This window comes from Corallococcus sp. Z5C101001 (assembly GCF_007352635.1).
GTDB classification, from domain to species: domain Bacteria; phylum Myxococcota; class Myxococcia; order Myxococcales; family Myxococcaceae; genus Corallococcus; species Corallococcus silvisoli.
In genome coordinates this window covers 1-57,671 of sequence record NZ_VKLU01000004.1, presented here as the reverse complement: position 1 = coordinate 57,671, position 57,671 = coordinate 1, and the positions used below count along the sequence as shown (strand labels likewise).

46 protein-coding genes (1 of these 46 running past the window's edge) are annotated in these 57,671 nt (G+C 70.7%); 26 read left to right on the top strand and 20 right to left on the bottom strand.

Features of this window, described 5'->3' with window-relative positions:
- A protein-coding gene (locus FOF48_RS08805) for a flagellar biosynthesis protein FlhA (RefSeq protein WP_143899900.1) crosses the window boundary here: on the top strand, positions 1–1,893 show its 3' portion. The gene continues 171 nt to the left of window position 1, outside the view; the window shows 1,893 of its 2,064 coding nt (coding positions 172–2,064); the start codon falls outside the window, past its left edge; its stop codon occupies positions 1,891–1,893.
- Positions 1,894–1,896: 3 nt separating this feature from the next.
- Here FOF48_RS08805 and FOF48_RS08800 read toward each other — a convergent pair whose 3' ends face one another.
- From FOF48_RS08800 to ligA, 6 genes are all read right to left on the bottom strand, one after another.
- Positions 1,897–2,247 (bottom strand): HU family DNA-binding protein, encoded by a 351-nt coding sequence (locus FOF48_RS08800; protein WP_043321998.1) that lies wholly within the window; start codon positions 2,245–2,247, stop codon positions 1,897–1,899.
- Positions 2,248–2,372: 125 nt separating this feature from the next.
- Entirely contained in the window at positions 2,373–3,761 is a 1,389-nt protein-coding gene (locus FOF48_RS08795) for a YhjD/YihY/BrkB family envelope integrity protein (protein WP_143900514.1), read from the bottom strand.
- A gap of 400 nt (positions 3,762–4,161) precedes the next feature.
- The gene (locus FOF48_RS08790; RefSeq protein ID WP_143899898.1) at positions 4,162–6,843 is read right to left on the bottom strand and encodes an Rne/Rng family ribonuclease; all 2,682 of its coding nucleotides are present in this window, start codon (positions 6,841–6,843) and stop codon (positions 4,162–4,164) included.
- Between the two features lie 574 nt (positions 6,844–7,417).
- Positions 7,418–7,861 (bottom strand): DUF3052 family protein, encoded by a 444-nt coding sequence (locus FOF48_RS08785; RefSeq protein WP_143899896.1) that lies wholly within the window; start codon positions 7,859–7,861, stop codon positions 7,418–7,420.
- Complete coding sequence (locus FOF48_RS08780) at positions 7,858–8,145, bottom strand: acylphosphatase (RefSeq protein WP_143899894.1); 288 nt, start codon at positions 8,143–8,145, stop codon at positions 7,858–7,860. Before FOF48_RS08780 ends, FOF48_RS08785 begins: the two co-directional genes overlap by 4 nt.
- A gap of 10 nt (positions 8,146–8,155) precedes the next feature.
- On the bottom strand, positions 8,156–10,180 hold the full coding sequence (gene ligA / locus FOF48_RS08775; RefSeq protein ID WP_143899892.1) for an NAD-dependent DNA ligase LigA: 2,025 nt from the start codon (positions 10,178–10,180) through the stop codon (positions 8,156–8,158).
- A gap of 502 nt (positions 10,181–10,682) precedes the next feature.
- Between ligA and rho the strand changes: the two genes are divergently transcribed.
- Positions 10,683–12,296 carry a transcription termination factor Rho gene (rho, locus tag FOF48_RS08770; RefSeq protein WP_143899890.1) on the top strand — a complete coding sequence of 538 codons (1,614 nt, stop codon included), beginning with the start codon at positions 10,683–10,685 and terminating at the stop codon, positions 12,294–12,296.
- A 22-nt stretch (positions 12,297–12,318) separates the two neighbouring features.
- On the top strand, positions 12,319–12,639 hold the full coding sequence (locus FOF48_RS08765; protein ID WP_143899888.1) for a hypothetical protein: 321 nt from the start codon (positions 12,319–12,321) through the stop codon (positions 12,637–12,639).
- 24 nt (positions 12,640–12,663) lie between these two features.
- Here FOF48_RS08765 and FOF48_RS08760 read toward each other — a convergent pair whose 3' ends face one another.
- The 5 genes from FOF48_RS08760 to FOF48_RS08740 all read right to left on the bottom strand — a co-directional run bounded on the left by FOF48_RS08760 (position 12,664) and on the right by FOF48_RS08740 (position 18,876).
- Positions 12,664–15,228, bottom strand: a complete 2,565-nt coding sequence (locus FOF48_RS08760) for an ATP-binding protein (RefSeq protein WP_143899886.1) — start codon at positions 15,226–15,228, stop codon at positions 12,664–12,666.
- 134 nt (positions 15,229–15,362) lie between these two features.
- Positions 15,363–16,580: an AI-2E family transporter gene (locus FOF48_RS08755; protein ID WP_143899884.1), complete on the bottom strand. Its 1,218-nt coding sequence runs from the start codon at positions 16,578–16,580 to the stop codon at positions 15,363–15,365.
- Positions 16,581–16,709: 129 nt separating this feature from the next.
- Positions 16,710–17,171, bottom strand: coding sequence for a hypothetical protein (locus tag FOF48_RS08750; protein WP_143899882.1), 462 nt, complete (start codon positions 17,169–17,171; stop codon positions 16,710–16,712).
- A 3-nt stretch (positions 17,172–17,174) separates the two neighbouring features.
- On the bottom strand, positions 17,175–17,993 hold the full coding sequence (locus FOF48_RS08745) for a triacylglycerol lipase (protein WP_143899880.1): 819 nt from the start codon (positions 17,991–17,993) through the stop codon (positions 17,175–17,177).
- A 124-nt stretch (positions 17,994–18,117) separates the two neighbouring features.
- Positions 18,118–18,876, bottom strand: a complete 759-nt coding sequence (locus tag FOF48_RS08740) for a glutamine amidotransferase (protein WP_255442015.1) — start codon at positions 18,874–18,876, stop codon at positions 18,118–18,120.
- Positions 18,877–18,963: 87 nt separating this feature from the next.
- Here FOF48_RS08740 and FOF48_RS08735 point away from each other — a divergent pair, with 87 nt between their 5' ends.
- The 4 genes from FOF48_RS08735 to FOF48_RS08720 all read left to right on the top strand — a co-directional run bounded on the left by FOF48_RS08735 (position 18,964) and on the right by FOF48_RS08720 (position 23,757).
- Positions 18,964–20,451: an aldehyde dehydrogenase family protein gene (locus tag FOF48_RS08735; RefSeq protein WP_143899879.1), complete on the top strand. Its 1,488-nt coding sequence runs from the start codon at positions 18,964–18,966 to the stop codon at positions 20,449–20,451.
- A gap of 65 nt (positions 20,452–20,516) precedes the next feature.
- Entirely contained in the window at positions 20,517–21,980 is a 1,464-nt protein-coding gene (locus tag FOF48_RS08730) for a glutamine synthetase family protein (RefSeq protein WP_186001837.1), read from the top strand.
- A 13-nt stretch (positions 21,981–21,993) separates the two neighbouring features.
- Positions 21,994–23,178 carry an iron-containing alcohol dehydrogenase gene (locus FOF48_RS08725; protein ID WP_143899878.1) on the top strand — a complete coding sequence of 395 codons (1,185 nt, stop codon included), beginning with the start codon at positions 21,994–21,996 and terminating at the stop codon, positions 23,176–23,178.
- Positions 23,179–23,337: 159 nt separating this feature from the next.
- Entirely contained in the window at positions 23,338–23,757 is a 420-nt protein-coding gene (locus FOF48_RS08720) for an ATP-dependent DNA helicase (protein WP_143899877.1), read from the top strand.
- Positions 23,758–23,893: 136 nt separating this feature from the next.
- Here FOF48_RS08720 and FOF48_RS08715 read toward each other — a convergent pair whose 3' ends face one another.
- The 7 genes from FOF48_RS08715 to FOF48_RS08685 all read right to left on the bottom strand — a co-directional run bounded on the left by FOF48_RS08715 (position 23,894) and on the right by FOF48_RS08685 (position 31,575).
- Entirely contained in the window at positions 23,894–24,454 is a 561-nt protein-coding gene (locus FOF48_RS08715) for a hypothetical protein (protein ID WP_143899876.1), read from the bottom strand.
- 147 nt (positions 24,455–24,601) lie between these two features.
- Complete coding sequence (locus FOF48_RS08710; RefSeq protein ID WP_143899875.1) at positions 24,602–26,440, bottom strand: glycosyltransferase family 39 protein; 1,839 nt, start codon at positions 26,438–26,440, stop codon at positions 24,602–24,604.
- A complete protein-coding gene (locus FOF48_RS08705; RefSeq protein ID WP_143899874.1) occupies positions 26,437–27,387 on the bottom strand; it encodes a hypothetical protein in 951 nt (316 codons plus the stop codon). The genes FOF48_RS08710 and FOF48_RS08705 overlap by 4 nt, the downstream gene beginning before the upstream one ends.
- Positions 27,374–27,886: a hypothetical protein gene (locus FOF48_RS08700; RefSeq protein WP_143899871.1), complete on the bottom strand. Its 513-nt coding sequence runs from the start codon at positions 27,884–27,886 to the stop codon at positions 27,374–27,376. Before FOF48_RS08700 ends, FOF48_RS08705 begins: the two co-directional genes overlap by 14 nt.
- Positions 27,887–27,980: 94 nt before the next feature.
- The gene (locus FOF48_RS08695; RefSeq protein ID WP_143899869.1) at positions 27,981–28,943 is read right to left on the bottom strand and encodes a CarD family transcriptional regulator; all 963 of its coding nucleotides are present in this window, start codon (positions 28,941–28,943) and stop codon (positions 27,981–27,983) included.
- A gap of 78 nt (positions 28,944–29,021) precedes the next feature.
- Positions 29,022–29,237 carry a hypothetical protein gene (locus FOF48_RS08690; protein WP_143899867.1) on the bottom strand — a complete coding sequence of 72 codons (216 nt, stop codon included), beginning with the start codon at positions 29,235–29,237 and terminating at the stop codon, positions 29,022–29,024.
- A gap of 97 nt (positions 29,238–29,334) precedes the next feature.
- Complete coding sequence (locus tag FOF48_RS08685) at positions 29,335–31,575, bottom strand: serine/threonine-protein kinase (RefSeq protein ID WP_143899865.1); 2,241 nt, start codon at positions 31,573–31,575, stop codon at positions 29,335–29,337.
- A gap of 367 nt (positions 31,576–31,942) precedes the next feature.
- Between FOF48_RS08685 and FOF48_RS08680 the strand changes: the two genes are divergently transcribed.
- A complete protein-coding gene (locus FOF48_RS08680; RefSeq protein ID WP_370456556.1) occupies positions 31,943–32,521 on the top strand; it encodes a hypothetical protein in 579 nt (192 codons plus the stop codon).
- Between the two features lie 181 nt (positions 32,522–32,702).
- Complete coding sequence (locus FOF48_RS08675; protein ID WP_143899863.1) at positions 32,703–34,511, top strand: acyl-CoA dehydrogenase family protein; 1,809 nt, start codon at positions 32,703–32,705, stop codon at positions 34,509–34,511.
- A 30-nt stretch (positions 34,512–34,541) separates the two neighbouring features.
- Here FOF48_RS08675 and FOF48_RS08670 read toward each other — a convergent pair whose 3' ends face one another.
- Positions 34,542–35,252 carry a PilZ domain-containing protein gene (locus tag FOF48_RS08670; RefSeq protein ID WP_143899861.1) on the bottom strand — a complete coding sequence of 237 codons (711 nt, stop codon included), beginning with the start codon at positions 35,250–35,252 and terminating at the stop codon, positions 34,542–34,544.
- A 236-nt stretch (positions 35,253–35,488) separates the two neighbouring features.
- Between FOF48_RS08670 and mraZ the strand changes: the two genes are divergently transcribed.
- The 14 genes from mraZ to FOF48_RS08600 are packed head-to-tail and all read left to right on the top strand — an operon-like array spanning position 35,489 to position 50,946.
- A complete protein-coding gene (gene mraZ / locus FOF48_RS08665; RefSeq protein WP_143899860.1) occupies positions 35,489–35,941 on the top strand; it encodes a division/cell wall cluster transcriptional repressor MraZ in 453 nt (150 codons plus the stop codon).
- 51 nt (positions 35,942–35,992) lie between these two features.
- Entirely contained in the window at positions 35,993–36,376 is a 384-nt protein-coding gene (locus tag FOF48_RS08660) for an STAS domain-containing protein (RefSeq protein ID WP_143899859.1), read from the top strand.
- A complete protein-coding gene (rsmH, locus tag FOF48_RS08655; protein WP_201756680.1) occupies positions 36,333–37,301 on the top strand; it encodes a 16S rRNA (cytosine(1402)-N(4))-methyltransferase RsmH in 969 nt (322 codons plus the stop codon). The genes FOF48_RS08660 and rsmH overlap by 44 nt, the downstream gene beginning before the upstream one ends.
- A complete protein-coding gene (locus FOF48_RS08650; protein ID WP_143899857.1) occupies positions 37,298–37,690 on the top strand; it encodes a cell division protein FtsL in 393 nt (130 codons plus the stop codon). Before rsmH ends, FOF48_RS08650 begins: the two co-directional genes overlap by 4 nt.
- Positions 37,687–39,708, top strand: coding sequence for a penicillin-binding protein (locus tag FOF48_RS08645; protein ID WP_143899856.1), 2,022 nt, complete (start codon positions 37,687–37,689; stop codon positions 39,706–39,708). The genes FOF48_RS08650 and FOF48_RS08645 overlap by 4 nt, the downstream gene beginning before the upstream one ends.
- Positions 39,709–39,759: 51 nt before the next feature.
- Positions 39,760–41,298 (top strand): UDP-N-acetylmuramoyl-L-alanyl-D-glutamate--2,6-diaminopimelate ligase, encoded by a 1,539-nt coding sequence (locus FOF48_RS08640; RefSeq protein WP_143899855.1) that lies wholly within the window; start codon positions 39,760–39,762, stop codon positions 41,296–41,298.
- A gap of 49 nt (positions 41,299–41,347) precedes the next feature.
- Positions 41,348–42,748, top strand: a complete 1,401-nt coding sequence (gene murF, locus FOF48_RS08635; protein ID WP_143899854.1) for a UDP-N-acetylmuramoyl-tripeptide--D-alanyl-D-alanine ligase — start codon at positions 41,348–41,350, stop codon at positions 42,746–42,748.
- Positions 42,748–43,926 (top strand): phospho-N-acetylmuramoyl-pentapeptide-transferase, encoded by a 1,179-nt coding sequence (mraY, locus tag FOF48_RS08630; protein ID WP_143899852.1) that lies wholly within the window; start codon positions 42,748–42,750, stop codon positions 43,924–43,926. The genes murF and mraY overlap by 1 nt, the downstream gene beginning before the upstream one ends.
- A 25-nt stretch (positions 43,927–43,951) precedes the next feature.
- The gene (gene murD, locus FOF48_RS08625; RefSeq protein WP_143899850.1) at positions 43,952–45,322 is read left to right on the top strand and encodes a UDP-N-acetylmuramoyl-L-alanine--D-glutamate ligase; all 1,371 of its coding nucleotides are present in this window, start codon (positions 43,952–43,954) and stop codon (positions 45,320–45,322) included.
- A 5-nt stretch (positions 45,323–45,327) separates the two neighbouring features.
- Positions 45,328–46,491, top strand: coding sequence for a putative lipid II flippase FtsW (ftsW, locus tag FOF48_RS08620; protein WP_143899848.1), 1,164 nt, complete (start codon positions 45,328–45,330; stop codon positions 46,489–46,491).
- Positions 46,488–47,639, top strand: coding sequence for an undecaprenyldiphospho-muramoylpentapeptide beta-N-acetylglucosaminyltransferase (murG, locus tag FOF48_RS08615; RefSeq protein WP_143899846.1), 1,152 nt, complete (start codon positions 46,488–46,490; stop codon positions 47,637–47,639). Before ftsW ends, murG begins: the two co-directional genes overlap by 4 nt.
- The gene (gene murC, locus FOF48_RS08610; protein WP_143899843.1) at positions 47,636–49,057 is read left to right on the top strand and encodes a UDP-N-acetylmuramate--L-alanine ligase; all 1,422 of its coding nucleotides are present in this window, start codon (positions 47,636–47,638) and stop codon (positions 49,055–49,057) included. The genes murG and murC overlap by 4 nt, the downstream gene beginning before the upstream one ends.
- Positions 49,058–49,060: 3 nt before the next feature.
- Positions 49,061–49,993 (top strand): UDP-N-acetylmuramate dehydrogenase, encoded by a 933-nt coding sequence (murB, locus tag FOF48_RS08605; RefSeq protein WP_143899841.1) that lies wholly within the window; start codon positions 49,061–49,063, stop codon positions 49,991–49,993.
- The gene (locus tag FOF48_RS08600; RefSeq protein WP_143899839.1) at positions 49,990–50,946 is read left to right on the top strand and encodes a D-alanine--D-alanine ligase; all 957 of its coding nucleotides are present in this window, start codon (positions 49,990–49,992) and stop codon (positions 50,944–50,946) included. The genes murB and FOF48_RS08600 overlap by 4 nt, the downstream gene beginning before the upstream one ends.
- 132 nt (positions 50,947–51,078) lie before the next feature.
- On the opposite strand, the gene FOF48_RS37510 is transcribed toward FOF48_RS08600, so the two are convergent.
- Entirely contained in the window at positions 51,079–52,026 is a 948-nt protein-coding gene (locus FOF48_RS37510) for a hypothetical protein (protein WP_186001836.1), read from the bottom strand.
- Positions 52,027–52,828: 802 nt separating this feature from the next.
- Here FOF48_RS37510 and FOF48_RS08590 point away from each other — a divergent pair.
- From FOF48_RS08590 to FOF48_RS37505, 3 genes are all read left to right on the top strand, one after another.
- The gene (locus tag FOF48_RS08590; protein WP_143899837.1) at positions 52,829–53,686 is read left to right on the top strand and encodes a cell division protein FtsQ/DivIB; all 858 of its coding nucleotides are present in this window, start codon (positions 52,829–52,831) and stop codon (positions 53,684–53,686) included.
- A gap of 41 nt (positions 53,687–53,727) precedes the next feature.
- Entirely contained in the window at positions 53,728–54,963 is a 1,236-nt protein-coding gene (ftsA, locus tag FOF48_RS08585) for a cell division protein FtsA (RefSeq protein WP_014398878.1), read from the top strand.
- Positions 54,964–55,305: 342 nt separating this feature from the next.
- Positions 55,306–57,671, top strand: a 2,366-nt coding sequence (locus FOF48_RS37505; RefSeq protein WP_304503204.1) for an Ig-like domain-containing protein, incomplete at its 3' end; no start/stop codon positions are given.

Here is a 57,671-nt window from a genome sequence, read left to right as displayed (position 1 = left end):
GACGCGCTGCGCGTGACCTCATTCCCCACGCTGCTGCTCTTCACGACGCTGTTCCGGCTGTCGCTCAACGTGTCGTCCACGCGGCTGGCCCTCTCGGAGGGACACGCGGGCGAGGTCATCCAGGCCTTCGGTGAGTTCGTGGTGCGCGGCGACTACGTGGTCGGCGCGGTGGTGTTCGCCATCCTCACGTTGGTGCAGTTGCTGGTGGTGACGAAGGGCGCCGAGCGCGTCGCGGAGGTGTCCGCTCGTTTCACGCTGGACGCCATGCCCGGCAAGCAGATGTCCATCGACGCGGACCTGCGCGCGGGCGCCATCGACCAGACCCAGGCCCGGCGGCGGCGGCGCGACCTGGAGCGTGAGTCCCAGATGTTCGGCGCCATGGATGGCGCGATGAAGTTCGTGAAGGGGGACGTCGTCGCGGGCCTCGTCATCGTCGCGGTGAACCTGCTGGGCGGCACGCTCATTGGCGTGTTGCAGAACGGCCTGTCCTTCTCCGAGGCCGCGGCCACCTTCGCCCTCATCGCCATCGGTGATGGGCTCGTGTCCCAGGTGCCCTCGCTGTGCATCGCGGTGGCGGCGGGCCTCGTGGTCACCCGCGTGGCGTCGGAGAAGGAGGAGGACTCGCTGGGGACGGAGATTGGCACCCAGTTCTTCGGCGACTCTCGGACGCTGGCCACCGTCGCGGGCCTGTGTGTCGCGCTGGCCCTCATGCCGGGCATGCCGCACCTGACCTTCCTCACCCTGGCCGCGGGCCTTGGAGGCCTGGGGTACGCGCTGCGTCCCAAGGGAGGGGCCTCGGAGAAGTCGCCGTCGAAGGAGGGGACCCCGGCGGGGGCGACGGTCGCTGACGGTGCGGCGGGCAAGCCTCCCGAATGCGCGAAGGCGCCCGTGGGGGTGACACCGCTGACGTTGGACCTGTCCTCGCCGCTGACGCCCCTCGCGGAGGCCGACGGTGGTGCCTTCGTGCACAGGGTGCTGAACGCGGTGCGGGACGAGCTCTTTTTCGAGTTGGGGGTGCGAATCCCCGGCATCCGGGTGCGGACCCACGCCGCCTACCTGGGGCCGGGCGAGTACCGCATCCTCCTGGACGAGGTCCCCGCGGGAGGCGGCGTGGTGCAGCCTGGGGCTCTCTACGCGCTCGTTCCTCCCGGGGAGCTGGCCTTCCTGGAGGTCCAGGCGGACGCGACCGTGGAGCCTGCCTCCGGGCGGTCCATCAGCCGCGTCCCGGAGGGGGTGCGCTCCCGGCTGGAGCTGGCCCAGGTGCCGCTGCGCAAGCCCTCGGAGCTCATCGCGGACCACCTCCGCGCCGTGCTCCGCCTGCGCGCCGCCGCGCTGCTGGGGCTCCAGGAAGTGCAGGGTCTGCTGGAGGGCCTGGAGGCCCAGGCGCCCGTGCTGGTGAAGGAGGCCCTTCAGAAGGTGCCCCTGCCGCTGCTGGTGGACGTGCTACGGCGGCTGGTGCAGGAGCAGGTGAGCATCCGGGACCTGCGCGCCATCCTGGAGGCACTCGTCGCGCCCACCACCGAAGGCGACGCGACCGCCCTGGCCGAGCGCTGCCGCCAGGCCCTGCACCGCTACCTGAGCCACCAGTTCGCGCCCACGGGCCCGCTGTACGCCTACCTCGTGGACCCGGAGGTGGAGGACGTGCTGCGCGCTGGCGGCCCACGAGGGCCTTCGCCGGACCCGGAGCGCGTCGTCGAAATCCTGGAAGGGGTGCGGCAGATCGCCACGGGCGGCCGGGCGGTGCTGCTCACGGCTCCGGACATCCGCCGACCGCTGCGCAAGCTGTGCGAGGGCCCGTTCCCGGACGTGGCGGTGCTCACCTATGGCGAGCTGGATGGGGACCTGCAGATTCGCCCCATCGGCCGGCTGACGCCGGTCGCCGTGGGGCGGTGAGACCTAGAGCGTGCCAGTCCCGCTGCTGCCCTTGAACTCGGAGGAGGGCGGCAGGTCCGACTGGGCCTGCAGGGGCGCGGGACGGTTGACCCGGTCGCGCAGCTCCTTGCCGGTGCGGAAGAGCAGGCCGCGCTTGGGCTTCACCGGGATGACCTGGCCCGTCTTCGGGTTGCGGCCCTGGTAGCCCTGGTAGTTCTTCACGTGGAAGGCGCCAAGCCCGCGAATCTCGATGTTCTCCCCGCGGCAGAGGGCGTCCTTCATCGACTCGAAAATCGTCTCGATGGTCGCCTCCGCCTGCTTCTGGGTCACGCCTCGTTTGGCAACGAGGATGTTGATCAGATCGGACTTGAGCATCGGACGCTCCCGCAAACCCCGTGACCCCTTGGTGACAGGGCTCTCTGGCCCGTGGTCGAGTCCCGAATACATAACAGAACACCTCCTCCTTGCAAGCCGGGTAGGCTCCCAACCCTCTAAAAACGTTACGGATTTCCGCCGCCGGCCGCTGCCTTGGGGGCCTCGGGAGCGGGCGGGGACAGCAGCCCCGGACGCAGGGGTATCACCAGGTCCAACCAGCGGGTGCGGCGCAGCAGGTCGACCCCGGCACAGTCGGCTGCCTGGAACAGCGGTTCGAACTGTTCGAAGCCTGGGGCCCGGGGGCCCGTCCAGGTCTCCGGGCCGCCGGTGATCATCACCCCGTGCACGGCGAGGGTGGAGTCCGCGAGCGTGAGCTCGGACGGGTCCTTCGCCGGCCGCAGCCCGCCCTTTCGCCCGCGCTCCAGCAGCCGGGCCTCCACCATCCGGTCCACCACCTCGTGCACCAGCGACTCCGGGACGCGCAGCCGCGTGGCCAGCTCCCGGGGCAGGGGTGGCGTGCGCCCATCCACGCACCACAGGGTGACGTCCTGGGCGACGCGCGCGGCGACCAGCTCGTGGGCGCGAGGGTGGCCGGCGAAGGCGAAGAGGGAGTCGCGGAAGGAGACGTGCTCCACCGCGTAGGAGAGCCGGGCTCCGAACAGCATCACCAGCCAGCTCACGTACACCCAGGCCAGGAACAGGGGCAGGGCGCCCAGCGACGCGTACAGCGGGTTGTAGAGGAAGCTGCGCGCGGCGAACTCGGCGTAGACCTGCTTCGCCAGCATCCACCCCAGGCCGGCCACCAGCCCGCCCGCCAGCGCCGAGCGCACGCGGACGTGCGCGTAGGGCGTCCAGAGGTACAGCAGCGTCAGGCTGCCCATGGCGATGAGCGTGGTGCCCAGCGCGATGAACAGCGGCGCGCTGGGCGCGTAGGTCTGCAGGAGCACGCGGACCCGGCCCGTCCCCGAGAAGGAGATGGCCAGGAAGATGGGGCCCAGGAGCAGCAGGCCCGCGTAGATGGACAGGCGGGTCAGCCACGGGCGCTGACGCCGGATGCCCCACAGCTCGTTCACCGCACCGTCGATGTGGCGCAGCAGCGAGCCCGCCGACATCAGCACCGCGAGGAAGCCCACGCTGCCCACGGCGATGGAGTCGCCCGGATGCAGGAACCGGTCGAGCAGGGCGGCGGACTCCTCGCTGACCCCTGGCGCCAGCACCTCGGAGATGACGAAGCGCAGCTTCCGCTGGAACTGCTCCTGGTGGAGCGTGCGCAGCAGCACGAGGCCCACCGTCAGCAGTGGCACCAACGAGAACATGCTGATGTACGTGAGGGCGGCGGCGCGCAGGCGCAGGTTCTCGCCCATGAAGCCGCGCGCCACCGTGCGTCCGGCGAAGAAGATGTCCGCCGCGAACCGGCCACCCGACGTCGCCCCGATGGGCGCCCACAGGCGGGCCGCCGTCGTGAGCGTCCAGGCCCGGGTCCGGGCCAGGTGCCGCCTGAGGCGCCACGGCAGGCTCCGCTTCACACCCACGGACTCCTCCCGGCGTGCTCCTGTGCCGGTGCGGACGGCGCACCGAGGGGCAGCAGCATGCGGAGGCGCGGAAGCAGGCGGTTCATCCCGAGGGGATTCACGTGAACCGGTGGGCGAACACCCACCCCCCGGTGTGGAAGCGCCACCGTAGCCAAACTCGGGCCCGCGGAACCAGCCCACCCGCCCCAGCGAGAGGCGGCTGTCACCGCGTGCACGGTCCCATGGGCCTGGTTGGCCCCTGGACAGCAGGCCGGACGTCTCCACCGCGAAGCCCGTGGCCACGATCGGCTCCGGGCAAGAGAAAAGGCCCGGCGGGGAGATCCCCACCGGGCCTGGGTTGTCACTCGCGGACCGCGCTCAAGGTCCGGCGTCGTTCACCGGCTCAGGCTTCGCTGCCCCCGCTGGAGGGCTCCGACGAGCCCCCACCGGACGCCGCGGGAGGCGTGCCGCCAGAACTCCCCCCGTTGTTGCCGTTGCCACCGCCCGCGCTGGCTGCTTGCGAACCCCCGCGCTCACCGCGCTCGGACCGCTCACCGCCGCGTTCACCGCCCCGGCCTTCACCGCCGCGACGCTCGCCGCCCCGGTTGCGGTCGCCGCCGCGGTCGCCGCCGCGCTCGCCACCTCGGTCGCCGCCGCGCTCGGGACGCCGGCCCTCGCGACGGTCTCCTCCGCCGCGCTCGCCACCGCGTTCCCCGCCGCGCTCGCCACCACCCCGGTTCTCACCGCCGCGGCCTTCGCCGCCCCGGTCCCGGCCACCCCGGCGGCCCTGGTCCTGCCGGCCGTAGTTGGGGTTCTCCGAGCGGCGCTGCTGCATCGCCAGCTCGCCGTCACCGGAGCCCGGCGACGAGGCCACCTTGTGCTCGGGGCCCGTGGCCGACCGGCCGTAGATGTCGTACTGCTCGCGGTGGTAGTTCTGCTGCGCCTTGACCTGGATGGACTTGTTGTAGCGGTCCATCAGGTGCCGCAGCTCGTTGCGCTCCTCGCCCTGCAACAGGCGCGCGACCTCCGCGTTGCAGTTGATGACGAGCGTGGAGTCCTTGTAGCCCGGCGCCTCGCGGCGGATCTCCCGGAAGATTTCGTACGCCACCGTGGTGGCCGTCTTCACGAAGCCCTTGCCGTCGCAGTAGGGGCAGTCCTCGTGCAGCACGCGGCCAATGGACTCGCGCACGCGCTTGCGCGTCATCTCCACGAGGCCCAGCTCGGAGATGCGCAGCACGTTCGTCTTGGCCTTGTCGCGGCCCAGCGCTTCCTGCAGCGACTTGAAGACCTTGTCGCGGTTCTGCGCCTTCTCCATGTCGATGAAGTCGCAGATGATGATGCCGCCGATGTTGCGCAGCCGCAGCTGGTAGACGATCTCCTTGGCCGCCTCGACGTTGATCTTGGTGATGGTCTCCTCGAGGCTCTTCTTGCCGACGTAGCGGCCCGAGTTGACGTCGATGGCGGTGAGCGCCTCCGCCTGGTCGATGATCAGGTAGCCGCCGCTCTTCAGCCACACCTTGCGCTGGGTGGCGCGCTGCAGCTCCTGCTCGATGCCGTAGGCGTCGAAGACGGGCTCGTCGGTTTCGTGCAGGACCACGCGGTCGCGCAGCGCCGGGTCCTGCGCGGTGACGAAGCCCTGGATGCGCTCGTACTCCTCCGCGTCGTCCACGACGAGCTTCTCCACGTCGTGGGCGAACAGGTCGCGCGTGGCGCGCAGGATGAGGTCCAGGTCCGGGTGCAGCAGGCCCGGGCCGCCGCGCTTCTCGTTGCGGCGCACGACCTGGTTCCACACCTCGATGAGGAAGCGGATGTCGCTCTCCAGCTTCTCCTGGGGAACGTTCTCCGCCACGGTGCGCACGATGAAGCCCGTGCCGGGCGGACGCAGCCGGTCCACGATTTCGCGCAGCCGCCGGCGCTCCTTCTCGTTGGAGATGCGGCGGCTGATGCCCACGTGGTCCACCGTGGGCATGAACACCAGGTGACGGCCGGGGATGGAGATGTGCGAGGTGAGCCGCGCGCCCTTGGTGCCGATGGGGTCCTTGGAGATCTGGACCACCACCTCCTGGCCGACCTTCAGCAGGTCTTCAATCTTGTCCGTCTTGCGCTGCTTGGGCTTCTCCTTCTCCTCGTCGCGCTTCTCGCGGCGAGGCGGCTCCTGGCGGCGCTTGTCCTTGTCCTTCTCACGGCCATCCCGCGCGCGCGGCTCCCGGGCCTCCCGGGCCTCCCGCGGCGTGCGGCGCTCGCCGGAGACCTCGGCCGGGCGGGCGGGCTCGGAGGCGGGGATGATCTCCCCCAGGGCGGACGCGTGCGGCGGCGGCTCGGAGGCCTCGGTCGTGCCCTCCACGCCCGACTCGGCGAGCGTGGCGGCCACGGTGGCGCTCTCCGCGGGCGTCTCCTGCACCAGCGCGGGGGCCTCCCCGGTGGGGGCCGCGGTGTCCGTCAGCGGCACCGCCACGGCGGCGGTGGACACCTCGGCCTGCGCGTCCCCGGCGCCGGCGCTCACGGACGAGGGCTCCACGGGAGCCGCGAGGGGGAACTCCGCGGCGACAGCCTGGGGCTCCGTGGCGGGCGTCCGGACGTCCGCCGGAGCCTCCGGGGCCGCTTCAACGGGGGCCTCGTGGGGTTCACCCTGGGGCGCCGCCTGGGCCTGGACGTCCAGCGCCAGCGCGGTCTCGTGCGCCAGCACGGGCTCCGCGGGAGCCGGAGCGGACTGCGCGCCCGCGGCAAGCGCGTGCGGGGCCTCCGGAACGGTGGACGCGGCGGCCTCGACGGCGTCGGCCTCGGATTCGGTGGGGACCTCCGGGGCGTCTTCGTGCTCGCCCTCGGTCAGCTCGAACTGCGCGCGGGCGAAGTCCGGGTCGTAGACGACGTCGCTGACGTACAGGAAGGCGGCCTTCTCCAACCCGATGTCGACAAAAGCCGCCTGCATGCCCGGGAGCACCCGGACGACACGGCCCTTGTAGATGTTTCCGACGACGCCCTTGTCCTTCTTACGCTCGAGGTAGAACTCCGCGATATGGCCGCCCTCGACGAGCGCCACCCGGGTCTCCCGACCCGCGGCGTTGATGACGAGCACACTGCTCATGGATGAATCCTGGAAGCGCGCGCGGTAGGAGGGACCTCACCGGACGGGAGGCGGCGAGACGCCACACCTCCGAGCACGCTGCGAGGGGAGAGGCGGCCAGTGGCCCTCCGGCGTGCGGACGCCTTCCGGAGGATCCGGAGGAAGAACGCATCACCTGGGTGGGGGCCGAGGACATCGCCGCCTGCTCCTCCGAGTTCATGTCGCCCCGCATTGCGACCGGCACCGTGCCGGGCGGGGCTGCTTCTCTTCACGCGCTCGAGGCCTCCACCACGCCCGTGCCGTCCGCCCCCTCTTCCACACCCGGTCGGTGCCCATGCGTGGGCCACCTTGGGGGGGCGTCTGGGGGCCCCGGAGCAGCAGGGACGTCCGGAGGAAACCGGAAGCGCAACCCGTCGAAATTCCTGCCTGGGCCTGATGTCCCGCCAACGCGGGGCGTCACACAACCACCCAGAAACACGGAGAGTTTTCCACGCCCCTCCAGGTGTGTAAAGGCTAGAAGCGCCCGTTCATCCACTGTCGGGCAGATGGACGGTAGGCCCGCCCACAGGGCTTCCAGGCGCTCGGTGACGGACGTTCAGGCCTGCGCGGGGGCCTGCTTGCGGCCCTCTGGCTTGTCCAGCCGCCCGCGAGGACGGCGCACCAGGCGCAGGCCGGTCCAGGTCTCGTCGATGATGCAGATCTTGTTGTCCACCAGACCAATGTCGAGCGCCGCCTGGCGCACGAAGTCCTCGGACAGGCGCGTCTTCACGCCCTCGCCGCTGGGCCAGCAGACCCAGATGCCGCCGTTGACGGTGGTGGCGCGCGACAGCGCGGGCAGCCGCTGCACCAGCTCCGTGGCGTCGGAGGTGAAGAAGAGGATGACGTCCAGCCCCGTCTGGGCGGTGATGAGGAACTCCACCCCGTCCGGCAGCGGGTTGAGCTTCTGCACGAAGCCCCGCGGGGGGTTGATGACCGAAACCTTGGTGCCGGACCGGATGCCCAGCATGGCCGGCAGGGAGGCCAGCGCGTAGGGGGTCATGATGTTCGCTCCACGGTGAAGGTGCGGAACTCGCCAGTGGCCCCGCCATCGGTGCGCGCCACGTCCGTGACGCGCGCCATGCGAGGGCCCGTCTGGCACCAGCGGATGAAGTCTTCCAGCGCGTCCGGTTCGCCTTCCACCGTGGCCTCCACGGTGCCATCGCTCCGGTTTCGCACCCAGCCCAGGAGCCCCAGGCGCAGCGCCTCCTGGCGGGCGCTCTCCCGGTAGGAGACGCCCTGGACCGCGCCTTGGATGCGCAGGGTCACCCGGCGCTGCGTGCTCATGCCTCTGGCCTCATGCTCTGACGTCCCCTTCTAGCATCCGCAGGAACGCCTGCTCATCCAGGATTCTTACCCCGAGTTCCTGCGCCTTCTTCAGCTTGCTGCCCGCGTCCTCGCCCGCGACGACGAAATCGGTCTTGCGCGAGACACTTCCGGAGACCTTACCCCCGCGCCGCTCGATTTCCTCCTTGGCCTGCTCGCGCGCCAGCCCCGCCATGGTGCCGGTGAGCACCACCGTCTTGCCCACGAAGGGGCCGCCCGTGGCGACCGCCGGGGGCGCCGGACGGACCCCCGCGTCCAGGAGGGCCCGGATGGCGGCCTGGTTCTGGGGCTCCTGGAAGAAGGTGTGGATGACCTGCGCCATCACCGGGCCCACGTCCTTCACCCGGCTGATGTCCTCCACACTGGCGGTGAAGAGCGACGTCACCTCCGGGAACGCCTCCGCCAGCGCCCGCGCCGTGGCGTCCCCCACGTGGCGGATGCCCAGCGAATACAGGAAGCGGCGCTGCGTGGTGTCCTTGCTGCCCGCGATGGAGGCCAGGAGGTTGTCCGCGCTCTTCTCCCCCATGCGCTCCAGCTTCAGCAGCGAGTCCCGGGTGAGCGCGTACACGTCCGCGAACGCCTTCACCTGCCCGGAGGCCACCAGCTGCGTGGCCAGCTTGTCGCCCAGGCCCTCGATGTCCATCGCGATGCGGCTGGCGAAGTGGCGCACCTTCTCCACCAGCTGCGCGGGGCAGGACGCGCCCGTGCAGCGGATGATGGCGCCGTCCTCGTCCTTCGTCGCCACCGCGCCGCAGACCGGACAGTGGGTGGGGAAGGTGAAGGGCTGGGAGTCCGCCGGGCGCCTGGACAGCACCACCGACACGATCTCCGGAATCACGTCGCCCGCGCGGCGCACGAAGACGGTGTCGCCCCGGCGCACGTCCTTGCGGCGCAGCTCGTCCTCGTTGTGGAGCGTGGCGCGCGACACCGTCACCCCGCCCACCTTCACCGGCTTCAGGTGCGCCACCGGCGTGAGCGCGCCCGTGCGGCCCACCTGGATGCCAATGTCCTGCACCTCCGTGGACTCCTCCTCCGGCGGGAACTTGTAGGCCACCGCCCAGCGCGGGCTCTTGGACACCTGGCCCAGGCGGCGGCGCAGGTCCTCGTCGTCCACCTTCACCACCATGCCGTCGACCTCGAAGGGCAGGGCGTGGCGGCCCTTCAGGGACTCGTCGTAGCGCTGGCGCACCCCGTCCGCGCCCTCGGCGGGCTGGTAGCGGTTGATGGGCAGGCCCAGCGTCTTGAGGTACTCCAGCTTGTCGGTGTGCGTCTTGAACGCGGGCACGCCGTCGCCGGGCACGCACTCGTAGAGGTACACGGACAGGGGCCGGGCGGCGGTCTCCTTCGGGTCCAGCTGGCGCAGGCTCCCCGCGGCGGCGTTGCGCGGGTTGGCGAAGAGCGACTCGCCTTCCTCCTCGCGCTTCTCGTTGAGCTTGCGGAAGTCCTCCTTGCGGATGAAGACCTCGCCGCGCACCTCCAGCCGCCGGGGCACCTTCACGCCGTCCTTGGGGAACAGCTCCAGGGGCAGGCTCTTGATGGTGCGCAGGTTGGAGGTGACGTCCTCGCCCGTGGTGCCGTCTCCGCGCGTGGCGCCCTGGACGAAGCGGCCGTCCTCGAAGCGCAGGGAGATGGCCAGCCCGTCCAGCTTGGGCTCGCACACGTAGCCCACCTGCGTCAGGCCCGTCAGCTTGCGGATGCGGTCGTCGAACTCCACCAGCCCGGCGTCATCGAAGATGTTCGCCAGCGACAGCATCTGCGTGGTGTGCACCACCTGCCCGAAGTCCTCCACCGCCGCGCCGCCCACGCGCTGGGTGGGGGAGTCCGGCGTGACGAGCTGGGGGTAGCGCTCCTCCAGCGCCTGGAGCTGCCGCATCAGCGTGTCGTACTGCGCGTCGCTGATTTCCGGCGCGTCCAGCACGTAGTAGCGGTGGTTGTGGTGGGCCAGCTCCTGGCGGAGCGCTCGGGCGCGGGTCTCGGCTTGCGGGAAGGTGTCCACGGGGTGTTGTCCTTACCCCAATTCAAGGGCGCGGCCAGGATGCGCACGCCCCGCGTTGGAGGAAGACCACTCTACCGGCCCCACCTGACAGGGCCTGCCCGGACGCCAGGGATGACGGGAAGGGGCGCCCGGGGACGCGTGTTCCCCCATGAAGCCCCTGGGCACCCTCAGTAGGCCCGAATTTCAGCTACATAGCGGATTACCTGTTGGCAGGACCCCCGCCCTCCGGTGCAACCCCCTGAAAAATGGGACAGAGCCAGGCACGGATGCCTTGACAGCTCTGGAGGCGGTCAATAGTTTCCAGCGCGGTTCCTGGCGCTGGGGTTCCCCCGCGCCGTCTCTTCCCAACCACAGGCCCACGCGCCCTCCGGTCCGTTCCAAGGACCCGGGTGGTGCTGCCCTCCTGGAAGGTGCTTCCGAGCGCCGCGCGGACGGACCGTCGTCCCGCGTACAGCCTGCCCGAGCCTTCGGGCGCTTCCCCCCATTCCGTCTGCAGACCGTCATGGCCAAAGCCCGTTCCCCCCGAGAGAAGGTAGTCGAGCCCGAGTTCCCCGCGGACGAGAAGCCGCGGCGCAAGCGCGCGGCGGCGAAGGAGGCGGAGAAGCCCGCGCCCCGCTCGCGCCGTGCGCCGGCCCGCCGGGAAGAGGCCCCCGTGGAGGAGGCGGAGGCCCCCGAGGTCGCCGCGGAAGCGCCCCGCCCGGTGCTCACGCCCATCTCCCGTCCCGTGCGCGACGACGAGCTCCAGGAGCTGCGTGGCACGGAGGAGGCGCCCGCCGAGGACGCCGCTCCGGCCGCCCCCCAGGAGTCCGCCGAGTCCCCCGCCATCACGGAGGTGGAGCGCGACGGCACCCCGATGCAGGTCATCAAGCTCAATGACCTGAAGCGGATGAAGATCGTCGACCTGGCGAAGATGGCCCACGACACGGGCATCGAGGGCTACCAGGGGCTGAAGAAGCAGGACCTCATCTTCGCGCTGCTGGGCGGCATCGCCGACAAGCGCTTCGAGGTCCACGCGGAGGGCGTGCTGGAGCTGCTGAGCGACGGCTTCGGGTTCCTGCGCAGCGCGGACAGCGACTACCAGCCGTCCCCGGACGACATCTACGTGTCGCCGTCGCAGGTGCGCCGCTTCAACCTGCGGCCCGGCGACACGGTGACGGGCCCCATCCGCCAGCCCCGCGAGGGCGAGCGCTTCTTCGCGCTGCAGAAGGTGGACAAGGTCAACTTCGCGGACCCCATGTCGGACGCGGCGCGCGAGCGCATCCTGTTCGACAACCTCACGCCGCTCTATCCGACGCGCAAGCTCAAGCTGGAGCACGAGTCGTCGGAGATGACCACGCGCATCATCGACATGTTCTGCCCCATTGGCCTGGGACAGCGCTGTCTCATCGTGGCGCCCCCGAAGGCGGGCAAGACGGTGCTCCTGCAGAACATCGCGCACGCCATCAGCCGCAACCACCCGGACGTCTACCTCATCGTGCTGCTGGTGGACGAGCGCCCGGAGGAAGTGACGGACATGGAGCGCAGCGTGCGCGGCGAGGTGGTGTCCTCCACCTTCGACGAGCCCGCCACGCGCCACGTGCAGGTGGCGGAGATGGTCATCGACAAGGCGAAGCGCCTGGTCGAACAGAAGTACGACGTGTGCATCCTGCTGGACTCCATCACCCGCCTGGCCCGCGCCTACAACACGGTGGTGCCGGCGTCCGGGAAGATCCTCTCCGGCGGCGTGGACGCCAACGCGCTCCACAAGCCCAAGCGCTTCTTCGGCGCCGCGCGCAACATCGAGGAGGGCGGCAGCCTCACCATCATCGGCACGGCGCTCATCGACACCGGCAGCCGCATGGACGAGGTGATCTTCGAGGAGTTCAAGGGCACGGGTAACTCCGAAATCGTCCTGGACCGGAAGTTGATGGAGAAGCGCATCTTCCCAACGCTCGACATCAACAAATCCGGCACCCGCAAGGAGGAGCTCCTCTTGTCCCAGGCGGACCTGGTGCGCATTACGGCGTTGCGCCAGGTGCTCCACCCCTTCACCCCCATCGACGCGATGGAGTTCGTGCTCAAGCACATGCGTCCGACGGCGGCGAACGCGGAGTTCCTGGGCTCGATGAACCGGTAGTCCTTCCGGCCAAGGAGCCCCCATGCGTCGTTCCCACCTCCCGCGTCTCGTCGCCCGCGCTGTCGCGGGCCTCACCCTGGGGTTGTTGGCGGGGTGCGACCTGGGGGTGGACGACCTGCCACCGGAGGACACGCCGCCCGTGCTCTCCAACCAGGTCTGCTACGACGACTCGGACTGCGTGGCGAACGCGTGCTGCGGGGAGGGCACCGCCATCACCCACCGCGACCAGGGGCCGGACTGCTCCAACGTGCGGTGTGATGGGACGTGTCCCCCCGGCAGCGTGGACTGCGGCCGCTGCATCCCCACGTGCCGCGACTCGCGCTGCGCCGCCGCCTGCCGGTAGCCCGCGCGGCCCCTTCGCCCGTCCTCAGCCGGGGTGCGCGCCGGCCATGTCCACCGGGGCGCCCTGGAGAGGCAGCGTCACGCGGAAGGTCGTGCCTCCGCCCGGCGTGTCCTCCACGTCGATGCGCCCCTGGTGCGCCTCCACCACCTGTCGTGACACCCAGAGGCCCAGGCCCAGCCCGCCGTAGTGGTGCGAGGACACCGCGCGCTCGAAGCGCTCGAAGATGCGCTCGCGGTCCTCCGGCTTGATGCCGATGCCGTGGTCCACGACGGAGAGGCGCGCCACCGCGCCGTCCGGCTGCAGGGTCACGTCCACCGGCCGGCCCCGGCCGAACTTCAGCGCGTTGGCGACCAGGTTGTGCACCACCTGGGAGATGCGCGACGGGTCGAAGGCGCCCGTCACCGGCCCCTTCACGGCCACGGTGAGCGGCGTGCCGTCGCGGCGGGCCTCTTCTTCCGCGAAGCGGGTGACCTCCACCAGCAGGTCCCCCAGGTCCACGTCCGTGCGGACGAGCTTCAGCCGGCCGCTGGTGATCTGCGACACGTCCATCAGCACGTCCACCAGCATCGCCAGCCTGCGGATGAACGCGCGGGCCTGCTTCAGGCGCTCCAGGGCCTTGGGCGGCGCGTCCCGGCCCAGCCCTCGCTCCACCAGCTCCAGGTGCAGCTGGAACGCGGCCAGCGGTGTGCGCAGCTCGTGCGCCGCGACGGAGAGGAAGTCGTCGCGGGCGCGCAGCGCCTCCGCGAGCCCCTCCGCCCGGACGCGCTCGTCGGCCATCTCCCGGCGCATCCGCGCGAGCTTCAGGTTGGAGCCGATGCGCGCGAGCAGCTCTCCGGCGGAGAAGGGCTTCACCAGGTAGTCGTCCGCCCCGGACGCGAGCCCCTGCACGGTGGCCTGCTCTCCGGCCTTCGCGGACAGCAGGAGGATGGGCAGCTCGCGCGTGTGCGGCACCGCGCGCAGGGCCTTGAGCAGTCCCACGCCGTCCAGCCGCGGCATCATCACGTCCGTCAGCACCAGGTCCGGCGGACGGGCCAGCGCGGACTCCAGTCCCTTCTGGCCGTCCGTCATCGTCTCCACTTCGTACTCCGCGGAGAGCACGCGCTGGATGTAGTCGCGCATGTCGCGGTTGTCGTCCACGAGCAGGATGCGGGGGCGGGGGAGCGGGGGCGCGACCTGCCCGTTCGGGGCGGGCAGGTGGCGATGCGAGGACTGCGTGCGCTCCTTCGTCTTGGCGCTGCTCCACCGCAGCGCCTCCTCGACGTAGGTGGACGTGGCCTCGCGCGCCTTGGAGCGGGGACGGGCGGTGGTGCGGATGCGCTCCGGAGGCAGGTGCGCATGGCCCAGGGGCAGCTCCACGGTGAAGGTGGTGCCTTGGCCCTCCGTGCTGCGCACCGCCACGGTGCCGCCGTGCAGCCGGGCGAACTCCTGCACCAGCGCGAGCCCGATGCCGCTGCCCTCGTGCGTGCGCGACGGCGTGCCCGGCACGCGGTGGAAGCGCTCGAAGAGGTGGGGCAGGTCCTGCGAGGGGATGCCCGGGCCGGTGTCCTCCACCTCCAGCGACACCCGTTGCCCGTGCTCCCGCAGGCGCAGCGTGACGCCCCCCTGGGGCGTGAACTTGAAGGCGTTGGAGACCAGGTTGAGGACGATCTGCTCCCACAGGTCCGGCGCCACGTACACCGGCTGGGACAGGGGCGGGCAGTCCACCGTGAGCTTGAGCCCCGCGCGCTCCATGGCGGAGCGGAAGCTGCTCGCCGCGTCCGCCGTCAGCGCGGCCAGGTCCGCGGGCACGAAGCGCTCCTCCCGGGGGCCGGCCTCCAGCCGGGACAGGTCCAGCAGCGCGTTCACCAGCTTGAGCAGGCGGCCGGCGTTGCGGTGCACCCGCTCCATCTCCTTGCGGACCTCGTCCGACAGGGGCCCCGCACGCCCGGCGAGCAGGTCCTCGGTGGGCCCCAACATCAGCGTCAGCGGCGTGCGGAACTCGTGGCTGACGTTGGCGAAGAACTCCGACTTGAGCCGGTCCAGCTCCCCCAGTTGCTCGTTCGCGGTGCGCAGCTGCTGGTTCGTCTCCTGGAGCTGCTGGGCGCGACGGAAGATCTCGCCCTCCATCTCGTCCGCGCGGGCCCGGAGCGCGGCGTGCTGTCGGTTCTGTTCGTCGCCCCGGTTCTTCAGGCCGATGAACTCCGTGACGTCCTCGCCCCGGTGGAGGACGTAGCGCAGCGTGCCGTCCGCGTCGAAGACGGGCGTGTTCAACGGGCTCCAGTAGCGCGGCTCGAACCCTCCGCCAGCCGACTCGGGCCGGGGGATGTCGTATTTCTGGACCGCCATCGCGTCCGGGGCGCGCGTCCTCAGCACGCGCTCCAGCGACTCGCGCAGGTTGCCGACCCCGGTGGCCGTGGGGTCCAAGGGGTTGTTGGGAAAGACGTCGAAGATGTGGCGACCCAGGATGGCCTCTCGCCGCGTCTGGGTGACGCGCAGGTACGAGTCCGTCACCGCGACGATGATGAACCCCGGCGTCAGCACCAGGTATGGATCAGGCGAGGCTTCGAACAGGCTCCGGAAATCCGGGGCCACCAGGGGGGTGGAGGGCATCACACGTCCTCGGAAACCGGAGGAGTGCGTGGAATTAGTCACTCCCCCCCGGGATGGCCAGGGCGGACGCAAGGGGCCGACCCATGGCTTTCACCGGTGGACGCTTCGGGGTCGTGTCCCGGGCGGAAGGTCGCTCAGGCGGCGGGGGCCGCGTCCGTGGAGGCGACCGCCTGTTGAGCCGCTGGGGTCACCAGCGGAGGCGGCTGGGCCTTGATGCGCGCGTAGTCGAAGCAGGCCACCGCGATGGAGGCCACCGGCACGGCGAACAGCGCGCCCCACAGGCCGAAGAGCTTCTCTCCCGCGATGAGCGAGAAGGCCACCACCACCGGGTGGATGCGGGCGGCCTCGCCCATGATCTTCGGGTTGAGGAAGTACGCCTCCAGCGCGTGGATGCCGACGATCCACAAGAGGAGCGCGAAGCCCTTCTGCACGCCGTCCGCCAGCGCGATGAGCACGATGGGCACCGAGCTGATGATGGTGCCGAAGATGGGGATGAGGCTGAAGAGCGTGGCGATGGTGGCCAGCAGGAAGGCGAACTTCACGCCGAACAGCAGCAGGCCCACCAGCGTGAGGCCCCCGTTGACCAGGCAGATGGTGACCTGGCCGCGCACCACGCCGGACAGCGACTTGTCGATGCGCGCCACCAGCGTCTTCGCGTCGGGGAGGAACTCCGCGGGGACGAGCGTGCCGAAGTAGCGGCGGATGGCCTGCGCGTCGATGGAGAAGAACGCGGCCACCATCAGGATGAAGAACAGCATGAAGACGCTGGCCAGCACCTCCGTGACGATGCGCCGCGACACGTTGACGATGTCCGCCAGGTTCTCCTTCGCGAGCGACGTGACGCGGGCCACCGCGTCGGTGAGCATCTGTTCCAGGTCCAGCGCCAGGCTGAAGCCGCCGGACGGGCCGGTCGCGCCCTCCATGGCCCGGTCCGACAGCGCCACGGGGATGCCGTACACGTTGAGCCACGTCTCCGCGCGCCGCGCGAGCTCCTGCAGGTGCTCGGGCGTGAGCGCGCTGGCGAAGCCCGCCATCTCCCGGCTGATGCGCGCCACCTCGCGGTACAGCTGCGGCACCAGCGCGACGAAGAAGAGGTACACGCCCAGGAAGAAGCCCGCGTAGATGAGCAGGATGGCCACCCACCGGGGCACGGAGCGGCCGGCCACGTTCACCCGGGTGATGCGCGCCACCAGCGGCTGCACCAGGTACGCGATGAGCGCGGCGCCCGCGAAGGGCATCACCACCGAGCGCAGGGCGAAGAGCATCACCGCCAGGGCCACCCACAATCCCGTGAGGAGGAGCAGGCGCTTGCGGCGTTCGTCGGGGGCGGTGGCTTCCACGGGCGGCGACATGGAACCCGGCTTAGGGCAGCAACCTCCCTCCTGACAAGCTTCCGGCGGAAAGCTTCCGGATGCCCCACCTTCCATGCCCCCCAAGCGGCCCGGCGCGGAGGGCGGACGTCCATACGCCGCCGAAAGACCTCAGGCCCGTGGCAGCCCCGGCGGCGGGCCCAGGTGAGCCTCCAGCCGGTCCAGACAGTCCTGCATCCGGGGGCGCTTGATGCGGCCCTGGGTGGCCTCACCCAGGCCCAGCATCTGCTCGGTCAGCCAGCGGGTGAGGAAGAGCAGGGGGACGCGGTCCTCGGGGGCCAGGCCCCGCTCCAGGTAGCGCTTGTTGCGGACGTAGTCGTCGAACGCGTCGAACTCGCGGGCCAGGTCCCACCGTGCCAGCCGCAGGGCCTCCATGTAGACGGCCGGGGAGGGGCGCCGGGTGGCCTCCTGGAACAACGGCGTGAACTCGCCCAGGGTGGCCGGGTCCAGGTCCTGCACGGGCGGGGGCCAGGACTCCAGGTCCCGGGCGAGCAGCCGCGCCACCTCCTCCAGCAGGTGGTCCACGAGGGCGACGGGCTTGAGGTCGAAGAGGTGGTCCCAGCGCGAGGGCATGTGTCAGGGGCTGACGGCGGCGGGCAGGGCCACCGGAAGGGGAGGGGGCGGAGCGGCGACGGCCGCGGCGCCGTCAGCATAGCCCAGGGCCAGCTCGCGCTGGATGACCTCCCACACGGACCTGCGGGTGAGCAGCTCGCCGTGGGGCACGCCGGACAGCTCCACGTTGAAGACGTTGGGCTGGCCGTCCACGTCCAGCACGGAGGAGGGGAAGCGCGCGACGACGTCATCGCGCGAGTAGATGGACGTCAGGCGCACGTGGCGTGGGAAGGCGCCCACGCCCAGCTGCTTGATGAAGGGCGACACGGGCGTGAGCTGCCACATGCTGCGGCTGAACCAGCCCAGGGCGGCGCAGCCCAGGTACGCCATGCGCGTGCCCCGGTGCGGCGTGCCCAGGGTGATGAGGCTCCTCACGCGCGTGTCCCCGCCCAGCCGCTTCACGTAGTACGTGCCGATGAGGCCGCCCTTGGAGTGGCCGATGATGGTGAGCGGTCCCATGTCCGGGTGCCGCTCGTAGAGCCGGTCCACCTTGCCGCGCACCTTGCGCGCCAGCTCGTCGATGCGGTGGGTGTTGAAGCGGTCCATCGTCCCGCCCAGGTGGATGGACCACACGCAGTAGCCCTCGCGGCGCAGGCGGTGCTCCAGCACCTCCAGGACGCGGCGCGTGCTGAAGAAGCCGTGCAGCAGGAGCACCGGCTTGAGGCAGTGCTTGAAGTCCGTGCGGCGCACCACCTGGTTGCCGCGTGGATCCAGATCCACGTAGCTGGCCAGGTATTTCAGCTGGCACTTCATCTTCCGGTACTGCATCACGAACGGATTCATCCCCACCCCCGTCCCGCCCTGGAATCCGGGGCAAAGGTAGGGAGCGCGTCACCCGCAGGCCCGGAGCCGCGCCGGGCCACTGTCCGCTTTCACGCGCACGGGGGCCCGAAACCGGGAGGTCCGCTCAGGTGAAGTGTTCCAGGAAGTTCATCAGCACCCGGTGCGCGAGCGGCGTCGGGGTGATGCCGGACAGGAGCTGGGGGACGTACTCGCCCGGCGGGACGCCCTTCTCGCGGGCCAGGGTCTCCAGGTTCTCCTCGCGGGCGAGGATGACCGCGCGCATGGCCTCCGCGGGCATCTCCGGGTGGAACTGCACGCCGCGCACGTTGGGGCGGAACGCGAGCGCCTGGTTCGCGGTGTTGGCGTTGCCCGCGAGCACCGTGGCGCTTTTCGGCAGGCGGGAGACGACGTCCTCGTGGGTGGCCTGGACGGCGAAGCGCGCTGGCAGGCCGGTGAAGAGCGGATCCACGCGCCCCTCCGGTGAGAGCGTCACCTCCACGGTGCCCGTCTCACGGCCGTTGGGATTGCGAGTCACCTGGCCGCCGTACTGCTCGGCGAGCAGCTGTTGGCCAAAGCACACGCCGAGCACGGGGATGCCCTGCTCGCCCGCCTCCACCATGAAGGCCCCGGCGCGCTCCATCCACGGCTCGCGCCGCGTCACCGACAGGGGGGAGCCCGTCATCATCACCGCGTCGTAGCCCTTCGCGTCCTTCGGGAGGGGCGCGCCCTGGTGCACGGGGAGGATGTCGAAGCGCCGGCCCGACAGTCCGATGGTTCGCAGGAACCATTGCTCGTAGTCGCCCACGGACAGGCGCACGGAGTTCGCCGCGTCGCCGGCTTTCAGCAGCAGGACGTTCTTCATGGGGGCGGGTTGCCGCGTCATGGACCCATTCCTACCGTGTCCTGCCGTCCGTGTCCGGTGCCCGGCACTTCCGGCCGCCCGCGCGCCGTGCTCACCCGAGGCTTCGTCATGACCGACGCTCGTTCGCTCACTCCCAAGCTCCCCGTGCTCAAGCTGCTCATCGACGGGCAGACCGTGGACCCCATCGAAGGTGGCACCTTCGCGGTGACGAACCCCGCCACCGGACAGAAGCTGTGTGACGCGCCCGCGGGCACGGCCGCCGACGTGGACCGCGCGGTGAAGGCCGCGCGCCGCGCGTTCGAGTCCGGGCCGTGGGGGAGGATGACGGGCCGCGAGCGCGGCAAGCTCCTGCGCAAGCTGGCGGACCTGCTCTACGAGCGCCGCGAGGAGTTCGCGCTCATCGAGTCGCTGAACAACGGCAAGACCTTCAAGGACGCCATCCGGGGGGACGTGGCGCCGGGCGCCGCGACGCTCGCGAACTTCGCGGACATGGCCAGCACCATCATGGGCGAGGTGCTGCCCGTGGACGGCCCCTTCCACACCTACGCGCTCAAGGAGCCGGTGGGCGTGGTGGGCGCCATCATCCCGTGGAACTACCCCACGTGCATGCTCGGGTGGAAGCTGGGGCCCGCGCTGGCCTCCGGGTGCACGGTGGTGGTGAAGCCCTCCGAGTACACGCCGCTCACCGCGCTGAAGCTGGGCGCGCTGGCGCTGGAGGCGGGCTTCCCTCCCGGCGTCATCAACATCGTCACCGGCCTGGGCGACCCCGCGGGCGAGGCCATCGCGCGGCACCCGGACGTGGACAAGATCTCCTTCACCGGCTCCGGCCGCACCGCGCGCCGGCTGCTCCAGGCGTCGGCCGCGAGCAACCTGAAGAAGCTGACGCTGGAGCTGGGCGGCAAGAGCCCGCAGATCATCTTCCCGGACGCGGACTTCGACCGCGCGGTGGAGGCGTGCTTCTGGGGCATCTTCAGCAACAAGGGCGAGACGTGCAACGCGGGCAGCCGCGTGCTGGTGCATGAGCGCGCCTATGAGCCGTTCGTCGCGAAGCTCGCGGAGAAGGCGCGCGCGCTGAAGGTGGGCGACCCGCTGGAGTCGTCCACGGAGATGGGCGCGCTGGTGAGCCAGAAGCAGATGGAGGTCGTGCTGGGCTACATCGAGAGCGGCAAGCAGCAGGGCGCGAAGCTGCTCGCGGGTGGTGGGCGAGACACGGAGGGCCTCAAGGCGAAGGGCTGCTTCGTGAAGCCCACCCTCTTCGGCGACGTGAAGCCGGACATGCGGATCGCCCAGGAGGAGATCTTCGGGCCCGTGCTGAGCTGCATGCGCTTCCGCGACGACGCGGAGGCGCTGGCGCTGGCGAACAGCACGCCCTACGGCCTGGCCGCGTCCCTCTGGACGCACGACGTGGCGAAGGCGCACGCGCTGGCGAAGCAGGTGAAGAGCGGCGTGGTGTGGATCAACTGCTTCAACGAGTTCGACGACGCGGCGCCCTTTGGCGGTTACAAGGAATCCGGCTGGGGCCGGGACCTGTCCCACCACGCGCTGGATGGCTATCTCCAGACGAAGGCCGTGTGGACGAAGCTGCCGTCGCCCTGACGGCCCGCGCGTCCTCCCCTTCGCACTCCACCGCAGCGAATCCGATGACGAAAAGGAAGGTCCCGATGGCGTCGCGTCCCAAGGCCAAGGTGCTCCCGCATCCGGCGATGGCCCGCCGTGTCCGCGCGAAGGAGCGCGGCGAGGGCTCGCAGCGCGCGGCGCCTGGTCAGCAGGGGGACATGGACTCCCTGCGCCGGTGGATGGAGGAGAAGGGCGTCCGCAAGGTGAAGGTGGGCGCCATCGACATGGATGGCGTGTGGCGCGGCAAGTACATCTCGCTGGAGAAGTTCTACAGCGCCGCGAAGAGCCACATGGGCTTCTGCGACGTCGTCTTCGGCTGGGACCTGGGCGACGAGCTGCTGGACAACACGAAGGTGACGGGCTGGCACACGGGCTACCCGGACACGCCCGCGAAGGTGGACCTGTCCACCGCGCGCATCATCCCGTGGGAGCCGGACACGGCGGCGTTCCTGCTGGACTTCGTGAACCCGGACGGCACGCCCTTCGAGGCCAGCCCCCGCCAGCTGCTCCAGAAGATGGGCCAGCGCGCGCGCAAGCTCGGCTTCCTGCCGAAGTTCGGCGCGGAGTACGAGTTCTTCCTCTTCAAGGAGGGACCCCAGAGCCTGCATGAGAAGGGCTTCCAGAACCTCACGCCGCTGACGCCGGGCATGTTCGGCTACTCGTGGCTGCGCACGTCCCTCAACGCGCCGCTGGTGCACGCCCTCATCGACGGCTGCAACGCGTACGGGCTCGACATCGAGGGCTTCCACACGGAGACGGGGCCCGGCGTCTTCGAGGCCGCCATCCGGTACGACACGCTGGAACTGGCGGCGGACCGCGCGGCGCTGTTCAAGACGGTGGTGAAGGAGATCTGCGCGCGGCACGGCGTGTCCGCGTGCTTCATGGCGAAGGTGCACCCGAAGCTGCCCGGCTGTTCGGGGCATGTGCACCAGTCGCTGTGGAACCTGAAGGGGGAGGACAACCTCTTCCACGACCCGTCGCAGAAGCACGGGATGAGCCGGCTGATGCGGCACTACATCGGCGGGCAGCTGGCGCTGATGCCAGAGCTCACGGCGCTCTACTGGCCCACCATCAACAGCTACAAGCGCAGCGTGGAGAACACCTGGGCGCCCACCACCGCGACGTGGGGCCTGGAGAACCGCACCTGCGCCCTGCGCGTCATCGGCGACGGCAGCAAGTCCATGCGCATCGAGTACCGCCAGCTGGGCGCGGACATGAACGCGTACATCGGCATGGCGGTGAGCCTGGCCGCGGGCCTGTGGGGCATCGAGAACGAAATCGAGCCGCCCGCGCCGGTGCTGTCCAACGCCTACGAGGCGAAGAACACCCGACCCCTGCCGCGCAGCCTGAAGGACGCGGTGGTGCTCCTGAGGAACAGCGAGCGCGCCCGCGAAATCCTGGGCGAGGGCTTCGTCGACCATTTCGTGCGCACCCGCGAGTGGGAGGTGCGCCAGTACGAGCGGGCGGTCACCTCCTGGGAGCTGGAGCGCTACCTGGAGCTCATCTGAAGGAGGACCTTCCATGAAGCCTTTCGACATTCCCGCGGAGCCGCGTGTCACGGAGATGGCCTGGCCCACGCGCATCGTGTTCGGCGCGGGCGCGCTCCAGAGGCTGCCCGCGCACGCGGCGCGGCTGAGCATGAAGCGCCCGCTGCTGGTGACGGACGCGGGCGTGGTGAAGGCCGGCCTCGCCGCGCGCGTCACGGACGTGCTCCGGGGCGCGGGCCTGGATTGCGCGGTCTTCGACGGCGTGGAGCCCAACCCCACCGAGCGCGACGTGTTCGCGGGCCTGGATGCATACCGCGCGCACCGGAGCGACGGGGTCATCGCCCTGGGCGGTGGCAGCGCGCTGGACGCGGGCAAGCTGGTGCAGCTGCTCACCACGCACGAGCCGCCGCTCAGCCGGTATGACGACGCGAAGGGCGGCGACCAGTACGTGCGCGACGACCTGCCGCCGCTCATCGCGATCCCCACGACCGCGGGCACGGGTTCGGAGGTGGGGCGTTCGGGCGTGGTGACGCTGGCGGACACGGGCCGCAAGACGGTCATCTTCAGCCCGCACCTGCTGCCGAAGGCGGCCATCATCGACCCGGAGCTGACGCTGGGCCTGCCCCCGTCGGTCACGGCGGCCACGGGCATGGACGCGCTCACCCACTGCATCGAGGCGTACCTCGCGAATGGCTTCCATCCGCTCGCGGACGCGGTGGCCATCGACGGCGTGATGCGCGTGGGGCGGTCGCTGGTGACGGCGGTGAAGGAGGGGCGCGACCTGGCGGCGCGCACGGACATGATGGCGGCGGCGATGGAGGGCGCCATGGCCTTCCAGAAGGGCCTGGGCGCGAGCCACGCGCTGGCGCACGCGCTCACGCCCATCTCCGGCGTGCCGCACGGCCTGGCGAACGCCATCGTCCTGCCCGTGGTGATGGAGTTCAACCGCGCGGCGAGCACCGCGCGGCTGGCGCGCATCGCCGCGGCGCTGGGGGACTCGTCCAACGCGCGCGAGGAGGTGCGCGCGGGCAACGCCATCGAGCGGGTGCGCACGCTGGCGGAGGCCATCGGGATTCCCGCGCGGCTTCGCGACGCGGGCGTGCAGGAGAAGGACCTGCCGCGCATCGCGGAGAAGGCCTTCCTGGACGCGTCCCACCAGGGAAACCCTCGCGCCGTCACCGAGCCGGACCTGCTGGCGATGGCCCGCGAGGCCTACTGAGCGGGCGTCACGCCGCTTCGATTTCGGATTGTTTCCGCCGGGGCCGCTCCGAGGAGAATCAGGGCGGCCCCGCTTCATCGTGGAGCCTTTGAATCAGCCGGCGCCTCCTCCGTCAGAAGGTTCAGAACGCAGCAACAACGCGGCTCACGGAGGCAGGTCATGAAGGCAATGTTCAAGAAGATGGTGGTGGCTGTGGCGCTCATCGCGAGCTCGCCGGTGATGGCGGCGGACTACCACTCGGCCACCCCCTTCGTGAGCCGCCAGGACCAGGCCCGCATGGAGCGCGAGCGTCAGGAGCGCGAACGGCAGGCCCGGCTGGAGCGGCAGCGTCAGGAGCGCGAGCGTCAGGCCCGGCTGGAGCGCGAGCGGCGGGAGCGGGAGCGCCAGGAGCGCGAGCGTCAGGCCCGGCTGGAGCGCGAGCGTCAGGAGCGGCAGCGTCAGGAGCGCGAGCGTCAGGCCCGGCTGGAGCGGGAGCGCCAGGAGCGCGAGCGTCAGGCCCGGCTGGAGCGGGAGCGCCAGCAGCGCGAGCGTCAGGCCCAGCGTGACCGGGTGGCGCACAACGGCGGCTGGCTGAACTGAGCAGGGGGGCCCCGGCCCTCCACATTCCGAGGCAGCACCGAAGCCCGGGGGGCAGCATCACCCTCGGGCTTCTTCACGTCCGGACACGCACGCGGCCGGCGCGGGCTCCCTGTGTCTCCCGCCGGCTCGCGGCCGGTCATTCCGCCGCGGGCTGCAACGACAGCATGCTGGAACCGGCGTCGGCATCACCCGCGCCACCGTGGGACGTCACGACGCCGCCCGCGCCCACCACGCCGCCCGTCTGCTCTGGCTCGCCCGCCTCCGGCACGAACTCCAGCGTCTCCACGAAGACGCGCCCCGGCAGCCGCAGGTCCATGGCGGTGACGCGCTCCCGGTCGCGCAAGTCGTAGAGCTGCTGCGCCACGGATCCCGCGGGCACCCGGTCGTCGGAGAAGAAGACGTAGAGGCGCACCTTCCCCTCCTGCACCGGCACCCGGAAGCTGGTGTTGGCGACGGGCCTGTTCGCGTCGCAGCGGATGGAGCGGTTCTCGCGCGTGAGCGTGAGCTGCCGGATGACGCCCTTCTCGGACATCGTGAAGAGCATGCAGTAGGGGAGCTGCCCCGCCGAGGGGACGACCTCCATCGTCGCCGGGCCGGTGCGCTTCACCTGGGCCCGCGCCACCCGCTCGGGCGGCTTCGTGTCGGTGCACGCCGCGCCCAGTGCCAGCACTGTCAGCAATCCCGTCCAGCGAGTCATGTATCCCTCCCAGCAGGGTGGAGTGGCAGACACCTGGAGCCTACCCTGGTCCCTCGACTTCCCATCCGTTCCCTCAGCCCGTGAGGCTCGCCAGCACGCCGAGTGCACGGTCGTGCACATGGCCTTCTGCGTTATGTCAGGCCGGGATTACTCCGGGCGCTGGTAGACAACGACCTGCGGCGTTTCGTCCAGGTACAGCCCGGTGACGGGCGTGCGCGTGCCGAAGGCCTGCCACGTGAGGAACTCGTGCTCGCGGAACTCCTGGTGGTACTGGTACGCGACGATGTCCGCGTCGAAGGGGCTGTTCACCGCGCGCACGTCGTCGCGCAGCATCCCGTTGCGCTGATAGTCGCGGAACGAGAAGCCATTCACCTCGTGCAGGTAGATGCGCGCGCCCGGCTTCGCGTGGGCGTTGATCCACGGCAGCACGCCGGTGACGTGGCTGGACCAGAACTGCCGCTGCATGCCCAGCGTCGCCGCGCCCGGCAGGCCCCCCGCGAGCTCCGAGTACGCCGCCGTCCCGTAAGGGAATACCCGTACCAGCGCCAGCAGCGCGGGCGCCAGCAGCAGCGCGAACACCGGCACGGTCACCGCCAGCGGTGACACGGACGGCCTCCGCGCCTTCAGCACCTCCCACAGCGCGAAGCAGCCGCGCGCCACCGCCGCGCCCGCCAGGATGCCCAGGAAGGGCATGGACGGGAACCAGTGCTTCACGCCGCCGAAGTGAGGCACCTGCGGGTGGCTGATGATGAGGATGGACGTCACCGCGTTGACGCCCACCAGCGCCTCCGCCGGCGTGGGCATCCGCACCCAGGCCCGCGTGCGCGCGCTCACGCTCAGGAGCGCCCGGCCCACGAGCGCGGCGAAGCCCGTCACCATCGGAGCGAAGAGGCTGGTGGGCACCGTCAGCGCCGTCTTCACCACCACGTAGGTGAGCGGGAAGGGCGGCCCCCGCATCAGCGTGCCCAGGTAGAACCAGGCGTAGTGGTTGTGGGTCGCGTGGAAGGCCAGGTACCACGCGGTGCGGTCCACCGGCGCGTGCCACAGGTAGGGCCAGTGCAGGTAGAAGATGACGGGGCCCAGCACCGCCATCGCCGCGATGGGCACCAGCGCCCGCGTCACCGGCAGGCTCACCCGCCGCAGGTCCCGGAGCAGCAGCGCGCAGCCCACCGCGAGCCCCACGAAGAACAGCGTCTGCGGGCTGAGCAGCAGGAACCGCCGCTGGAACGCGGCGCTCCCGCCCATGAACAGCACGAGCGCGCCGTACAGCACCGCCACCGCCGCGAAGAGCCCCACGAAGCGGCCCAGCCGCGCGCGGGCCTCCGGGAGGCCTTCGCTCGCGTGCCACGCGCGCCACAGCGCGAAGGGCGTCAGCACGAACGGCAGGAAGAGGGCGTTGTGTTTCGTGGCGATGGCCAGGCCGAACGCGGCGCCGCACGCGATGCCCCAGCGGGTGTCCTCCAGCGCGCGCCAGAAGCAGTACACGACGAGCAGCCACATCGCGGCCACCGGCATGTCGAAGCACGCCAGCTCCGCGTTGAAGTACTGCCGGGGCACCAGCAGGAAGGAGAGGGCGGCGAACCACCCCGCGGTGCGGCCATACAGTGCGCTGCCCAACAGGAAGCACAGCGCGGGCACCAGCGCCGCCATCGCGAACGCGGGCAGCCGGAAGGCCGTCGCGTCCCGCATCAGGCCCAGGCCGTCATGGAAGAGCAGGTGGCTCAGCCCGAACAGCGTCTTCATCAGCGCCGGGTGCTCGTGGTTGTAGTCCCACGCGCGCACGATGGCGGCATCGGTGAACGCCTGCGCGGGTGAATGCAGGAGCAGCCGGAACCAGCTCGCGTAGCCCTCCGCCGCGGCGAAGTAGACGCTCTCGTCGCGCGTGAAGCCCACCGCGGCCTCGGTGCTCCACAGCGCCGCGAACGCCAGCACCCACAGCGCCAGGGCCGAGAGCTTCTCCTCGCGCGTCGCCGCCCGGCCCGTCACGGCTTCACCCCCACCGCTGGCTCCAGCGCCATCACGTCCAGGCACACCTGCCGCGACTCCGCGTTGTCCGCCTGCACCCAGACCTTCACCGTGCGAGGAGGCCCTGGCGGCAGCACCACCTCCGCCTTCTGCACGCCCTCGCGGCCCGGGGGGATGGCCACGTCCAGCAGGCGCTCGCCCGTGGCCGCGTCGTCCACGCCCAGGTACGCGGTGCTCAGGCGCGGGTCCTTCGGGTGCGCGAACTCGAAGATGATGCCGCCCTCCAGCCGCAGGCCCATGCCCGAGGGGACGTTGGCGAACTCCGCCACCAGCCGCTGCGGTCCTCCCGGCGCGTGCATCCACAGGCAGTGCCGGGGCTCGTAGAGGATCTCGTGCCACTCCGGCGCGACGTACAGGTGCGGCGGGCCGGGGCAGCGGTGCGCGCGCCCGTCGAATGGACAGTCGCGGCGGGAGCCGTCCGGCTGCTCCAGGTACACGCGCGCCGCGCTCGCGGACTCGCTCGCCACCCAGTGGCGGGGGCGGTAGCGGCCGTTCTCATAGAGGCGCAGCGACAGCGGGCCCAGCCGCGACTCCGGACCCAGCGCCTTGCGGCCGGGCAGGAAGGCCGCGTCGAACGCCGCCGCATCCGAGCGAGGCAGCTCCGGCTGGCCCAACACCCAGAGGCGCGGGTGCGCGCTCAGGTCCGCGCGGTCCGACTCCAGCCACCCGTACACGGGCACGGAGGGCGGCACGAAGAGCCGGGCGCGCTCGGTCCACCAGGGGAACAGCAGCACCGCGTCCCCGGGACGCGCGTCGCGGGTCAGCACGTCCGCGACGGCGCGCTCGTCCGCGTCCGTGGGCAGCCGGCCCGGCAGCCGCAGCTGGAAGACGAGGCACCCGAGCGCGACGAGGAGCAGGCCCCCCAGCTCCACGAGGGGCAGGGCGCGCGCGAGCCTAGGACTTGGCAAGACGGATCTTCTGCTCGCTCTTTTCGCGGCAGAAGGTGCAGAAGATGTGGTCGCCCTGGTTGAAGGACGGCGTCCAGGGTGGGTACATCGAGCAGCGCGGATCCAGGCAGTGGTGCAGCTCCCACAGCGTGCCCAGCTGGTGCAGCGCGTGGCGCGCGATGGCCTTGTAGCCCGTCTCCAGGTCCTTGTACGGCGCGATGGAGAGCACCGCCCGGTCCTTGCCGTACCGCGCGAAGCCGGACGTGGGCGCCTTGCCGCTGGGCAGGTCGCGGTCCTTCAGCTTTCGCGAGGTGAGCAGCAGCACCTTGTCGTCCTTGTAGGCCCGGATGCCCTTCACCTCGTCCAGCAGCTTCTCCGCGTCCAGGGGCTCGGACATGCCCGCGGGCACCTCCGCGGAGCCGCTGTGCTCGCTGCCCACGCCGAAGGCCGTGTAGAGCGTGCGGTTGAACTTGGCGAGCTGCTTGTCGTCGAAAGGGTCCAGCGTCACGACGCGAATCACGGGGCGTCACCTCGGCGGGAAGGCCCTCGCGCGGTGCCGGGCGCGCGCGAGGGGCGCGGGCCGGGCGGCCGGGAGGGCCGTGGGGTCCAGGGGTTCACTCGCCTTCGGGCGGACGGGCCTTGGGCGGACGACCCCGCTTCTTCGGCGCGGCGGGCTCCGCGGGCGCGGCGCCCTCCGGGGGCTTGGCCTTGGGCGGACGGCCGCGCTTCTTCGGCGCGGCGGGCTCGGCGGCCTCCGCGGCCGTCACCTCGGGCTTCGGCTTGGGCGGACGGCCGCGCTTCTTCGGGGCCGCGGGTTCGGCGCCCTCGGCGGGCTTGGCCTTGGGCGGACGGCCGCGCTTCTTGGGGGCGTCCTCGGCCGCCTCCTCGCCGCCTTCCTCCTCCGCGCCTTCCTCGGAGGACTCCTCTTCCGGCTCGGCCTGCGGCTCCTCGTCCGAGGGCAGGTCCAGCTCTCCGCCCTCCAGCCCCATGAGGTCGCCGTCGAGGTCCATGTCGTCCTCGTCGCCTCCGGGCCGGGCGAACTCGGCGGCGGTGCGCTTGGGGCGCTCCTTGCCGGGCGGGAAGAGGACGATGTCGATGGAGTCCTCGGCGTTGGCCTCGGCGGTGCCCAGCGCGGCGGCGACCTCCGAGACGAGCAGGTGCCGGGCGTTGTCGTAGAGCTCGCGCTCCTTGGTGGGCAGCGGCCGCAGCTCGCTCAGGACCTGGAGGCCCTTCACCACCTCCGCCAGGCCCAGGATGCCGCCCTGGGTCATGCGGTCCAGGTTGGTGCGCGCGCGCTGCTTCCAGTCCAGGTCGGCCTTGTCGCTGTCCGAGCGGAGGAACGCGTAGATCTCCTCCACGTCCGCGGGGCTGGCCACCTTGCGCACGCCGATGGAGACAATCTTTCCTTGCGGCACCATCACGACGGCGCCGTCTTCCTCCCGGCGCATGGTGACAAAGGTGAGCTTCTGTCCCGCCACCTCCTTCACATCGATGGCGGCGACGCGACAGACCCCCTGGTTGGGGTAGACGACCCGGTCTCCAACCTGGAGCTGGAGTGCAGCGGACCCTTCTGGCATGGCCCCCTCGTGGGCGGGTGGGATGAGCACCGAAGCGAGCGCCGGTCGTAGCACCGTGCCCCGCCGGATGCCACGAGTTTACCGGGGAAGCTTTGTCATCCCGTGGGCATTGCGCTGTGCTTCCAACAGCCGGGCCATGACCTCGTGTGCCTGCGCGTCCAGGACCGCGTCAATCTGGGCATCGGTCGGCCCCTCGTCCGCCATGCTTCCAGGCCGCGCATCCACTCGGGTGGAAAGTCCCACCGTGGCCATCACCGCGATCCCCAGGGCCAGCACCGCCATCAGCTTCTTCATGAGCGTCCTCCGTGGCGGCCCAGGGTAGGGGCGGAGTCCGGATGATCAATTTTTCAGCAACAGGCCGGCTGCGGGCTGTAGCGCCCGGTGGCACCCGCTATTGATGGAGCGGCGCCACCGGCGTCACCTCCAGCGTGAGGCCGCCGGAGTTGTCGCCCGGGTCGTCGTCCGGGAACGCGAGCCGCAGCCAGCGCGCGCCGCGCATCACCGTGGGTTGGTTGACCTCCAGCACCTCCAGGGTGCCGGGGGACGTGGCCGGGGATTCGCCCGCGCCGTGCAGCGCGAGCACCGCGTCCACCTCGCCGCCGTTGAAGCCGCGCGTGCGAGCCGGCTCTGGACCCGCGCGCACGACGACGCGGTAGGTGGTGGAGGGATCCAGCTCCTTCAGCGTGAAGCCATCGTGAGGCGACAGGGAGACGGCGTGGCGGTACGAGTCCAGGAGCAGCGTGGTGACGCCCGCGGCGGCCTGCCGGGGCGGGAGCGCGTCGTTCGTCTGTTCATGCACGTGCACCTGGAGCGCGCCGCGGTTGTCGTCCCGGCGGTCGTCCCAGAAGAACACGGAGAGGGCGGAGGCGTTCTGCACCAGCACCTCGTCGGTGCCCACCACGCCGAAGCTGTCGTGCGCGGCCAGGGCCGAGCCGCCCTCCAGGAAGTAGACCGCCTGGGCCACCGGCAGCGGGCCGCCCAACGACACGTACCCCTCCACGCGCAGGCCGTAGACGCGGGACGGATCCAACCGCATGCGCGCCGCGGCGGGTGGGGGCATGCGGATGGCGTGCGCCACCGCGCTGAGCGTGAACGGTCCCCCCGTGGGGTAGCGGGCGCCGGACACGGGCGGGGTTCCCTGGCCCGGGTTCACCAGGGCCCGCGCCGCGGCGGGCCGCTTCGGCAGGAGCCGGGCATGGACCGCGAGCGTGGTGCCGTGCTCGGCGTGCACGCGCTGGCTCCAGGGCACCATGCCCGGCAGCAACACCTCCAGCGTGTGCTCCGTGTCCGACGGCAGCTGGGTGACGAGCGTGGGCGTCGTCTCCGGCAGCATCCGGCCATCCACGCGGATGCTGGCGCCCGCGGGCGACGAGCTGAGCTCCACCGCGAACGTGTTGGAGCCGCCCACGACCAGGCCCAGCCACGTGGCCACGAGCGCGGCGACCACCACCGGCGCGCCGCGCACCGCCCAGCCGCGCAGGGAGCGGTGCCACGCGGACGGCGGCGAGGACGGCACCGCCTGCGTGGGGAGCGGCTGGGTCGTCAGGTCGCCCCGGGGCACCCCGCGCGGCTCGAGGGTGGAGCGCAGCAGCTCCGGCGGCGTCGGCACGGGCGGCGGCTCCGCGACACCGCTCCAGCGGCCCACCTGGGCGATGAACTCGCGCGGCAGCTGCACGGGCCGGCCCGCCTCCACGAGCTCCGGCTCGAAGAGGTAGCCCATGAAGTGGCCCAGGTCGCTGGTGGACACGTCGGGCGCGGTGACGTGGAGCTGCCGCGCCAGGGCCTCCGCGAAGGCCTGCGCGGTGGGGTAGCGCTGATCCGGGCTCGTGGCCATCGCGGTGAGCAGGATGCGCTCCAGCGCGGCCGGGATCCCCGGCGTCCACTCGCGCGGCCTTGGGAAGTCGCCCAGCGAGATCTTCCGCAGCACCTCCTGCAGCGTGCCCTCGAAGGGGCGGCGTCCGCAGAGCATCTCGTAGAGGACGGTGCCGGCCGCGAACACGTCCGTGCGCGCGTCCAGCGCCTCGCCCCGCGCCTGCTCCGGCGCGAAGTAGACGTACTTGCCCTTCGCCGCCTCCGCCTTCGTGTCCCCGCGCCCGGCCAGCCGTGCCCGCGCGATGCCGAAGTCCACCAGCTTCACCTGCCCCTCGAAGGAGAGGAGCACGTTCTGCGGACTCACGTCGCGGTGGACGATGTGCAGCGGCCGGCCGTTGTCGTCCAGCCGCGTGTGCGCGTACGCCAGCCCTCTCAGCATGTCGATGGCCACCAGCACCGCGAGGGGCGGCGGCAGCGCGGGCAGCCCCTTGGCCCGGGCCCGGCGCATCACGTGCGACAGCGGATGGCCGTCCACCCACTCCATCGCCAGGAAGTACTCGCCCTCCACCTCTCCGAAGTCGAAGATCTGCGCGATGTTGCCGTGGGACAGCCCCAGGGCGATGCGCGCCTCGTTGATGAACATGGACACGAACGCGTTGTCGTCCGCGTAGCCGGGGAGGATCTTCTTGATGACCACCGGCTTCGTGACGCCCGCCACCGCCGTCATCCGGGCGCGGTAGATCTCCGCCATGCCGCCCGTCGCGATGCGCTCGAGCAGCTTGTACTTTCCGAACTGGAGGCCCGCGGAAGGCTGCGGCACGTTCGAATCGGCTCCTTCTGGAGGGAGTCCTTCGGGAAAATCGCGAGACGCTATCATGGGACCATTCAGACGCTCAGGGTGGAATATTCCGCTGCGCTCGCCAGCCCGCTCCCGTAACCGTGCATTCTTCCTCCTCTTGTTGAGCAACCTGGCCTCCAGCGGTTGCCGTGAGCCCACCCCCGCGAGCGCCGCCCCGCCGGCGTCCTCCGTGACCCACCCGCCCAGCGGAGAAGGGGCCCTTTCTACCCCCCTGGGGGACGCCGGGACCTGGGTGGACGCGACCGTCGCGCCCCCGTCCGCCCCTGTCTATGGCGAGCCTCTCCCAGAACAACTGCTAATCATGGAAATGTCTGGAGAACAGGTTCGAATGGACACACAGTCCTTCGTTCCGTCCCGGACCCGGGACGCGGACCGGCTGGCGGAGCGGGTGCGGGGCCGGGACGTGCTGCTGACGGTGGGTGACCCGGACACGTTCCTCGCACAGGTGTCCGACACGCTGGCGGTGCTGCGGGCGCAGGGGGCGTCGGTGTGGCTCCGGCATCCGGACGCGCCGGTGGCCTACCGGCTGGTGCTGCGCGACGAGGAGGGCTTCCGGGAGTGGCTGGCGGAGGTGGCGCCCGGGAAGCTGCGCATCATCCAGCGGGCGGACGGCTTCGAGCTGGCGACGAGCGTGGGAAAGCTGCCCGGGCCGGACCGCAACGGCCCGTCCGTGCCGGTGCGTGCGGGGCGCCAGGACATCGCGACGCTGCGGCGGGAGCTCTCCCGGCTCAAGGGGCGCTTCACCACGTCGGAGGACCTCTGCCTCGTCTCGTCATTCGGCACGGAGCTGGCGCAGGTGGCGCGGGCGCTTGGCGGGACGTACGTCGCGCCGGGGGACGGGCTCTTCGACACGCTCTGCCTCGTGTACCCGACGCCCAGGCCCGCGCGGGACGCGGGAACCCCGTAGGCGGCGCTCCGCGCAGTCTCCTGCCCTCCTGGCGGGCGCGCGCTCCGGGGGGACCGTCATCGCATTGAGGCCGCGTGCTCGCGCCGCTACTACCCCCAGCGGGCCGCGCGCCCTAGAGTGCCGCGCGCCTTTTTCCATGAAGGCTTCGGAGGGGCCACTGCTCCCTCCCCGGAGGTTGTCGATGGTCGCCGTCACCGAGCCCGCTTCGCGTCCCCAGGATGTCCTCGCCGGGGGCACGTTCCTCTTCCAGGAGGTGGGCGCCACCCGCATCCTCACGCCGGAGGGGTTCTCCGAGGAGCAGCGGCTCTTCTTCAAGACGGCGCTCCAGTTCTGCCGCGAGCAGGTGCTGCCCCTGGCCGAGCGCATCGAGGGCAAGGACAACGCGCTCTTGCGCGACCTGCTGCGCCGCGCGGGCGAGCTGGGCCTGTTGAGCGTGGACATCTCGGAGTCCTACGGCGGCACGGGCCTGGACAAGACGACGTCGCTGCTCCTCGCGGAGGCCATGAGCCTGCTGGGCTCCTGGTCGGTGACGTCCAGCGCGCACACGGGCATCGGGTCGTTGCCCATCGTGTGGTTCGGTAACGCGGAGCAGAAGGCGAAGTACCTGCCGAAGCTCGCCACGGGGGAATGGGTGGCGGCGTACGCGCTGACGGAGCAGGGCAGCGGCAGTGACGCGCGCGGGGCGAAGACGAAGGCGGTGCGCTCCGCGGACGGCCAGCACTACCTGCTCAACGGCTCCAAGCTCTACATCACCAACGCGGCCTTCGCGGACGTGTTCGTCGTCTTCGCGCAGGTGGACGGTGACAAGTTCACCGGCTTCATCGTGGAGAAGGACACTCCGGGCCTCACCGTGGGCCCGGAGGAGCACAAGATGGGCATCCGCGGCTCGTCCACCTGTCCGCTCTACTTCGAGGACGCGAAGGTGCCCGCGGAGAACCTGCTGGGCGAGCTGGGCAAGGGCCACCGCATCGCCTTCAACATCCTCAACTACGGCCGGCTGAAGCTGGGCGCGGGCGTCATCGGCAGCATGAAGCTCCAGTTGGGCAACGCGCTCCGGTTCGCGCAGGAGCGCAAGCAGTTCAAGGCGCCCATCGCCACGTTCCCGCTCATCCGCGAGAAGCTGGCGCGCATGGCCGCGCTCGTCTACGCGGTGGAGAGCATGACGTACCGCACCGCGGGCCTGGTGGACGGGCGGCTCGCCGCGAAGGAGCGCTCGGACGCGGACTACGACGCGCACGTCATCGCCGCCATGGAGGAGTTCGCCACCGAGGCCTCCATCATGAAGGTCTTCGGTTCGGAGGCCCTGGGCTTCCTGGTGGACGACGCGGTGCAGGTGCACGGCGGCGCCGGCTACATCGAGGAGTACCCGGTGGAGCGCGCCTACCGCGACGCGCGCATCAACCGCATCTTCGAGGGCACCAACGAGATCAACCGCATGCTCATCACCGGCATGCTCCTCAAGCGCGCCGTGAAGGGCGACCTGCCGCTGTTCGCGCAGGGGCGCTCCGTGGCGGAGGAGCTGAGCCGGGGCGAGCGTCCCCGCGCGGGCCGCGAGGACGCGCTGGCCCACGAGGAGGTCGCCGCCGAGTGCGCCAAGCACCTGGCCATCCACGGCATGCGCCTGGCCGCGGAGGCGTTCGGCACGGAGCTGGACAAGCACCAGGAGGTCATGGCCGCGCTGGCGGACGTGGTGATGGACGCGTACGCGCTGGACTCCATGGTGACGCGCACCCGTCAGTCCGCCGCCGGCGGCGTGCTGGACCCGGTGCGCGTGGCGCTGGTGAGGCTGTACGCGATGGAGTCCACCGCGCGCGCCTTCGAGCGCACCCGCCGCGCGCTGTGCGCCACGCTCAAGGGAGACGTGCTCGCGCTGGAGCTCAAGCGGCTCTCCGCGCTGGACGCCTTCACCCCGTACGACCCCGCCCAGCTGCGGGAGACGGTGGTGGCGGGCCTGGAAGAGGCCGGCGGCTACCCCTACAACCCGCTGTAGTCCGCCGAGGGGGGCGGGTGCCCTGGGGGTTCAGGGCATCCGCGACACGGCATCCAGCCCGAAGCTGACCCGGGCCCGCCAGGGCGCGGGCGGCAGGTGCTCCAGCGCCATCAGCGCCTCCAGCCGCTGGAGCATGTCCGGCCGCAGCCGTCCGAACGTCGCGCCGAAGCCCGGCGTCACCGCCTGCGCCACGCCCTTGCGCGGCACCGACGACGTCCACGCCACCTCGCCGTGCAGCAGCAGCGGCCCCTCCTTCATCTCCATCTCCATGAGGAAGGGCGCCCCCACATGGACCTCCCTGGGCAGGGCAGGGGCCTCCACCTCCAGGCCCACGCCGCCCCGGGAGATGTCGCGCACGAAGAAGGACGGCGCCTTGGGGTCGCTCTCCTGCGCGCGCAGGTGCAGCGGCATGCGCGGGAAGCGGCGCAGGCCGTTCTGCTCCTCCTGGGCGAAGATGTGCTGGAGCACCGCGTCCAGGGGGCTGCGATCCTCGGCGCCGTCGTAGCGCACCGTGAGCAGGTAGCGCTCGCCGGAGCGGGGCTCCACCTTGACCACCTCGCCCAGCACCTCCACCGGGCGGGGCATGCCGCCCGCGTGCAGCTCGAAGGTGAACCGGGTGCCCAGGGGCAGGGCCCTTCGCGTCTCCAGGGTGACGCCGCCCTGGCCCACGCTCCGGGTGTACTCGCCGACCAACGACTGCGGCGTCTTGTAGGCCACCTTCAGTCGAACGTTCGTGTTCACGCGCCCGTCACTCTCGGCCTGGGGGAGGAAAAATTCAAGTTTGCCCCACCTCCAGGGGTAGGCCGTGCGGCACCTGCCCCAGCGGATGTCCGGCGGCGGGCGGGCGGTGTTCCATCCTGTTGCGCTTTCTTGACCCCCCTGGGGGGGGCGCGTATGTATGCCGGCCGCAGAGGGGTAAGAAGTGGGAAGGAGTGGTGGTCCGTCCCGTGCTGGGCTGAAAAGGTGGATCGTCCCGCGTGTTCCGAGGCGTCTATGAGCACCAGATCGACGCGAAGGGGCGCACCAGCCTCCCGGCCAAGCTGCGGGAAACGCTGGTGGGCGCCTACGACGAGCGGCTCATCGTCACCACGGCCCTGGACCCCTGCCTCCACGCCTATCCGGTGCGGGAGTGGGAGGCGTTGGAGACCGCGCTCGCCCGGCGCAACCCCATGGAGCCGGGGGTCAAGACGTTGATGCGGCTGTACGTGGCCAGCGCGCAGGAGTGCCCGCTGGACAAGCTGGGCCGGTTGCTCATCCCGCCGTCCCTCAGGGCGTACGCGAAGCTGGAGAAGGACGTGGTGTGGGCGGGGATGGTCAAGGTCATTGAGTTGTGGAGCCTGGACGGTTGGGCGAAGGCGCAAGAGGACGCGCGCCAGGAAGCCACCTCCCAGGACGTGTTGCGCGTGCTGGGCGAACTGCGCCAGCCGTAGCCGGGAAGTCGACAGCAGCCGGAAGTTCGTCAAGAGAAGGGTGGCAGGCGCATGGACCAGGTGCAGGAGGTTCGTCGGAACAGGGTGATGGTGGCGGCGTCCGAGCGCGTGGAGACGCTGATGCTGGAGGGCGAACTGGAGGAGGCGGACCTGGTGCGGCTGTGCGAGGACCTGTTGCACCGGCTGCACCGGGGCACGCGCCAGGTGGTGCTGGACTTCGCGGACGTGTCGCACCTGAACTACCGCGGCGTGCGCCCGCTGATGGCCCGCACGGAGGCGTTCCGCCGCGCGGGAGGAGACGTGAAGCTGTCCGGGCTGTCGCCGTACCTGGCCGCCATCTTCCGCGCGGCCGGCGCCCACGACACCTTCGAGCTGTATCCGCACCTGAACGATGCCCGGGCGGCCTTCCAGCTCGCGCGCGCTCCCTTCGTCTGAACCACCACCGGGGCCTGCCGTGGACTTCCAGCACCAGACCGTCCTGCTCCACGAGACGGTGGAGTTGCTGCTCCCGGCGGAGGGCAGGGTGATTCTCGACGGCACCCTCGGCGGCGGTGGCCACACCGAAGCGCTCCTCGCCCGGGGCGCCACGGTGGTGGGCGTGGACCGCGATCCGGTGGCGCTCGCGGCGGCCACCGCCCGCATGGGCGCGAACGCGCGCTTCCAGGCGCGGCAGGGCAACTTCGCGGACCTGCCCCGCGTGGCGCATGACCTGCTGCCCGTGGACGGTGTGCTCGTGGACCTGGGCGTGTCCTCGCCCCAGCTGGACGTCGCCGAGCGCGGCTTCTCCTTCATGAAGGACGGCCCGCTGGACATGCGCATGGGCGACAGCGGGCAGACGGCCGCGGAGCTCATCGCCAGCACCGACGAGCGCGACCTGGCGCAGCTGCTGCGCGACTACGGGGAAGAGCCCTTCGCGCGGCCCATCGCCCGGGAGCTGAAGAAGGCGCTGCCCCAGCGCACACTGGAGGCCGCGGAGGTGGTGAAGCGCGCCGTGCCGCGCAAGGCGTGGCCGGACCGCATCCACGTGGCCACCCGCACCTTCCAGGCGCTGCGCATGGCGGTGAACGGGGAGCTGGAGGCGCTGGACGCGCTGCTCGCCGCGCTGCCGTCGCTCCTCAAGGTGGGGGGCCGCGCCGCCGTCATCTCCTTCCACTCACTGGAGGACCGGAAGGTGAAGGAAGCCTTCCGCGCCCTGGTGGGCGGCTGCACCTGTCCGCCGGGCTTCCCGGTGTGCGTCTGCAACAGCCAGGGCGACTTCGCCCTCGTGTCCAAGAAGGCCGTCGCGGCTTCCGAGGCGGAAGTCGAGGCCAACCCCCGCTCTCGCAGCGCGCACCTGCGCGCGGTGGAGAAAATCCGATGAGCAAGGCCCTCTCGCGTCCCTCCGTGTCCGTGGCCGGCGTGCTGCTGCACCTGTTGCCCGCGGTGATGCTCTTCACCCTGTTCGTCGGCGTGGGCATCCTCCACGTCACGAGCCGTGTGCTGGTGGTGGACATGGGCTACCGCCTGTCCAACGCGGAGGGCGAGAGCCGCTCGCTGACCCGGGAGAACGACCGGCTGAAGCTGGAGCTGGCCACGCTCAAGGCCCCGGGCCGCATGGAGCGCGTGGCGCGCGAGCAGCTGGGCATGGCCATGCCCAAGGGCGGCGCGGTGGTGTCCCTGGGCGACGAGCGCGTGAAGGATTCGCGCTCCGCGCAGGCCCGCGCCTCGGCCCCGGCCGTCCGCGTGGCGGAGCGGGGGACCCAGCGGTGAGGGACTTCAAGAGCTCGCGGCCGCCCGAATCCAACGCCAAGGGGCTCAAGCTGCGGGTCCAGCTCCTGTTCGGGCTGTTCCTCGTGCTCCTGGGCACGGCCTTCGGCCGCGCCGTGTCCCTCCAGGTCTTCCAACAGGAGAAGCTGCGCGGCCTGGCGCAGGACCAGTACGTCCGGCAGATCGACATCCCGGCCCGGCGCGGGGACATCTTCGACCGGCGCGGCACGCCGCTCGCCCAGAGCGTGGAGGTGGACTCCATCTGGGTGGACCCGTCCCTGCTCCCCGACGTGCCCCAGGCCGCGCGGCAGCTGGCGAAGGCCGTGCACCTGGACCCCAGCGACGTGGCCGCCCGCCTGGGCCGCGCCAAGCGCTTCGCGTGGGTGAAGCGCCAGGCGAAGCCTCAGGAAGTGGACGCCGTGAAGGCGCTGGGCCTGCCGGGCCTGGGCTTCACCAAGGAGCCCAAGCGCTTCTATCCCCAGCGCGAGCTGGGCGCGCACATCGTGGGCATGGTGGGCACCGACGGCCACGGCCTGGAGGGCCTGGAGCTGGCCTTCGAGGACGAGCTGTCCGGACAGAACTCGCGCACCTCCGGCTTCCGCGACGCCAAGGGCCGCAAGCTGATGGTCCAGGGCGCCATGGATCCCCTGGAGCGCCAGGGCGCCGCCGTGACGCTCACGATGGATCGCCACCTCCAGTACGTGGCGGAGAAGGCGCTGGCCAAGGCGGTGGACGACGCCAAGGCGCTCGCGGGCATGGCGGTGGTGTTGGATCCGCGCACCGGTGAGCTGCTGGCGCTGGCCAACAACCCGCGCTTCAACCCCAACACGCCAGAGGACGGCGTGAAGAACGCCATCCGCAACCGCGCCGCGCTGGACGCCTTCGAGCCCGGCTCCACGATGAAGGCCTTCGTGGTGGCCGCCGCGCTGGAGGAGAAGGCCATCACCGCGGACACGCTCATCTTCTGCGAGAATGGCTCCTTGCGCATTGGCCGCCACACCATCCACGACACCCACCGCCACGGGTGGCTCAACGCGCAGGGCATCCTCCAGGTGTCCTCCAACATCGGCGCCGCCAAGGTGGCGGACACCCTGGGCCGTGAGAAGATGGTCGCGGCCTACCACGCCTTCGGCTTCGCCGAGCGCACCGGCCTGGCGCTCACCGGGGAGAGCCGGGGCGTCATCCCGTTTCCAAAATCGGACATCTCCCTGGCCACCCAGTCCTTCGGCCAGGGCATGACCTCCACCGCCGTGCAGCTGGCGGCGGCCTACGGGGCGCTGGCCAACGACGGCGTCCTGATGCGCCCGTACCTCGTGTCCAAGGTCGTGGACCCGGACGGCGTGGTGCTGCTGGAGAACCAGCCCACGGAGCTGCGGCGGGTCGTCTCCCAGAGGGTGGCGCGCCAGGTCGTGGGCATGCTCGAGAGCGTGGTGGTCAAGGGAGGGACCGCGACCAAGGCGGCCATGGACGACTACCGGGTGGCGGGCAAGACGGGCACCGCGCAGAAGGCGGACCCCGTCGCGCGGGGGTATTCCGACAAACGCATCGCGTCGTTCGCGGGCATGGTGCCGGCCGAGGCCCCGCGCGCCGTGATTCTCGTGGTACTGGACGAACCGACGACGGACGTATACGGGGGGAACGTGGCTGCCCCTGCCTTCAAGGAAATCGCTACCGCCGCCATGGCCCACCTGGCCGTGCCCCCGTCCCGGACGGTGGCACCCGCCGAGGTGGCCGCGGCCGCCGTGCCCGTGGTGCCCCCTCCGGCATCGAAGGCGCTGGCGAAGGCCGTCCCTGTTCGGGCCGGTCTGGAGGTAGCGGTGACCGAGACCTCGGAAGACGGCACGGTGCGTGTGCCGGATGTCCAGGGTCAGGCAGGACGCGAGGCCGTGGTGAAGTTGCTTGCCGCGGCGTTGGAGCCACAGCTGCAAGGCAGTGGACGAGTGGTGTCTCAGACCCCCCCCGCCGGTGCGCTGGTGGAGAAGGGGGCTCGGGTGACGCTGGAACTGGCGACGCGGCAATGAGGCCGTGTCCTTTCCAGGCCCCGCATCAGCAATGCGTGTGAAGGGGAAGAGATGAAGCTGACGGATGTCCTCGCAGGGTGTGGAGCCGAGCAGACCTCGGGCGGCCGTTCCGCGGTCGACGTCACGGGAGTGACGCAGGATTCGCGGCGCGTGAAGCCGGGGGATCTCTTCATCGCCGTTCCGGGCCTGAAGGAAGACGGGGCCCAGTTCATTGGCGAAGCCGTGTCGCGCGGTGCCGTGGCCGTGGTGTCGGAGAAGCAGGGGCAGTCCTCGCAGGTGCCGTTCTTCAAGGTGAGCAGCGCTCGCAAGGCGCTGGCCCTCATCGCGGCGAACTTCCATGGCCGCCCCGCCGACAAGCTGACGCTCCTGGGCGTCACGGGCACCAATGGGAAGACGACGACGACGTACCTCCTGGAGGCCATCCTCGCGACGGCCGCCATGTACACCGGCGCCAACCCGCCGGGCGTCATCGGCACGCTGGGCTACAAGTTCGGCGGCAAGACGACGGAGCTGGCCAACACCACGCCGGACCCGCTGGAGCTGCACCGCATCTTCCGCGAGATGGTGGACGCGGGCGTGGAGACGGTGGTGATGGAGGTGTCCAGCCACGCGCTCGCGCAGGAGCGCGTGCACGGGCTCACCTTCAAGGCGGTGGGCTTCAGCAACCTGTCGCGCGACCACCTGGACTACCACAAGGACCTGGAGGAGTACTTCCAGGTGAAGCGCAAGCTCTTCGTGGAGAACCTCTCCGCCACAGGCACCGCGGTGGTCAACGGCGACGACACCTTCGCCAGCCGCGTCTACAACGAGCTGCGCGGCCAGAAGCGCATGGCGTGGAAGTTCAGCCGCCTGGGCGCCGGTGAGATCTCCGCCGCGGACGCCACGTATTCGCTCAAGGGCATCGAGGCCACCCTGAAGACGCCCGCGGGCGACATCAAGGTGAAGAGCAAGCTGCTGGGGCCCCACAACCTGGAGAACATCATGCTCGCGGCCGGCATCGCGCTGGGCGCGGGCATCTCCCGCTCCGACGTGAAGAGCGGCATCGAGCTGGTCTCCCAGGTCGCGGGCCGCATGGACCGCGCGGAGAATCACCGGGGCGGTCCCGCGCCGGCGGTGCTGGTGGACTACGCGCACACGGATGACGCGCTCAAGCGCTCCATCGAAGCGGCGCGCACGCTGGCCAAGGGCCGCGTCATCGTCGTCTTCGGCTGCGGCGGCGACCGCGACAAGGGCAAGCGCCCCCTGATGGGCACCGTGGCCGCGGAGGGCGCCGACCTGGTGATGGTGACCAGCGACAACCCGCGCACGGAGGACCCGGAGGAGATCATCTCCCAGGTGACGCCGGGCCTGGAGAAGGGCGGCCTGCGCCGCATCTCCGCGGGCAAGGCGAAGAGCGGGGAGAAGGGCTACCTCGTGGACGCGGACCGCCGCGCCGCCATCGAGCAGGTCATCAACCTGGCCAAGGACGACGACGTCGTCCTCATCGCCGGCAAGGGCCACGAGACCTACCAGACGGTGGGCACGGAGAAGCTCGCCTTCGACGACCGCGAGGTCGCCGCGAAGGCGCTGGCCAACCGCATCCCGGGCTGAAAACCAGAAGGGGGCCTCCCGGGCCTCCTTCCCTCCGGCTCCCCCCTTCATGGCCGCTCGATTCTCCGATGACGAGGTGGTGCAGGCGACCGGCGCGACCCGTCGCGGGGACGCCGTCCCCGCGGGGTTTCCCGACGTCTGCACCGACACGCGGTCGCTCACCCCGGGGTGCCTCTTCGTGGCGCTCCAGGGCGAGCGCTTCGACGCCCACGACTTCGTGGACGGCGCCATGCGACAGGGGGCCGCCGGGGCGGTGGTGAAGCGGGGCCGGGCGCTGCCCGCCCTTCCCCAGGGCTACCCGCTCTTCGAGGTCGACGACACCCTGGCCGCGCTGGGCGGGCTGGGCGCGCTGCACCGCCGCCGCTTCCACATCCCGGTGGCGGCGGTGGGGGGCTCCAACGGGAAGACGACCACCAAGGAGATGGTGGGCGCCATCCTGGCCACGCGGGGCCCCGCGCTGAAGACGGAGGGTAACTTCAACAACGAGGTGGGCGTCCCGCTCACGCTCTTCCGGCTGGAGCCGTCCCACGTGGCGGCCGTCATCGAAGTGGGGATGAACCAGCCCGGCGAAATCGAGAGGCTCACCCGCAAGGTGCAGCCGGACGCGGGGGTCATCACCGTCGTCCAGCCGGAGCACCTGGAGGGCCTGGGCAGCCTGGAGGGCGTGGCGGAGGCGGAGGGCGAGCTGTTCCGCGAGATGCTCCCGCAGGCCACCGCGGTGGTGAACATCGACGACGCGCACATCGTGCATCAGGCCGCGCGCAGCGGGGCGAAGCACCTCACGTTCGGCCGCGCGGAGGGCGCCGACGTGCGCCTCACCGCGGTGCACACGCTGGGGCGCGACGGGATGGTGGCCACGGTGCGCTACGCCCAGAAGGACTGGCCGGTGCGCCTGCACTTCGTGGGGCCGCACAACGCGCAGAACGCGACGGCGGCGTTCGCGACGGCGCTGGCCCTGGGCTACTCCCCCGAGGAGTGCGTGAAGGGCCTGGAGTCCGCGCGGCCGTACGCGCGCAGGCTCAACATCCTGGACGGCCGCAACGGCGTCACGGTGGTGGACGACTGCTACAACGCCAACCCCGCTTCCATGGAGGCGGCGCTGGTCACGCTGGGCACGCTGGTGCCCGAGGGCGGCCGGGCGGTGGCGGTGCTGGGCGACATGTTGGAGTTGGGCGCGGGTGAGGCGGAGGAGCATGCCCGGTTGGGTGAGCTCGTCCGGACGCACGCGTCGCTGGTCGCGTTCTTCGGTCCCCGGTCCTCGGGCGGCCATGGGAGCGCGGCCATGGGAGATTCCGCCGCCCACTTCACCGAAGTGGAGCCCCTGGTGGCGTGGTTGACGCCCCGGCTCCACCCCGGTGACGTGGTGTTGGTGAAGGCCAGTCGCGGCATGCGGCTGGAGCGCGTGGTGGCCGCCCTCACGGGCGCGGCCCCCCCCGGAGGGAGTCACTAGTGCTGTACCTTCTGTACGAGCTCATCCAGAACACCGAGGCCGGGCGCGTCCTCAACTTCCTGCGCTACCCGACCTTCCGCATCATCGCCGCGGGCGTCTTCGCCCTGCTCCTGGGGATGGTCATTGGCCCGCGCCTCATCGCGCGGCTGCGCCTGAAGCAGCACGGGCAGAGCAACGTGCGCGAGGACACCCCGGACTCGCACCAGAAGAAGAAGGGCACGCCCACCATGGGCGGCGCGCTCATCCTCATCTGCATCGCGGCGGGCACGCTCCTGTTCGCGGACCTGAAGAGCCGCGGCGTCTGGGTGATGATCCTCCTCACCTTCGGCTACGGCTTCATCGGCTTCCTGGACGACTGGCTCAAGCTGTCCAAGCGCAACTCCAAGGGCCTGGCCGGGCGCAAGAAGATGCTGCTGCAGACGGCCTTCTTCCTCATCGCCGTCTTCGGCCTGATGTGCACGTGGACCCTGCCGGACGGCTCCTTCGGGCCCAAGCTGCTCATCGACACGCGGCTCACGCTGCCGTTCGTGCCGTCCCATTGGTTCAACCCGGACCTGGGCTGGTTCTACGTGGTGTTCGCGTGGGTGGTCATCGTGGGGACGTCCAACGCGGTGAACCTCACGGACGGCCTGGACGGTCTGGCCATCGTGCCCACCATCGTCTCGGCGGTGACGTTCTGCGTGCTCTGCTACGTGGCGGGCACCACGCTGCACATCGCGGACACGGAGACGGTGAACGGCGTCACCCGGCTCACAGCCACGCCGCTGTACCGCTACCTGGGCATCCTCCAGGTGCCGGGCGGCGCGGAGCTGGCCGTCTTCTGCGCCAGCATCGTGGGCGCGGGCATCTCCTTTCTCTGGTTCAACACCTACCCGGCGTCCGTGTTCATGGGCGACATCGGCTCGCTGGCCCTGGGCGGCGCGCTGGGCGGGCTGGCCGTGTTCTCGAAGAACGAGGTCGTCTCTGCCATCATCCACGGCATCTTCTTCGCCGAAGCGCTGAGCGTGATGATCCAGGTGGCCTCGTACAAGATGACGGGCAAGCGCGTGTTCAAGATGGCGCCCGTGCACCACCACTTCGAGCTCAAGGGCTTGGCCGAGCCGAAGATCATCGTGCGTTTCTGGATTGTCGCCATCCTCTGTGGTGGCGTGGCCCTGCTGTCGCTGAAACTGCGCTAGTCGCTTCGAAGAGGTCGGCCCACCCATGAGCACGTCGCTGTCCGGTCGGAAGGTCGCGGTGTTCGGGCTGGCCAAGAGTGGCGTCGCGGCGCTGCGCCTGCTCGTCCAGCACGGGGCGAAGGTGACGGCGCTGGACGCGCGCTCCGAGGACGCGCTCGGCGACGTGGCGAAGGAGCTGCACGCGAAGGGCGTGACGCTGGTGACGGGCGCCACGCCCCCGGGGCTGCTCACCCGCCAGGACCTGGTGGTGGTGAGCCCGGGCGTGCCGCTGTCGCTGCCGGAGCTGGAGAGCGCGCGCACGTCGGGGGTCCCCATCTGGGGGGAGATTGAGCTCGCGGCGCGCATGCTGGAGGGCACGCGCCTGCTGGGCATCACCGGCACCAACGGCAAGAGCACCACCACGGCGCTCACCGGCGAGCTGTACGCGAAGGGCGGCCTGCGCACCTTCGTGGGCGGCAACCTGGGCCGCCCGCTGGCGGAGGCCGCGATGGTGCCCGGGGACTGGGACGCGCTGGTGGTGGAGCTGTCCAGCTTCCAGCTGGAGGGCATCCACACGCTCAAGCCCACCGGCGCGGCCATCCTCAACCTCACGCCGGACCACCTGGACCGCTACGCCAACCCCGCCGAGTACGGCGCGGCCAAGGCGCGCATCTTCATGAACCAGGGCGGCGCCAGCGACTTCGCCGTGGTGAACGCGGACGACGCGGCGGTGATGGAGTTGGCCGCTTCCGCGCGCGTGCCCGTGTACGGCTTCAGCCTCACCGGCCACCCGGTGGTGGGCATGCCCCGGCTGGCGGGGCTCGCGGTGTCCCGGCCCGGCGGCTTCCAGCTGGAGTTCGCCGGCGAGGACTACACGCTCACCAACCGCGCGCTCCGGGGCGCGCACAACGCGCAGAACGCGATGGCGGCGGCGCTGCTGGCGCGGCTGGGCGGCGTGTCGAAGGACGCGGTGCAGGCGGGGCTGGACAGCTACCCGGGCCTGGCGCACCGGCTGGAGAGCGTGCGCGTGCTGGACGGCGTGGAGTGGGTGAACGACTCCAAGGCCACCAACGTGGACTCCGTGCTGGTGGCGCTCAAGGCGTTCGCGGGCGGCGTGTGGCTCATCGCGGGCGGCAAGGGCAAGGGCGCGCCGTACGCGCCCATGGTGGAGGCGGGGCGGGGGAAGGTGAAGGGCGTGCTCACCATTGGCCAGGACGCGGACACGCTGGCGCGGGCGTACGCGAACGACGCGCCGGTGCACGCGTGCGGCGCGCTGGACGCGGCGGTGGCGAAGGCGCGCCAGCTGGCGGAGGCGGGGGACACGGTGCTGCTGTCCCCGGCGTGCGCGTCGTACGACCAGTTCAAGAACTTCGAGGACCGGGGCGACACGTTCAAGCGCCTCGTCGGGGCGCTCTGACCGTGATGAAGACCTCTGCTCCGGCCGCCCCCGTGCGGTTCGACCCCATCCTGCTGTGCGCGGTGCTGGCGCTGGTGTCGCTGGGCCTCGTGATGACGTACTCGGCCAGCGCGGTGCTGGCGCAGGACAAGCTGGGGGACAGCCTCTATTTCCTCAAGCGCCAGCTGTCCGCCGCGGGCCTGGGCCTGGTGGCCATGGCGGTGGCGATGAAGCTGGGGTGGCGGAAGCTGGCGCGGCTGGCGTACCCGCTCCTGCTCGTCGCCATCGTGCTGCTGGTCGCGGTGGCCATCCCGGGCATCGGCACCACGGCGGGCGGCGCGCGGCGGTGGATCCGCCTGCCGGGCTTCAGCCTCCAGCCCGCGGAGATCGCCAAGTTCGCGTGGCTCGTCTACCTGTCCTATTCGCTCGCGAAGAAGCGGGAGAAGGTGGCCACGTTCTCCATCGGGTTCCTGCCGCACCTGGCCCTGTGCGGCATCCTGGTGCTGCTGTGCATGCTCCAGCCGGACTTCGGCAGCAGCGTGCTGCTGGTGTTCATGCTCTTCGTGCTGCTGTTCGCGGCGGGGACGAAGCTCTCGTACCTGGTGGGCTCCGTGCTGCTCGCGCTGCCGCTGGCGTTCGTCGCCATCGCGACCAGCCCCTACCGCATGAAGCGCATCCTGGCGTTCCTGGACCCGTGGGCCCACCGGCACGACGTGGGCTACCAGGTGGCGGAGTCGCTCATGTCCATCGGCTCGGGCGGCATCACCGGCCTGGGGCTGGGGGACGGCCGGCAGAAGCTGTTCTTCCTCCCGGAGGCGCACACGGACTTCATCTTCTCCATCCTGGGGGAGGAGCTGGGCCTCATCGGCGTGGGCCTGCTCGTCGCGCTGTACGGCGTCGTGCTCTGGCGCGGCATCCGCGCCAGCCTCGCGGCGGGGGAGACGTTCGGCACGTACCTGGGCCTGGGCATCAGCTCCATCATCGCGTTCCAGGCCACGGTGAACATGTGCGTGGCCATGGGCCTGCTGCCCACGAAGGGCCTGACGCTGCCGTTCGTGTCGTACGGCGGCACGTCGCTGGTGGTGCTGATGGGGTCCGCGGGGGTGTTGCTCTCGTTGAGCGCGAACACCCAGGGCGCGTCGCGGCCGGTGCGCGCGGGCTCCTCCGACCTGCGCGAGGTGGCGGCGTGAAGGTCCTCATCGCGGGCGGCGGCACGGGCGGCCACTTGTTTCCGGGCATCGCGCTGGCCGAAGAGGTCGTCACGCGCCACCCGAACAACGAGGTCGTCTTCGTGGGCACGGAGCGGGGGCTGGAGGCCCGCGTGGTGCCCAAGGAGGGCTACCCGCTGGAGTTCGTGAAGGTGCAGGGGCTCAAGGGCAAGGGCGTGGTCGGGCTCCTCAAGGGCCTCATCGCGCTGCCGCTGGCGTTCCTGGCGTCGTTCCGCATCCTGTCGCGCCAGAAGCCGGACGTGGTGGTGGGCGTGGGCGGTTACGCGAGCGGGCCGGTGGTGCTGGCCGCGTGGCTGATGGGCATCCCCACCGCCATCCAGGAGCAGAACGCGCTGCCCGGCCTCACCAACAAGATCCTGGGCCGCATCGTGAAGGTCGTCTTCACCTCCTTCGAGGAAGCGCGCAATCACTTCCCGGAGGCCAAGGTGCAGATGATTGGCAACCCCATCCGCAAGAAGCTGATGGACAACTACCTGCGCAGCAGCGCCGCGCACGAGAAGTTCTCCGTCCTCGTCTTTGGCGGCAGCCTGGGCGCGCGCGGCGTCAACACCCGCGTGCTGGACGCGCTGGACGCGCTGGGGGATGTGAAGGAGCAGATCTCCATCGTCCACCAGACGGGGAAGCTGGACCTGGAGACGGTGCGGAAGGGCTACGCGGACAAGGGCTTCGCGGACGTGGCCACGGTGGTGGAGTTCATCGACGACATGTCCTCCGCGTACGCGAAGGCGGACCTGGTCATCTGCCGCGCGGGCGCCACGTCGTTGGCGGAGCTGACGGTGTGCAAGAAGCCCAGCATCCTGGTGCCCTTCCCGCACGCGACGGACAACCACCAGGAAGTGAATGCCCGCGCGCTGGTGGACGCGGGCGCGGCGGTGATGTTCCGCGAGTCGGAGCTCACCGGGCAGAAGCTGGCGGAGACGCTGCGCGGGCTGATGACGGACCCGGCGAAGCTCAAGCAGATGGCGAAGAAGGCGGGCATCCTGGGCCGCCCCGCCGCGGCGAAGGAGCTGGCGGACGTGTGCGTGGACCTGACCACCCAGGCCTGGGGCCCGGGCGGTCGCGACCGCGGACCGAAGGACGTGAAGAAGGCACCCGGGAGCAAGGCATGAACAAGTCCCTCACCCACAAGCCCGGCAGCCTCTTCAAGACGCGCCACGCGGCGCACGTGCACTTCGTGGGCGTGGGCGGCATCGGCATGAGCGGCATCGCGGAGGTGCTGCTCAACCTGGGCTACCGCGTGTCCGGCTCCGACCTGCGCGAGAGCGACATCACCCGCAGGCTCGCGAAGCTGGGCGCCACGCTCTACGAAGGCCACCGCGCGTCCAACCTGGTGCACGCGGACGTGGTGGTCATCTCCTCCGCGGTGCGCAAGGACAACCCGGAGGTGGTGACGGCGCGCCAGCGCAAGATTCCGGTCATCCCGCGCGCGGAGATGCTCGCGGAGTTGATGCGCCTGAAGTACGCGGTCGCCGTCGCGGGCAGCCACGGCAAGACGACGACCACGTCCATGGTGGCCACGGTGCTGTCGGCGGCGGGCCTGGACCCCACGGCGGTGGTGGGCGGCAAGGTGAACGTGCTCGACTCCAACGCCAAGCTGGGCAAGAGCGAGCTGATGGTGGTGGAGGCGGACGAGTCCGACGGCAGCTTCCTCAAGCTGCACCCGTCCATCGCGGTCGTGACCAACATCGACCCGGAGCACATGGACCACTATGGCGACCTGGAGACGCTCCAGTCCGCCTTCGTGGAGTTCTGCAACCGCGTCCCCTTCTACGGCCTCAACGTGCTGTGCCTGGACAACCCCAACGTCCAGGCGCTGCTGCCGCGCATCGAGAAGCGCTTCGTCACCTACGGCAGCTCGCACATGGCGGACTACCGGCTGGAGGGCATCTCGCTGGATGGCTTCACCACCACCTTCCGCGCCTTCCGCCGCGAGGAGGACCTGGGCGAGTTCCGCGTCCGGATGGTGGGCGCGCACAACGCCTTCAACGCGCTGGCGGTGGTGGCCATCGCGGAGGAGATGGACATCCCGCTGGAGACGGTGCGCTCCGCGCTGGCGGAGTTCGGCGGCGTGCAGCGCCGCTTCACCGTGCGCGGCGAGGTGGGCGGCATCACCGTGGTGGATGACTACGGGCACCACCCCACGGAGGTGATGGCCACGCTGTCGGGCGCGCGCCGCGCCTTCGGCCGCCGCGTGGTGGCCGCCTTCCAGCCGCACCGTTACACGCGCACGCACGACCTGATGAAGGAGTTCGCCACCGCGTTCAACGACGCGGACGTGCTCTTCGTCACCAGCGTCTACGCGGCGGGCGAGGAGCCCATCCCCGGCGCCACCGGCGACGCGCTGGCGGAGGCCATCCGTGCGCACGGCCACCGCGACGTGACGTTCATCGAGAAGCGCGCGGACGTGGCGAAGGCGCTCCAGGAGCGCGTGCGCGAGGGCGACCTGGTGCTGACGCTGGGCGCGGGCGACATCACCCAGGTGGGCCCGGACCTCTTGAACCTGATGGGCGCGGCGAAGGGCGGGTAGGGGATGGAGGCGGGCGCTGTCACTCTGCTCGCGGCGCGCGTGGCGCGCATGCCGGGCCTGGACGTCAAGCCGGGGGAGCCCCTGGCGCCACTCATCAGCGTGCGCGTGGGAGGTCCGGCGGAGGCCCTGGTGCGTCCGCGCTCGCCGGACGCGCTGGTGGACCTGCTGCGCTTCGCCCGCGACGAGGGCGTGCCCGTGACGGTGCTGGGCGGCGGCGCCAACACGCTGGTGGGCGACGGCGGCGTGCCGGGGCTCACCGTGAAGCTGCCCTCGGACTTGTTTCCGGAGGCGCTGGACGTGGGCGCGGACGACGGGCGGGTGACGCTGGGCACCGGCGCGGCCATCGCCCGCCTGGTGAACGTGATGCGGGCCCAGGGCCTGGTGGGCGCGGAGTTCCTCGCGGGCATCCCCGGCACCCTGGGCGGCGCCGTCACCATGAACGCGGGCACCAAGAACGGCGAGTGCTTCCGCGTGGTGGAGGCCCTCGAGGTCGCCACCGCGGACGGCGTGGGGTGGTTGACGAAGGCGCAGGTCCCGTACGCCTACCGCCATGCCACGCTGCCCCCCGGAGGGATCGTCACCCGCGTGCGCTTCCACCTGCCCAAGGGCGATGTCGTGGCCAGCAAGGCGACCATGGACGCGGACCTGGGCTACCGCAAGCGCACGCAGCCCTTGAGCCAGCCCAACTTCGGCAGCGTGTTCACCAACCCGCCGGGCGACCACGCCGGGCGGCTGATTGAACTCGTCGGCCTGAAGGGGCACACGCTGGGACGCGCGCAGGTGTCCACCCTGCACGCCAATTGGATCGTCAACCTGGGCGGCGCCGCCGCCCGCGACGTGAAGGGCCTCATCACCCTGATGCAGACGCGGGTGCTGGAGGCCACGGGCGTCGCCATGCACCCCGAAGTCAAGAGCATCGGAGTCTTCCTTCCATGAGCATCGGTCCCCGAGGCTTCACCCCGGCCGAGTTGAAGGCCAAGCGCGTGGGCGTGCTGTACGGCGGCCTCTCCAGCGAGCGCGAGGTCTCCCTGCGCACCGGCGCCGCGGTGGCGGGCGCGCTCCGGGGCCTGGGCTACGACGTGGTGGACATCGACGTGGGCAAGGACCTGCCCGCGCGCCTCATCGCGGAGAAGGTGGACGTGGCGTGGCTCGCGCTGCACGGCCGCTTCGGTGAGGACGGCTGCATCCAGGGCCTGCTGGAGGCCATGTTCATCCCCTACACCGGCAGCGGCGTGATGGCCTCCGCGGTGGGCATGGACAAGGTGTACGCGAAGGAGATCTTCGTCGCGCGCGGCATCCCCACGCCGCCCTACCGCGCCTTCGCCACGGCGGAGGCCGCGCTCGCGGAGGCGGACCGGCTGCCGTTCCCCTTCCCGGTGGTGGTGAAGCCCAGCCGCGAGGGCAGCAGCGTGGGCGTGCACATCTGCAAGACGCGCGGGGACTACACCGCCGCGGTCGAGGACGCGGCGCGGTACGCGGGCACGCTCCTGGTGGAGCAGTTCATCAAGGGCCGCGAGGTCCAGGGCGGCGTGCTGGACAACGAGGCCCTGGGCGTCATCGAGGTCAAGGCCGCTCGCGAGTTCTACGACTACGAAGCGAAGTACAAGGCGGGCAGCGGCACCCAGTACCTCTTCCCCGCGCCGCTGCCGCCGGACCTGTACGCGCGCGTCAACGCCGTCTCCCTCGCCGCGCACCAGGCCCTGGGGTGCGCGGGCGGGTCGCGCTCGGACGTCATCGTCACGGACGCGGGCGACGTGTTCCTGCTGGAGATCAACACGCTGCCCGGCATGACGGCTTCCAGCCTGTTGCCGAAGATCGCGGCGGGGCGGGGCATCGACTTCCCGGCCCTCTGCGAGCGGCTGTTGCAGGGCGCTTCGCTCAAGGCCTGAGCCTCGCCGCACCGGCGCTTCGCGCACTCGCGGTGACGCGCGGATGGCGCGGCGACGGGATGGTCGGGAGGCCCAGGCCCCTTCACCTGCCCGGGGAGGCCCGGCTCACCGTCAAGCGAGCCGGGCCCAGGGTCACGGGCTCCGGAAGGTGTCGAGCGAGGGGCAGTAGGTGGCGTACCCGTGACCGGTGAGGGCGCCGTTCTCGTAGGTGCCGTTCACGTCGAAGGCCACGAAGTGCGAGGCGGGAGGGGCGCCCGCCTTGGCGCAGGTGGGGCAGAGCGAGGCCGCCACCGGGGTGAAGGTGAGGCTCGTGCTGTGGATGAAGGGCACCGAGGGGAGCAGCACGCCCTCGAAGTCGACCAGCGTCGCGGCCGGCTCGCCCGCCGCGGAGCCTGTCTGCGGCGTCGCGTCCACCGGCACCTTCACCGAGTAGACGTTGACGAGCTGAGGCGGGAGGTCCGAGACCTCGGACGGGCACTCACCCGGCGCGCCGTTGTTGAGCTCGATCCACAGCTCCCACGGGTCCCCGGGCTTCGCGGGCTCGTCATAACCGAAGTAGGCGTTGGTCAAGGTTCGCGACGTGCCATCCAGTCGGATCGTGGCCGCCGTCTCCTTGCAGGTACCCTCGCAGACGGTGAACGGTTCGGTCCCGGTGCCCGCGTCGGGCGTGGTGCCCGCGTCGGATTCGGTACCAGCGTCGGGCGTGGTGCCCGCGTCGGATTCGGTACCAGCGTCGGACTCGGTACCAGCGTCGGGTGTGGTGCCCGCGTCGGACTCAGTGCCCGCGTCGGATTCGGTGCCAGAGTCGGGCGTGGTTCCCGCGTCGGACCCGGTGCCGGAGTCGGGCGTGGTGCCCGCGTCGGGCTCGGTGCCTGCGTCGTTCTCGGTCCCTCCGTCGGACCCGGTGCCAGAGTCGGGCTCGGTGCCCGCGTCCAGATGGGTGCCTGCATCCGCCTTGGTGCCTGCGTCCAGGCCCGCGTCCGGTGTCGGATCGTCGGTGTCGGAGCCACAGCCGGAGAATGCGGAAACAGTGGTGAGAGAGATAACCAGTAGGGAGAGAATCGAGCGTTGCAGGTTCATGCCGCGGATTGTCACGGGTTCGTTGCGCGGATGCGAGCCGAACCGACACCCTGCGTCATGAACGAGGCTCGTTCCTCTGGCGACGCCCGTCACACCGTGCCGTCCGGCCACCTGCCGAAGCGCTCCCGCGCGGTGCATGTCCGGTCGCGGGAGTCCAAACGCACGCCTCGCACCGCCCGCATGCGGTGGGCCTCCTGCGTGAAATACCCGCATCCTCATTCAGACGTTCCCACTTCCATGGAAGCCCAGGCCTCCTCGCGAAGCGGCCCGCGGAAGCGGTCACGCGCGTTTAATCCGCAAGAACTGGCGTGACCGCCGTCTTTCTACGGCATCCACTCCAAGGCCTCGCAGGGGCGTGCGGAATCTCCAGCCGACGGTGACTCAGGCCGTAGGCGTTCGTCGCCCATGGAGGCGTGGAAAAGCAGCAACTCTTGAGGGCACAAGTCAGAGAACCCTGCCCATTCAGGAAGAGATGGCCCAACATCCAATCCGGGGGTGGTAAATACCCCAGCCTCTCTCCAGACCCGAGATGACGCGCGTGAAGAGCCCGAGTGGCAGCGAAGAACGGGGCCTGGTCGGGCCCGCGGGTGTGAGCGTCGAGAGCGCCCTCGTCAGCACCGCGAGGGCGGTCCCCTGGAAGTTCAAGGGGGGCGAGTACGAGTGTCCGCCGCACCCTTCACGAGCCCTCTGCGAAGCGAGAAGCCCCGCACCCGATGAGCGGGCCGGGTTCGCTACAGCGACGTGCCTGTAGCCAAAAACTGGCGTGGTTCGAAGTCCGCACGCAGCATGCGCCTCCCGACTCATGGCCTTTGGAAAAACCAAGAACCGCCGCCGCCTGGACGCCGCACCGCGCAACGACGCGGTGAAGGGCGCCGTCCGTTCGCACGGGGCGATGGTGGTGAAGGCGTTGGGGTTGGCGGTGGCGACGGCGGGGCTCATCTGGGGCGGCAGCGAGCTGCGGGCCTGGGCAGTGGTGTCGCCTCGCTTCGCGCTGGAGTCGGTGTCCTTCTCCGGGTTGGAGCGGGCCTCGCGCCCGGAGCTCTTGAAGCTGTCGGGGCTGACGGCGGGGCAGAACCTGTGGACGCTGGACCCGGCGGCGCTGGCGCGGTCCATGGGGCAGCACCCCTGGGTGCGCAAGGTGGAGGTGACGCGGCGGTTTCCGCGCGGAGTGTCCGTGGAGGTGTCGGAGCACGCACCCGCGGCGCTGGCGGTGCTGGGCGACCTGTACGTGCTGGACGAGGAGGGCGAGCCCTTCAAGCGCGTCACCCCGGGGGACGGGCTGGACCTGCCGCTCGTCACCGGCGTGGAGCGCGACGCGTACGTGGCGGACGCGGACTCGGTGCGCGCGAAGTTTCGCGAGGCACTGGATGTAACCCGAGCTTATGCGCGGCTGTCGCCCGGGCGATCCGAGCGGCTGTCCGAGGTTCGCCTGGAGAACAGCGGACTTGCGCTGGTGACGGCGACGGGGCAGGAGGTGCGCCTTGGCGCGGGCGATACGGAAGTCAAGCTCCAGCGGCTGGCGCGCGTTCGTCGCGAGCTCAGCACGAGAGGGCTTGCAGCCGCGATCATTCGCCTGGATAACCGTGCCCGACCGGGTTGGGTGGCGGTGAGGCTTTCGAGTGGGTCCGACTCCGAGAGGAGCGGGGACTCGACGCAGTGAGGATGCTTCCTTCACGAAAGTGAGGGAGCCTGGGAGGAGTCATGGCGAAGCAGAAGTCGGGGGAGATCATCGTCGGCCTCGACATCGGCACGACGAAGATCTGCGCCATCGTCGGCGAGCTGACCGATAGCGGTATCGACATCATCGGTATCGGCACGCATCCGTCGAAGGGATTGCGCAAGGGCGTCGTGGTCAACATCGAGGCCACGGTGTCGTCCATCCGGCGCGCCGTGGAGGAAGCCGAATTGATGGCCGGGGCGGAGATCTCCCACGTCTACACGGGGATCGCCGGTGGCCACATCAAGGGCTTCAACTCCCAGGGCATCGTCGCGGTGAAGGACAAGGAGGTCCGCGACGCGGACATCGCGCGCGTCATCGACGCGGCGAAGGCGGTGGCCATCCCCCTGGACCGGGAGGTCATCCACGTCCTGCCCCAGGAGTTCATCATCGACGACCAGGGCGGCATCAAGGAGCCCCTGGGCATGGCCGGCGTGCGCCTGGAGGCCAAGGTGCACATCGTCACGGGCGCCGTCTCCAGCGCGCAGAACATCGTCAAGTGCGCCAACCGCACGGGCCTGAACGTCTCCGACATCGTGCTCCAGCCGCTGGCTTCGGCCGAAGCGGTGCTGAGCGAGGACGAGAAGGAGCTGGGCGTGTGCCTCGTCGACATCGGCGGCGGCACCACGGACATCGCCATCTTCTCCGGCGGTTCCATCGTCCACACGGCGGTGATTGCCCTGGGCGGCAACAACCTGACGAGCGACATCGCCATTGGCCTGCGCACCCCCGCGCACGAAGCCGAGCGCATCAAGCAGAAGTACGGCTGCGCGCTCGCGTCGATGATCAACAAGGACGAGACGATCGAGGTGCCCAGCGTGGGCGGCCGTCAGCCGCGCGTCCTGGGCCGGCAGATCCTCTCGGAGATCCTGGAGCCGCGCGTGGAGGAGATCTTCCAGCTCGTGCACCGTGAAATCCAGAAGTGCGGCTACGAGGATCTGCTCGCCTCGGGCATCGTCATCACCGGCGGCTCGACGCTGCTGGCGGGCATGCCGGAGCTGGCGGAAGAGGTGCTGGGTCTGCCGGTGCGCCGGGGCATGCCGCGCGGCATTGGCGGCCTGGTGGACGTGGTGAAGAGCCCCATGTACGCCACGGGCGTGGGCCTGGTGGTCTACGGCGCCAAGCACATGGACCGGCGCATGTTCCGCATCCGCGAGGACGGCAACGTCTACAAGAAGGTGAAGGGCCGGATGCGCGAGTGGCTGGAAGAGATCTTCTAGGCGGATCCGGTGCGGTGACGCGCTGAGTCGGGGCTCCCTTCGGGGGGCCCTTTCGCGTTTCTGGGGCCGGTGTCCGTGTCCGGGGGCGGACCTGACGCGTCAGGTAGGGACGATGACGCGTCAGCGGGGGACGCCGGAATGGTCCAGTTTCTGGAATTTGGATCCACCTTCCGGACGTCGGCCGTAGGCACGGCGAGCGAGCGGCGCAAGTGCCTGAATTTGGTGGGAATGGAAATCCGACAGAGGATGGCGCCCGGCTTGCTAGGGGGCTGTGGCCCCCAGAACGCATCCCGCCGTTCCCGGTGGGCCTCTGACCTTATGACTCCACAAAAAACTACGCGGTTGCTGACGCGCCTGCCGGGAGTTCGCCGCTCCGCCGCGGGCCTCCTGGCCTTGCTGTGCGCCGTGCTGATGGCGCCCCCCGCGTCCGCGGAACCCGACACCTTCGGCCTGGGAAATGGCCACAACGGCGCGCTGACGGTCGCCGCGGGCAACGCGGTCACCATCAACACGTACGCGCGGCTGACCGCGAACGCGGCCGCGGGCTCGTCGTTCGTGACGGTGGGTGACACGACGGGCTTCGCCGTCGGTGACCTGGTGATGGTGTTCCAGTCCACTGGCTACACAGGGACGGTGACCTCCGGCAACCAGGGGCCGTTCGACTTCTCGTCGGACCCGGTGGGCCGCTGGCAGTTCGCGCGCGTGACGGCGCTGACGGCCACCCGGCTCACCTTCGGTTCGCCCCTCACGGTGGCATTCACGGGTGGCACGTTGGCCAGTCGCACCTCGGCGCAGGCCATCCGGGTTCCTGAGTACACGACGGTGACGGTCGATGCGGGCGGCAGCATCACGGCGAAGGGTTGGTCCAACGATGCCGACGAGACGGACAACCTGGGTGGCCTCGTGGTGTTCCTGGCGCAGGGCGCGGTCACCAACAACGGAACCATCTCCGCCAATGGCGCGGGCTTCCGCGGTGGTGGGTACTTCAACGGGGACGGTGACAACTGCACGCAACTCGACCAGGCGTGGCCGGGCGGCGCCATCAAGGGCGAGGGAGTCGTGCCGGGCCGCTTCAAGCTCTCGCCGACCTTCCCGGTGCCTGCGGGCACGGCGGGCCGCGGCAACATCCTCAACGCGGGCGGCGGCGGCATCTGCCACAACTCCGGCGGCGGCGGTGGTGGCAACGGCGGACAGGGTGGCATCGGAGGCCGGACGTGGACGGGTGACACCGCCCCGGCGCGCCCGGTGGGTGGCCTCGGTGGCGCGAAGATGAACTTCCTCCCGACGACGCGCGTGCTCTTTGGCGGTGGCGGCGGTTCGGGGCACGGCAACGACGGCGTGGGCGGCGGCGGCGGCAACGCGGGCGGCATCGTGTTCATCCGTGGCGGTTCGCTGGCGGGTGCGGGTCGCATCAGCGCGGACGGTTCAGCGGGTGTGAACTCCCAGAACGACGCGGCGGGTGGCGGTGGTGCGGGTGGCACGCTGTCGCTGCGGTTCAATGGCGGGCTGAGCTGCAACACCGGCAACGTCTCCGCGAAGGGTGGCAACGGCGGTAGCAGCAGCGCTGATGAGCACGGCACGGGCGGCGCTGGCGGCGGCGGCAACATCTTCCTCCAGGGCGCGACCCTCAACTGCACGACCACGCCCGCCACGGCGACCTCCGGGGGCCTTCCGGGGACGCAGGCGCTCGCGACTTCAATCTATGACGGTGCGACGTACGGGGCGGCGGCTGGCAACGTCGGCGTCGTCAACACGCTCACGTCCGCGCTGACCACGCCCGCGGCGCCGGTCGTCGTCACGCCGGCCAACGGCTCGACCACGTCCAACCGGACGCCCGCCTTCACCGGTACGGGCCCGGCGAACACGACCATCGTCGTCATCGTGGACAACGTGGAGATTGGCCGGACGACGTCCGATGCCTCGGGCAACTGGACCTTCACGCCCACCGCGCAGCTCACCGTCGCGGCCCACTCCGTGTACGCGTACGCGGAGACCAACGGCCAGGCGAGCACCAAGAGCAACACGAACACCTTCACGATCGTGGCGGCGCCGACGGTGGCCATCACCGCTCCGGCCAACGCCTCCACGGTGACCAACCCCAACAACGTGACGGTGACGGGCACGGCCGCGAACGCGACCTCCGTGACGCTCACTGTCAATGGCACCACCACCTACGGTCCCATCACGGTGACGGGCGGCGCCTGGAGCCAGGTCCTGGCCCCCAGCCCGCTGCCCAATGGCACCTACACGTTGTCCGCGGTGTCTCGGAACGCCGCGGGTGACACCAGCGCCGCGGCGACCTCCACCTTCACGGTGGCCGGGCCGACGGTGGCCATCACGACGCCGGCCAATGGCTCGACCGTGACGAACCCGAACGTGACGGTGACGGGAACGACGGCGAACGCGACGAGCGTGACGGTGACGTTCCAGGGGACGAACTACGGTCCCATCACGGTGGATGCCTCTGGCAACTGGAGCCAGGCGCTGCCCGGCCCGCTGGCCAACGGCAACTACACGGTGACGGCGGTGTCCCGGAACGCCGCGGGCAACACGGGCAACACGGCGACGACCACCTTCACGGTGGCTGTCGCGACGCCGACGGTGGCCATCACCACGCCGGCCAACGGCGCCACGGTGACGAACCCGAACGTGACGGTGACGGGCACGGCGACGAACGCGACGAGCGTGACGGTGACGTTCCAGGGCAC

Excerpts from the sequence above, each read along its gene's own strand:
- FOF48_RS08695 (WP_143899869.1), bottom strand. The coding sequence starts at position 28,943 with ATGCCAGAAGGGTCCGCTGCACTCCAGCTCCAGGTTGGAGACCGGGTC.
- FOF48_RS08760 (WP_143899886.1), bottom strand. The coding sequence starts at position 15,228 with ATGCCCTCCACCCCCCTGGTGGCCCCGGATTTCCGGAGCCTGTTCGAA.
- FOF48_RS08745 (WP_143899880.1), bottom strand. The coding sequence starts at position 17,993 with ATGAATCCGTTCGTGATGCAGTACCGGAAGATGAAGTGCCAGCTGAAA.
- FOF48_RS08660 (WP_143899859.1), top strand. The coding sequence starts at position 35,993 with ATGGACCAGGTGCAGGAGGTTCGTCGGAACAGGGTGATGGTGGCGGCG.
- murD (WP_143899850.1), top strand. The coding sequence starts at position 43,952 with ATGAGCACGTCGCTGTCCGGTCGGAAGGTCGCGGTGTTCGGGCTGGCC.
- FOF48_RS08785 (WP_143899896.1), bottom strand. The coding sequence starts at position 7,861 with ATGACCCCCTACGCGCTGGCCTCCCTGCCGGCCATGCTGGGCATCCGG.
- FOF48_RS08725 (WP_143899878.1), top strand. The coding sequence starts at position 21,994 with ATGAAGCCTTTCGACATTCCCGCGGAGCCGCGTGTCACGGAGATGGCC.
- FOF48_RS08640 (WP_143899855.1), top strand. The coding sequence starts at position 39,760 with ATGAAGCTGACGGATGTCCTCGCAGGGTGTGGAGCCGAGCAGACCTCG.
- FOF48_RS08740 (WP_255442015.1), bottom strand. The coding sequence starts at position 18,876 with ATGACGCGGCAACCCGCCCCCATGAAGAACGTCCTGCTGCTGAAAGCC.
- FOF48_RS08690 (WP_143899867.1), bottom strand. The coding sequence starts at position 29,237 with ATGAAGAAGCTGATGGCGGTGCTGGCCCTGGGGATCGCGGTGATGGCC.
- FOF48_RS08735 (WP_143899879.1), top strand. The coding sequence starts at position 18,964 with ATGACCGACGCTCGTTCGCTCACTCCCAAGCTCCCCGTGCTCAAGCTG.
- ftsA (WP_014398878.1), top strand. The coding sequence starts at position 53,728 with ATGGCGAAGCAGAAGTCGGGGGAGATCATCGTCGGCCTCGACATCGGC.
- FOF48_RS08715 (WP_143899876.1), bottom strand. The coding sequence starts at position 24,454 with ATGACTCGCTGGACGGGATTGCTGACAGTGCTGGCACTGGGCGCGGCG.
- FOF48_RS08675 (WP_143899863.1), top strand. The coding sequence starts at position 32,703 with ATGGTCGCCGTCACCGAGCCCGCTTCGCGTCCCCAGGATGTCCTCGCC.
- FOF48_RS08800 (WP_043321998.1), bottom strand. The coding sequence starts at position 2,247 with ATGCTCAAGTCCGATCTGATCAACATCCTCGTTGCCAAACGAGGCGTG.
- FOF48_RS08755 (WP_143899884.1), bottom strand. The coding sequence starts at position 16,580 with ATGTCGCCGCCCGTGGAAGCCACCGCCCCCGACGAACGCCGCAAGCGC.
- murC (WP_143899843.1), top strand. The coding sequence starts at position 47,636 with ATGAACAAGTCCCTCACCCACAAGCCCGGCAGCCTCTTCAAGACGCGC.
- murF (WP_143899854.1), top strand. The coding sequence starts at position 41,348 with ATGGCCGCTCGATTCTCCGATGACGAGGTGGTGCAGGCGACCGGCGCG.
- rho (WP_143899890.1), top strand. The coding sequence starts at position 10,683 with ATGGCCAAAGCCCGTTCCCCCCGAGAGAAGGTAGTCGAGCCCGAGTTC.
- FOF48_RS08780 (WP_143899894.1), bottom strand. The coding sequence starts at position 8,145 with ATGAGCACGCAGCGCCGGGTGACCCTGCGCATCCAAGGCGCGGTCCAG.
- FOF48_RS37510 (WP_186001836.1), bottom strand. The coding sequence starts at position 52,026 with ATGAACCTGCAACGCTCGATTCTCTCCCTACTGGTTATCTCTCTCACC.
- FOF48_RS08650 (WP_143899857.1), top strand. The coding sequence starts at position 37,298 with ATGAGCAAGGCCCTCTCGCGTCCCTCCGTGTCCGTGGCCGGCGTGCTG.
- FOF48_RS08600 (WP_143899839.1), top strand. The coding sequence starts at position 49,990 with ATGAGCATCGGTCCCCGAGGCTTCACCCCGGCCGAGTTGAAGGCCAAG.
- FOF48_RS08730 (WP_186001837.1), top strand. The coding sequence starts at position 20,517 with ATGGCGTCGCGTCCCAAGGCCAAGGTGCTCCCGCATCCGGCGATGGCC.
- FOF48_RS08765 (WP_143899888.1), top strand. The coding sequence starts at position 12,319 with ATGCGTCGTTCCCACCTCCCGCGTCTCGTCGCCCGCGCTGTCGCGGGC.
- murB (WP_143899841.1), top strand. The coding sequence starts at position 49,061 with ATGGAGGCGGGCGCTGTCACTCTGCTCGCGGCGCGCGTGGCGCGCATG.
- ftsW (WP_143899848.1), top strand. The coding sequence starts at position 45,328 with ATGAAGACCTCTGCTCCGGCCGCCCCCGTGCGGTTCGACCCCATCCTG.
- FOF48_RS08750 (WP_143899882.1), bottom strand. The coding sequence starts at position 17,171 with ATGCCCTCGCGCTGGGACCACCTCTTCGACCTCAAGCCCGTCGCCCTC.
- FOF48_RS08680 (WP_370456556.1), top strand. The coding sequence starts at position 31,943 with ATGGACACACAGTCCTTCGTTCCGTCCCGGACCCGGGACGCGGACCGG.
- FOF48_RS08720 (WP_143899877.1), top strand. The coding sequence starts at position 23,338 with ATGAAGGCAATGTTCAAGAAGATGGTGGTGGCTGTGGCGCTCATCGCG.
- FOF48_RS08790 (WP_143899898.1), bottom strand. The coding sequence starts at position 6,843 with ATGAGCAGTGTGCTCGTCATCAACGCCGCGGGTCGGGAGACCCGGGTG.
- FOF48_RS08590 (WP_143899837.1), top strand. The coding sequence starts at position 52,829 with ATGGCCTTTGGAAAAACCAAGAACCGCCGCCGCCTGGACGCCGCACCG.
- rsmH (WP_201756680.1), top strand. The coding sequence starts at position 36,333 with ATGCCCGGGCGGCCTTCCAGCTCGCGCGCGCTCCCTTCGTCTGAACCA.